Source organism: Baekduia sp., assembly GCF_035685985.1.
In the GTDB taxonomy this organism is placed as follows: Bacteria; Actinomycetota; Thermoleophilia; order Solirubrobacterales; family Solirubrobacteraceae; genus Baekduia.
Genome location: NZ_DASRZV010000024.1, coordinates 223,133 through 279,200, shown reverse-complemented (window position 1 = coordinate 279,200; position 56,068 = coordinate 223,133). Strand labels below are relative to the sequence as shown.

The 56,068-nt window shown below is 73.5% G+C and carries 51 protein-coding genes and 1 tRNA gene (2 of these 52 cut by a window edge); 10 read left to right on the top strand and 42 right to left on the bottom strand.

Features of this window, described 5'->3' with window-relative positions:
- From VFG42_RS13770 to VFG42_RS13700, 15 genes are all read right to left on the bottom strand, one after another.
- Positions 1–414, bottom strand: partial view of a Gfo/Idh/MocA family oxidoreductase gene (locus tag VFG42_RS13770; protein ID WP_324909308.1) — the beginning only. 681 nt of this gene lie to the left of the window's left edge; only the first 414 of its 1,095 coding nucleotides appear in the window; it begins with the start codon at positions 412–414; the stop codon falls past the left edge of the window.
- Positions 411–1,358: a sugar phosphate isomerase/epimerase gene (locus VFG42_RS13765; protein WP_324909307.1), complete on the bottom strand. Its 948-nt coding sequence runs from the start codon at positions 1,356–1,358 to the stop codon at positions 411–413. The genes VFG42_RS13770 and VFG42_RS13765 overlap by 4 nt, the downstream gene beginning before the upstream one ends.
- Positions 1,355–2,539, bottom strand: a complete 1,185-nt coding sequence (locus tag VFG42_RS13760; protein ID WP_324909306.1) for a Gfo/Idh/MocA family oxidoreductase — start codon at positions 2,537–2,539, stop codon at positions 1,355–1,357. Before VFG42_RS13760 ends, VFG42_RS13765 begins: the two co-directional genes overlap by 4 nt.
- Positions 2,536–4,056 carry a CoA-acylating methylmalonate-semialdehyde dehydrogenase gene (locus VFG42_RS13755; RefSeq protein ID WP_324909305.1) on the bottom strand — a complete coding sequence of 507 codons (1,521 nt, stop codon included), beginning with the start codon at positions 4,054–4,056 and terminating at the stop codon, positions 2,536–2,538. The genes VFG42_RS13760 and VFG42_RS13755 overlap by 4 nt, the downstream gene beginning before the upstream one ends.
- A complete protein-coding gene (locus tag VFG42_RS13750; RefSeq protein ID WP_324909304.1) occupies positions 4,053–4,910 on the bottom strand; it encodes a hypothetical protein in 858 nt (285 codons plus the stop codon). The genes VFG42_RS13755 and VFG42_RS13750 overlap by 4 nt, the downstream gene beginning before the upstream one ends.
- Positions 4,907–5,725, bottom strand: a complete 819-nt coding sequence (locus VFG42_RS13745; protein WP_324909303.1) for a 5-deoxy-glucuronate isomerase — start codon at positions 5,723–5,725, stop codon at positions 4,907–4,909. The genes VFG42_RS13750 and VFG42_RS13745 overlap by 4 nt, the downstream gene beginning before the upstream one ends.
- 8 nt (positions 5,726–5,733) lie before the next feature.
- Complete coding sequence (locus VFG42_RS13740) at positions 5,734–6,720, bottom strand: PfkB family carbohydrate kinase (RefSeq protein ID WP_324909302.1); 987 nt, start codon at positions 6,718–6,720, stop codon at positions 5,734–5,736.
- Positions 6,713–8,641 (bottom strand): 3D-(3,5/4)-trihydroxycyclohexane-1,2-dione acylhydrolase (decyclizing), encoded by a 1,929-nt coding sequence (gene iolD, locus VFG42_RS13735; protein WP_324909301.1) that lies wholly within the window; start codon positions 8,639–8,641, stop codon positions 6,713–6,715. Before iolD ends, VFG42_RS13740 begins: the two co-directional genes overlap by 8 nt.
- Before the next feature lie 209 nt (positions 8,642–8,850).
- Complete coding sequence (locus tag VFG42_RS13730) at positions 8,851–10,503, bottom strand: N,N-dimethylformamidase beta subunit family domain-containing protein (protein ID WP_324909300.1); 1,653 nt, start codon at positions 10,501–10,503, stop codon at positions 8,851–8,853.
- Positions 10,503–11,303 (bottom strand): ABC transporter ATP-binding protein, encoded by an 801-nt coding sequence (locus VFG42_RS13725; protein ID WP_324909299.1) that lies wholly within the window; start codon positions 11,301–11,303, stop codon positions 10,503–10,505. The genes VFG42_RS13730 and VFG42_RS13725 overlap by 1 nt, the downstream gene beginning before the upstream one ends.
- Positions 11,290–12,276: an ABC transporter ATP-binding protein gene (locus tag VFG42_RS13720; RefSeq protein ID WP_324909298.1), complete on the bottom strand. Its 987-nt coding sequence runs from the start codon at positions 12,274–12,276 to the stop codon at positions 11,290–11,292. Before VFG42_RS13720 ends, VFG42_RS13725 begins: the two co-directional genes overlap by 14 nt.
- On the bottom strand, positions 12,273–13,148 hold the full coding sequence (locus VFG42_RS13715) for an ABC transporter permease (RefSeq protein ID WP_324909297.1): 876 nt from the start codon (positions 13,146–13,148) through the stop codon (positions 12,273–12,275). The genes VFG42_RS13720 and VFG42_RS13715 overlap by 4 nt, the downstream gene beginning before the upstream one ends.
- A 14-nt stretch (positions 13,149–13,162) precedes the next feature.
- Positions 13,163–14,074: an ABC transporter permease gene (locus VFG42_RS13710; RefSeq protein WP_324909296.1), complete on the bottom strand. Its 912-nt coding sequence runs from the start codon at positions 14,072–14,074 to the stop codon at positions 13,163–13,165.
- A gap of 25 nt (positions 14,075–14,099) precedes the next feature.
- Complete coding sequence (locus VFG42_RS13705; RefSeq protein WP_324909295.1) at positions 14,100–15,740, bottom strand: ABC transporter substrate-binding protein; 1,641 nt, start codon at positions 15,738–15,740, stop codon at positions 14,100–14,102.
- Positions 15,741–15,953: 213 nt separating this feature from the next.
- Positions 15,954–16,997 (bottom strand): LacI family DNA-binding transcriptional regulator, encoded by a 1,044-nt coding sequence (locus VFG42_RS13700; protein ID WP_324909294.1) that lies wholly within the window; start codon positions 16,995–16,997, stop codon positions 15,954–15,956.
- A gap of 136 nt (positions 16,998–17,133) precedes the next feature.
- On the opposite strand from VFG42_RS13700, the gene VFG42_RS13695 reads away from it, so the two are divergent.
- Positions 17,134–18,498 (top strand): DegT/DnrJ/EryC1/StrS family aminotransferase, encoded by a 1,365-nt coding sequence (locus tag VFG42_RS13695; RefSeq protein WP_324909293.1) that lies wholly within the window; start codon positions 17,134–17,136, stop codon positions 18,496–18,498.
- Positions 18,499–18,545: 47 nt separating this feature from the next.
- On the opposite strand, the gene VFG42_RS13690 is transcribed toward VFG42_RS13695, so the two are convergent.
- The 10 genes from VFG42_RS13690 to VFG42_RS13645 all read right to left on the bottom strand — a co-directional run bounded on the left by VFG42_RS13690 (position 18,546) and on the right by VFG42_RS13645 (position 29,126).
- Positions 18,546–19,691 carry a serine hydrolase domain-containing protein gene (locus VFG42_RS13690; RefSeq protein WP_324909292.1) on the bottom strand — a complete coding sequence of 382 codons (1,146 nt, stop codon included), beginning with the start codon at positions 19,689–19,691 and terminating at the stop codon, positions 18,546–18,548.
- Positions 19,688–21,016 carry a DegT/DnrJ/EryC1/StrS family aminotransferase gene (locus VFG42_RS13685; RefSeq protein ID WP_324909291.1) on the bottom strand — a complete coding sequence of 443 codons (1,329 nt, stop codon included), beginning with the start codon at positions 21,014–21,016 and terminating at the stop codon, positions 19,688–19,690. The genes VFG42_RS13690 and VFG42_RS13685 overlap by 4 nt, the downstream gene beginning before the upstream one ends.
- A gap of 43 nt (positions 21,017–21,059) precedes the next feature.
- A complete protein-coding gene (locus VFG42_RS13680) occupies positions 21,060–21,866 on the bottom strand; it encodes an SDR family NAD(P)-dependent oxidoreductase (protein ID WP_324909290.1) in 807 nt (268 codons plus the stop codon).
- On the bottom strand, positions 21,848–22,648 hold the full coding sequence (locus VFG42_RS13675; protein ID WP_324909289.1) for an HpcH/HpaI aldolase family protein: 801 nt from the start codon (positions 22,646–22,648) through the stop codon (positions 21,848–21,850). Before VFG42_RS13675 ends, VFG42_RS13680 begins: the two co-directional genes overlap by 19 nt.
- Positions 22,645–23,496: a class II fructose-bisphosphate aldolase gene (locus VFG42_RS13670; protein ID WP_324909288.1), complete on the bottom strand. Its 852-nt coding sequence runs from the start codon at positions 23,494–23,496 to the stop codon at positions 22,645–22,647. Before VFG42_RS13670 ends, VFG42_RS13675 begins: the two co-directional genes overlap by 4 nt.
- An 11-nt stretch (positions 23,497–23,507) precedes the next feature.
- Positions 23,508–24,893, bottom strand: a complete 1,386-nt coding sequence (locus VFG42_RS13665; protein WP_324909287.1) for a four-carbon acid sugar kinase family protein — start codon at positions 24,891–24,893, stop codon at positions 23,508–23,510.
- Positions 24,890–26,071, bottom strand: coding sequence for a Xaa-Pro peptidase family protein (locus tag VFG42_RS13660; protein WP_324909286.1), 1,182 nt, complete (start codon positions 26,069–26,071; stop codon positions 24,890–24,892). The genes VFG42_RS13665 and VFG42_RS13660 overlap by 4 nt, the downstream gene beginning before the upstream one ends.
- 97 nt (positions 26,072–26,168) lie before the next feature.
- Entirely contained in the window at positions 26,169–27,161 is a 993-nt protein-coding gene (locus tag VFG42_RS13655) for a substrate-binding domain-containing protein (RefSeq protein WP_324909285.1), read from the bottom strand.
- Between the two features lie 79 nt (positions 27,162–27,240).
- Positions 27,241–28,290: an ABC transporter permease gene (locus VFG42_RS13650; protein WP_324909284.1), complete on the bottom strand. Its 1,050-nt coding sequence runs from the start codon at positions 28,288–28,290 to the stop codon at positions 27,241–27,243.
- Positions 28,287–29,126 (bottom strand): ATP-binding cassette domain-containing protein, encoded by an 840-nt coding sequence (locus VFG42_RS13645; protein WP_324909283.1) that lies wholly within the window; start codon positions 29,124–29,126, stop codon positions 28,287–28,289. Before VFG42_RS13645 ends, VFG42_RS13650 begins: the two co-directional genes overlap by 4 nt.
- Positions 29,127–29,326: 200 nt before the next feature.
- On the opposite strand from VFG42_RS13645, the gene VFG42_RS13640 reads away from it, so the two are divergent.
- Entirely contained in the window at positions 29,327–30,097 is a 771-nt protein-coding gene (locus VFG42_RS13640; protein ID WP_324909282.1) for a FadR/GntR family transcriptional regulator, read from the top strand.
- Here VFG42_RS13640 and VFG42_RS13635 read toward each other — a convergent pair.
- From VFG42_RS13635 to VFG42_RS13620, 4 genes are all read right to left on the bottom strand, one after another.
- The gene (locus tag VFG42_RS13635) at positions 30,094–31,746 is read right to left on the bottom strand and encodes an AMP-binding protein (protein WP_324909281.1); all 1,653 of its coding nucleotides are present in this window, start codon (positions 31,744–31,746) and stop codon (positions 30,094–30,096) included. The genes VFG42_RS13640 and VFG42_RS13635 overlap by 4 nt on opposite strands.
- The gene (locus VFG42_RS13630; protein WP_324909280.1) at positions 31,746–33,428 is read right to left on the bottom strand and encodes an acyl-CoA synthetase; all 1,683 of its coding nucleotides are present in this window, start codon (positions 33,426–33,428) and stop codon (positions 31,746–31,748) included. Before VFG42_RS13630 ends, VFG42_RS13635 begins: the two co-directional genes overlap by 1 nt.
- Complete coding sequence (locus VFG42_RS13625) at positions 33,425–34,456, bottom strand: amidohydrolase family protein (protein WP_324909668.1); 1,032 nt, start codon at positions 34,454–34,456, stop codon at positions 33,425–33,427. Before VFG42_RS13625 ends, VFG42_RS13630 begins: the two co-directional genes overlap by 4 nt.
- A 616-nt stretch (positions 34,457–35,072) precedes the next feature.
- Positions 35,073–35,145: transfer RNA gene (locus tag VFG42_RS13620), tRNA-His, on the bottom strand.
- 87 nt (positions 35,146–35,232) lie between these two features.
- Here VFG42_RS13620 and VFG42_RS13615 point away from each other — a divergent pair.
- Positions 35,233–35,964 (top strand): DUF892 family protein, encoded by a 732-nt coding sequence (locus VFG42_RS13615; protein WP_324909279.1) that lies wholly within the window; start codon positions 35,233–35,235, stop codon positions 35,962–35,964.
- 17 nt (positions 35,965–35,981) lie between these two features.
- On the opposite strand, the gene VFG42_RS13610 is transcribed toward VFG42_RS13615, so the two are convergent.
- Both VFG42_RS13610 and VFG42_RS13605 read right to left on the bottom strand, forming a co-directional pair.
- A complete protein-coding gene (locus tag VFG42_RS13610) occupies positions 35,982–36,623 on the bottom strand; it encodes an HAD hydrolase-like protein (RefSeq protein ID WP_324909278.1) in 642 nt (213 codons plus the stop codon).
- Positions 36,624–36,637: 14 nt separating this feature from the next.
- On the bottom strand, positions 36,638–37,588 hold the full coding sequence (locus VFG42_RS13605) for a hypothetical protein (protein WP_324909277.1): 951 nt from the start codon (positions 37,586–37,588) through the stop codon (positions 36,638–36,640).
- 85 nt (positions 37,589–37,673) lie between these two features.
- On the opposite strand from VFG42_RS13605, the gene VFG42_RS13600 reads away from it, so the two are divergent.
- Together VFG42_RS13600 and VFG42_RS13595 are read left to right on the top strand one after the other, a co-directional pair.
- On the top strand, positions 37,674–38,207 hold the full coding sequence (locus VFG42_RS13600; RefSeq protein WP_324909276.1) for an HNH endonuclease signature motif containing protein: 534 nt from the start codon (positions 37,674–37,676) through the stop codon (positions 38,205–38,207).
- A gap of 71 nt (positions 38,208–38,278) precedes the next feature.
- The gene (locus VFG42_RS13595; protein WP_324909275.1) at positions 38,279–39,559 is read left to right on the top strand and encodes a sensor domain-containing phosphodiesterase; all 1,281 of its coding nucleotides are present in this window, start codon (positions 38,279–38,281) and stop codon (positions 39,557–39,559) included.
- Here the strand turns inward: VFG42_RS13595 and VFG42_RS13590 are convergent.
- Entirely contained in the window at positions 39,543–41,063 is a 1,521-nt protein-coding gene (locus tag VFG42_RS13590; RefSeq protein WP_324909274.1) for an NAD(P)/FAD-dependent oxidoreductase, read from the bottom strand. The genes VFG42_RS13595 and VFG42_RS13590 overlap by 17 nt on opposite strands.
- On the bottom strand, positions 41,060–42,211 hold the full coding sequence (locus tag VFG42_RS13585) for a hypothetical protein (protein WP_324909273.1): 1,152 nt from the start codon (positions 42,209–42,211) through the stop codon (positions 41,060–41,062). The genes VFG42_RS13590 and VFG42_RS13585 overlap by 4 nt, the downstream gene beginning before the upstream one ends.
- 133 nt (positions 42,212–42,344) lie before the next feature.
- Here VFG42_RS13585 and VFG42_RS13580 point away from each other — a divergent pair, with 133 nt between their 5' ends.
- On the top strand, positions 42,345–42,680 hold the full coding sequence (locus tag VFG42_RS13580) for a hypothetical protein (RefSeq protein WP_324909272.1): 336 nt from the start codon (positions 42,345–42,347) through the stop codon (positions 42,678–42,680).
- Here VFG42_RS13580 and VFG42_RS13575 read toward each other — a convergent pair.
- A complete protein-coding gene (locus tag VFG42_RS13575; protein WP_324909271.1) occupies positions 42,677–44,182 on the bottom strand; it encodes a DHA2 family efflux MFS transporter permease subunit in 1,506 nt (501 codons plus the stop codon). The genes VFG42_RS13580 and VFG42_RS13575 overlap by 4 nt on opposite strands.
- A 95-nt stretch (positions 44,183–44,277) precedes the next feature.
- The gene (locus tag VFG42_RS13570) at positions 44,278–44,877 is read right to left on the bottom strand and encodes a class I SAM-dependent methyltransferase (protein WP_324909270.1); all 600 of its coding nucleotides are present in this window, start codon (positions 44,875–44,877) and stop codon (positions 44,278–44,280) included.
- 60 nt (positions 44,878–44,937) lie between these two features.
- Here VFG42_RS13570 and VFG42_RS13565 point away from each other — a divergent pair, with 60 nt between their 5' ends.
- Genes VFG42_RS13565 through VFG42_RS13555 form a run of 3 tightly spaced genes read left to right on the top strand, consistent with a single transcriptional unit; the run spans position 44,938 to position 47,744 of the window.
- Entirely contained in the window at positions 44,938–46,686 is a 1,749-nt protein-coding gene (locus tag VFG42_RS13565) for an MFS transporter (protein WP_324909267.1), read from the top strand.
- A complete protein-coding gene (locus VFG42_RS13560) occupies positions 46,643–47,308 on the top strand; it encodes an MBL fold metallo-hydrolase (protein WP_324909265.1) in 666 nt (221 codons plus the stop codon). The genes VFG42_RS13565 and VFG42_RS13560 overlap by 44 nt, the downstream gene beginning before the upstream one ends.
- A gap of 10 nt (positions 47,309–47,318) precedes the next feature.
- On the top strand, positions 47,319–47,744 hold the full coding sequence (locus tag VFG42_RS13555; RefSeq protein ID WP_324909263.1) for a hypothetical protein: 426 nt from the start codon (positions 47,319–47,321) through the stop codon (positions 47,742–47,744).
- 28 nt (positions 47,745–47,772) lie between these two features.
- Here the strand turns inward: VFG42_RS13555 and VFG42_RS13550 are convergent, their stop codons facing one another.
- Genes VFG42_RS13550 through VFG42_RS13535 form a run of 4 tightly spaced genes read right to left on the bottom strand, consistent with a single transcriptional unit; the run spans position 47,773 to position 50,626 of the window.
- Positions 47,773–48,411: a class I SAM-dependent methyltransferase gene (locus VFG42_RS13550; protein ID WP_324909262.1), complete on the bottom strand. Its 639-nt coding sequence runs from the start codon at positions 48,409–48,411 to the stop codon at positions 47,773–47,775.
- Entirely contained in the window at positions 48,408–49,373 is a 966-nt protein-coding gene (locus VFG42_RS13545; RefSeq protein WP_324909261.1) for an NAD(P)-dependent oxidoreductase, read from the bottom strand. Before VFG42_RS13545 ends, VFG42_RS13550 begins: the two co-directional genes overlap by 4 nt.
- Before the next feature lie 11 nt (positions 49,374–49,384).
- Entirely contained in the window at positions 49,385–49,816 is a 432-nt protein-coding gene (locus VFG42_RS13540) for a limonene-1,2-epoxide hydrolase family protein (protein ID WP_324909259.1), read from the bottom strand.
- Between the two features lie 42 nt (positions 49,817–49,858).
- On the bottom strand, positions 49,859–50,626 hold the full coding sequence (locus VFG42_RS13535) for a hypothetical protein (protein ID WP_324909257.1): 768 nt from the start codon (positions 50,624–50,626) through the stop codon (positions 49,859–49,861).
- 98 nt (positions 50,627–50,724) lie between these two features.
- Here VFG42_RS13535 and VFG42_RS13530 point away from each other — a divergent pair, with 98 nt between their 5' ends.
- Positions 50,725–51,867 (top strand): zinc-binding dehydrogenase, encoded by a 1,143-nt coding sequence (locus VFG42_RS13530; protein WP_324909256.1) that lies wholly within the window; start codon positions 50,725–50,727, stop codon positions 51,865–51,867.
- A gap of 76 nt (positions 51,868–51,943) precedes the next feature.
- Here the strand turns inward: VFG42_RS13530 and VFG42_RS13525 are convergent, their stop codons facing one another.
- The 3 genes in view from VFG42_RS13525 to VFG42_RS13515 are tightly spaced (each overlapping or abutting the next) and all read right to left on the bottom strand, a layout consistent with a single transcriptional unit that may run on beyond the window.
- Positions 51,944–54,088 carry an alpha/beta fold hydrolase gene (locus VFG42_RS13525; protein ID WP_324909254.1) on the bottom strand — a complete coding sequence of 715 codons (2,145 nt, stop codon included), beginning with the start codon at positions 54,086–54,088 and terminating at the stop codon, positions 51,944–51,946.
- Positions 54,085–55,170 carry a class I SAM-dependent methyltransferase gene (locus VFG42_RS13520; RefSeq protein ID WP_324909252.1) on the bottom strand — a complete coding sequence of 362 codons (1,086 nt, stop codon included), beginning with the start codon at positions 55,168–55,170 and terminating at the stop codon, positions 54,085–54,087. The genes VFG42_RS13525 and VFG42_RS13520 overlap by 4 nt, the downstream gene beginning before the upstream one ends.
- Positions 55,167–56,068, bottom strand: partial view of a helix-turn-helix transcriptional regulator gene (locus VFG42_RS13515; protein WP_324909250.1) — the end only. It continues 1,870 nt past the right edge of the window; only the last 902 of its 2,772 coding nucleotides appear in the window; its start codon lies off the right edge, out of view; the stop codon is at positions 55,167–55,169. Before VFG42_RS13515 ends, VFG42_RS13520 begins: the two co-directional genes overlap by 4 nt.

The following is a 56,068-nucleotide window of genomic DNA, read 5'->3' as shown; positions in this document are numbered from 1 at the left end:
CACGAAGCGGTAGCTGAACCCGCACGCGGTCCTCAGGCCCGAGCCCGCGGCCGCGCGCTCCATCTGCCGGGCCTCGTCCGTCACCACCGCCAGCGGCTTTTCGCACAGGACGTGCTTGCCCGCGGCGATCGCCGCCAGCGAGACCGGCGCGTGCAGCGGATGGGCGCCCGCGTTGGCGACGACGTCGACCTCGGGGTCTTCCATGATCTGCGCCCAGTCGGTCGTCGGCCGCTCGACCCCGAGCTCGGCGGCCAGGGCCGCCATCCGCTCGGGCCGCCGGCCGTAGATCCACTTCAAGCGCACGCGCGCCGGCAGGCGGCCGAGGTGGTTGAGCGTGTGGAGCGCGTGCACGTGCGCGCGGACGATCCACCCCGACCCGATCACCCCGACCGTGATGTCCCCGCGTGCGCTCATGCGACCGGGCGCCACGCGGGCTCGAGCAGCGGCGTGGCGAAGTCGATCGCGGCCCGGACGCCGGACGCCCCGGGCAGATGCAGGTCCTCGTTCTCCACGCTGAGCACGTCGTCGTAGCCGGCCTCGCGCAACGCGGCGAAGAACGCCCGCCAAAACGAGGCCGGATGGCCCTCGCCGATCGTGCGGAAGATCCAGGCGCGGTGCTCGGGGTCGGTCCACGGCCGGGAGTCGAGGACGCCGTTGAGCGCCAGCTCGTCGGGGTACAGCTCGGTGTCCTTGAGGTGCACGTGGTGCACGGCAGGACCGAGCGCCTGGACGACGCGGACCGGGTCCATCTGCTGCCAGAACATGTGGCTGGGATCGATGTTGGCGCCGATCACCGGGCCGATCTCGTCGCGCAGCCGCAGCAGCGTCGGGACGTTGTAGACGAGCTGCAGCGGCAGCAGCTCGAGCGCGATGCGCCGCACGCCGTTGGCCTCGGCCCGGTCCGCCAGCTCCCGCCAGACCTCGACGGCGACCTCCCACTGCCGCTCCCGGATGGCCATCATGTCGTCCGGCCAGGGGAACCAGATCCAGTTGATGGTCGGCGCGCCGGGCGCGTCGCCGGGGCAGCCGGACATCGTCACGACCTTGTCGACGCCCAGCTCGCCGGCCAGCCGGAGCGAGTCCTCGATCAGCCGCCGGTGCTCCGCGCCGTGGCGCGGATGCAGCGGGTCGGCCGAGCAGTTGATGGCGTTGAGCGTCAGCCCCCGCGAGCGGATCGCCTCCGCGAACCGCGCACGCGCGGCGGGGTCGGCGAGCAGCTCGCCGATCCGCAGGTGCGGCGCGTCGGAGTGACCGCCGGCCGCGATCTCGACGGCGTCGAGGCCCAGCTCGGCGACGACGTCGAGCGCCGCGTCCAGCGGCAGGTCGCCGAAGCAGTCGGTGTTGACGCAGAACGTCATCGGGAGGTCTCCTCCGCGGTGGTCGTGGTCTGCCGGTAGAGGCCGCGCGTGCGGACGGGCGACCAGTCGGGGAGGTCGAGGTCCGCGACGCCGAGCACACCGCGCAGGAACGCCGGGCTGTCGCGGTCGAGCGGGATCTCGACGATCCGGCCCGTCGCCGCCGAGGCGAGCGCGCCGACGGTCGCCTCCAGGATGCGCAGCCCGTCGGCGCCGCTCGCGCGCGGCGCGGTGCCGCCCAGCGCGGCCTGCGTGAAGTCGCGCGTCACGTAGACGAACGTGTCGAGCAGCGCGGCGTAGTCGTCGTCGGCCTGGCCGGTGACGTCCAGCTCGACGCGAGTGCCGGCCGCGGTCGTCACCAGCACGCGATCCAGCGGCGACCACGGCGAGGTGCCGCCGTCGCGGTAGACGGCGACGACCCGGCCCTCGGTGCCGGTGACCTCGAGCCCGCCGGGACCGTGCCCCCACGCGATGTTGACGAGCGCCGCGTTGGAGCCGGTCTCGAAGCGGCAGAGCGCGAGGTCCTCGACGTTGGCGTCCGGGTCGCGGTTGTCCGCGTAGGCGGAGACGCGCCGCAGCGGCTCGCCGAGCAGCGACTCCGCGACGTAGACGCCGTGGAGGATGTCCATCAGCACGCCGCCGCCGGCCAGCGCCGCCTCGTGGCGCCATCGCGGCGCGTACCCGGCGCTGCCGGGGACGTCGACGATGCCCAGGAAGTTGACCGTGACGCTGCGGACCGCGCCGATCTCGCCGGAGTCGATCACGCGCTGGGCGGCCCGGACCTCCGGGAGCCAGAGGTAGTTGTGGACCATCGCGAGCGTGATGTCGCCGGCGGCGACCGCGGCCGCGGCGTCCGACGGGATCGTCCCGAGCGGCTTCTCGCACAGCACGTGCTTGCCGTGCGCGGCGGCCGCGGCGATCAGGTCGCGGCGCAGGTGCTGCGGCGTGCAGATGTCGATGGCGTCGACGTCCGGCCGGGCGATCAGCTCCATCGGGTCGAGATGGGCCTGCGTGCTCGCCAGCCCGGCGAGCGCGCGGGCCCGGTCGAGGGTCTCGGGGCTGGGGTCGGCGAGGCCGACGACGGCGGCGACGTCCCGGTTGGCCTGCCATCCGGGGAGATGGGAGCCGCTGCCGATGTTGCCGCAGCCGACGATGCCGACGCGGAGAGTCTGTTGAGTAGTCATCGTGTCTGAGGGAATCCGAGGTCGACGGTCGACGTGGCCGGATCGGGCCAGCGCGCGGTGACGACCTTGCTGTGGGTGTAGAAGTCGATGCCTTCGGTGCCGTAGAGGTGGCGGTCGCCGAAGAGGCTGCTCTTCCAGCCGCCGAAGCTGTAGAAGGCGACGGGCACCGGGATCGGGACGTTGATCCCGACCATGCCCGCCTGCACCGCGAACGAGAACTGGCGCGCGACGCCGCCGTCGCGGGTGAAGATCGCCGTGCCGTTGCCGAACGGGTTCTCGTTGACCAGCGCGACGGCCTCCTCGTAGGTGCCGACGCGCGTGACGCCGAGCACGGGGCCGAAGATCTCGTCGTCGTAGGCGGCCATCCCGGGCTCGAGGTCGTCGATCAGCGACGGCGCCAGGAAGAAGCCGTTCGCGTCGCCGTCCGCCCCGTCGCGCCCGTCGACGACGACCCGGCCGCCTTCGCCGCCGGCGTTGGCGACGTAGGACGCCACGCGGTCGCGATGGTCGGCGGTGATCAGCGGTCCCATCTCCGAGGCGGGGTCGGCACCGTCGCCGACGGTCACGGCCGGGATGCGCCGCTCGATGGCCGCGACCAGCGGATCGGCGACGTCGCCCACGGCGACGAGCATCGAGATCGCCATGCAGCGCTCGCCGGCCGAGCCGTAGGCGGCGCTGACCGCGGCGTCGGCGGCCATCTCGACGTCGGCGTCGGGCAGGACGACCATGTGGTTCTTGGCCCCGCCGAACGCCTGGCAGCGCTTGCCCGCGGCCGTCGCCCGCTCGTAGACGTACCGCGCGACCGGCGTCGAGCCCACGAAGCTGACCGCCGCGACGTCGTGGTGGGCCAACAGCGCGTCGACGGCGACCTTGTCGCCGTTGACGACGTTGAACACCCCGTCCGGGACGCCGGCGTCGCGCAGCAGCTCCGCGGTGTAGAGCGACACCGACGGGTCCTTCTCCGACGGCTTGAGCACGAACGTGTTGCCGCAGGCCAGCGCGACCGCCCACATCCACATCGGCACCATCGCCGGGAAGTTGAAGGGGGTGATGCCCGCCACGACGCCCAGCGGCTGGCGCAGCGAGTACACGTCGATCCCCGTCGAGGCCTGCTCGCTCATCGCGCCCTTGAGCAGGTGCGGGATGCCGCAGCAGAACTCGATCACCTCCAGCCCGCGGGTCACCTCGCCGCGCGCGTCGGAGAGCACCTTGCCGTGCTGCGCGGTGATCAGCTCGGCGATCTCGTCGCGGCGCTCGCGGACGAGCTGCCGGATCGTGAACATCAGGTCGGCGCGCCGGGTCAGCGAGAGCGCCCGCCAGGCCGGGAACGCCGCTTCGGCCGCCTGCACCGCGCGGTCGACCTCGGCCTCAGTGGCGAGCCCCACCGTGGCGATCTGCTCACCGGTCGCGGGGTTGCGCACCGGCGCGGTCCGGCCGGAGACGGCCGCGAAGGGCGCGCCGCCGATCCAGTGGTCGATCGGCGCCGGGACGGCCGGCGCCTCGGTCGGGTGGGTCATCGAACGCTCCTTGCGTGGTAGGTGTCGGCGATCTCGACGAGCTGGTCGAACAGCGGCCGCGCCACGTCGCGCAGCCAGGCGGGCTGCTCCCCGCCCTCCCGCCCCACCGCGCCGCCCCAGATCGGGCGGCCGGCGATGAAGCCGCAGGCCCCCGCCTCGACCGCGGTGCGCAGGTGCCGCGCGAAGCTCGCGCCGTCGACGCCGGCGCCGCCCAGCAGCGTCCACGGGACCGTGCCCGCGGCGGCGGCGACCGCCGCGCACCCGTCCGCGTCGCCCGGGAACTGCAGCTTGAGCAGGTCGGCCCCGGACCGCGCCAGCGCGGCCGCGGCGGCGGTCACGTGCTCGGCGAAGCGCGCGGCGTACGCGTCCTCGGGCTCGCCGTCGAGGCGGTAGACCTTCGGCTCGATGACCAGCGCGAGCCCGTGGCGGTGACACCGCTCGGCGGTCTCGGCGGCCAGCAGGAGCTGCGCCTCCGCCGTGGCGTCGTGGTCGTCGCGGTAGTAGAGCAACAACTTGCCGCCCTGCGCGCCCAGCGCGGCCGCGTCCGCGGGGCCGAAGTCGTCCAGCAGGCGCGTGCGGCGCCCGCCGGCGATCGCGTCGTGGCCCTGGGCCTCGAGCGGCATGAACACGCCGGCGCCCGCCGGGCGGCAGCGGTCGAGGGCCGCGGGGTCGAGCAGGACCGCGCTCGCCGCGCCGCCGAGCCCCTCGAAGACGCGCTCCTTCAGCGCGAGGACCTCGGCGTCGCCGGGGTCCGGCAGCCCGGCGCGCCGGTAGGCGTTGCGCAGCGCGTCGCGGTGGTCGAGCGCCAGCACGCAGATCGCGCCGCTGGGCCGTGCGAAGGCATGCAGGCTCATCGGGCGCGGACCGGCAGATCGATGGGCGCCTTGGACCAGCCGTCGGCGATCCAGGTCGTCGCCGGGTCGAAGTGCGGCGGCCGTGCGCGCTCGTCGCCCACCGGCGTGCCGGCGAGGAAGTTCAGGATCCACATGTTGTGGCCGGGCGCGGCGGTCGTGACGTGGAACCCGCGCGGGACGGCCACGCACTCCATGTCGCCGACCGCGAACGTCTCGTCGTAGGCGCCGTCGCCGGAGTAGTTGCGGTGGAAGCCGAACCCGCCGGGCCGGTCGAAGCGGAACAGGTAGGTCTCCTCCAGGTAGGGCGACCCCTCCTCGCCGTCGTGGCGGTGCGGCGGCCAGCCGGCCCACGACCCCGCCGGGACGAAGACCTCGAAGACGATCAGGCGCTCGGCCTCCAGCGGCGGGGCGAGGAGGTGGTTGACCTGGCGGCGGGCGGTGCCGCCGCCGCGGATCTCGGCGCGCACCGCGTCCGCGGGGACCATGCGCGTCGGGTAGCGGCCGTCGGCCGGCGCGGTGCCCAGCGCCACCGTCCACGCGCTCTCCGCGCGCAGCCGCGTCGCGGCGCCGGGCGCGACGTAGAGCAGGCCGCCGGCCTCCTCGAAGACGCCGTGCCGTGACAGCGCGTGCTCGGTGCCGTCGACGGTCGCGACGCCCGCGCCCGCCATCCCGACGACGGCGGTCTCGACGCCTGCCGTGTCGACGTCGATCGCCTCGCCGGGCGCCAGCCGCACGACGCGGAAGCCGAGGTGGGCCCAGCCCATCGCCGCGGGGGTCACCGCGATCGCCTCGCGGCCGTCCCGGGGTCGGATCATGTTGGTGCTCATGAGCGCTCCATGGCCGTCAGGGCCGGTCGGGTTCGCAGGAACGTGGAGACCTCGCGCAGGTGCGGGAAGCCGGTGGAGCAGCCGAACCGGCTGACGGTGATGGCGGCGCACGCGCCGGCGAAGCGGCCGGCCTCGGCCCAGTCCGAGCCGTTGAGCCGCGCGGCGATCAGCCCGGCGGCGAACGAGTCGCCGGCGCCGACGGTGCTGGCCTCGGCCACGTCGAACGCCGGGACGTGCCGCGGCTCGCGGCCCGGGCGCAGGACCGCCGCGCCCTCGGCGCCGCGCTTGAGGACGGCGATGGCGCCGGCGCTCTCGGACAGCGCCCGCACCGCCTCGGCGACCACGGCGGCGTCCGCGTCCGCGGCGAGGCCGAGCAGCGTGGCGAACTCCTCCTCCGTGCCCAGGATCACGTCGGCCTCCGTGACCACCGCGCCGACCGCGCGGGCGTAGGCGGCGCCGCCGGGCCAGCTGACCTCGCGCAGGTCGAGGTCGAGGTAGACGGTCGCCGTCCCTCCGCGCGCCCGCGCCAGCACCGACCGCGCCGCCGCGGCCGTCGTCCCGCGCGCGAGCGCGTCGGCGGACACGAGCACCGCCGGCACCCGCTCGACCGGCGCGCCGGCGAGGTCGTCCGCGGTGAGGTGGATGTCGGCGGGATCGTGGCGGTAGAACGCGAGCGGGTGATCGGGCGCGACCTGCGCGCGCAGCGCCAGCGACGTGTGCGCCTCGGCCTTGCGCGCGACGAAGCGCGTGTCGACGCCCTGGCGCGTCAGCGCCCGCAGCACCCAGTCGCCGACGAGGTCCGCGCCGACGGCGGTCAGCACCCCGGCGCGCACGCCGAGGCGCGCGGCGGCCAGCGCGACGTTGACCGGGCTGCCACCGACCATCGCGTCCCAGCCGATGGCGTCGGCGAACGCGACCCCGTGCTGCTGGGCGTAGAGGTCGAGGTTGGCCCGGCCGAGCGTGAGCAGTCGCGGCTCAGGCATGGGACGCCGGCCGAGCGGCCTCGTCCGCGTCCTCGGCGGCCGACCAGTGCGGATGGCCCGGGATCATCAGGTAGCGCTGGCGCGTCTTGTCGCGCTCGTAGGCGGCGCGCGCGTCCTGCACGGCGGGGATCGCCGAGACCTCGGCGGTGGCCATGTCCCACCAGCACGACGCGTAGCCGGGCACGCGCTCGTGCCAGTCGGTCGGGATCACGATGCACGTCGTGGTCGTGGCCGCCCGGGCGTCCGCGAGCGCCGCCTCCAGCTCGTCCCGCGTCTCGGCCCGCACCGCGGTCGCGCCGAGCCCGCGGCAGATCGCCTCGAAGTCGACGCGCAGGACGTCGCCGTCGTACCAGCCCGACGCGCCGCGCGCCCGGAAGTGACAGCCGAAGCCCTCGCTGCCGACCTGCTCCGACACGCGGCCGACGCTCGAGTAGCCGGAGTTGTCGACGACCACGACGATGACCTTCAGGCCCTCCTGGACCGCGGTGGCGATCTCGGTGTTCATCATCAGGAACGAGCCGTCGCCGACCATCACGTACACCTCACGCTCGGGCGCCGCGAGCTTCGCGCCGAGACCGCCGGCGATCTCGTAGCCCATGACCGAGTACCCGTACTCGACCTGGTAGCTGAGGTCGTCGCGCGAGCGCCACAGCTTCAGCAGGTCGCCGGGCAGCCCACCGGCCGAGGTGACGACGACGTCCTCGGGCCGCGCGGAGGCCTCGACCAGGCCGATGACCTCGCCCTGGCTGATCGGGGTCGCGCCGAGGGCGTACAGCCGCCGCACCTCGGCGTCCCAGTCCTCGTTGAGCCGCTGGACGCGCTCGCGGTAGCTCGCCTCGGTGCGGAAGCCGGCGAGCGCGTCGCCGAGCTCCTCGACCGCGACCTTGGCGTCGCCGACGAGCGGGACCGCGGCGTGCTTGTGCGCGTCCTGCTCGAAGACGTTGATGTTGACGAACCGCACGTCCGGGTTCTGGAACGCCGTCTTCGACGCGGTGATGAAGTCGGTGAAGCGCGTGCCGACGCCGATGACGAGATCCGCGTCCTCGGCGATGACGTTGGCCGCGCGCGTGCCGGCCACGCCGGCGCCGCCGAGGCTGAGCGGGTGGTCGTAGGACAGCACGCCCTTGCCGGCCTGGGTCTCGGCGACCGGGATGCCGGTCTGCTCGGCGAACCGGCGGATCGTCTCCGACGCGTCGCTGTAGCGCGCGCCGCCGCCGGCGATCAGCACCGGGCGCGAGCTGCCGCGGATCCACTCGGCCGCGCGGGCGACCTCGTCGCGGTCGGGGCGCAGGCGCGGGATCCGCCACACGCGCGGGGCGAACAGCTCCTCGGGGTAGTCGAAGGCGAACGTCTGGAGGTCCTGCGGCAGCCCGAGGAAGACCGCGCCGGTGTCGGCCGGCGAGGTCAGCGTCCGCATCGCCTCGGGCAGCGTCGCGATCAGCTGCTCGGGCCGCGTCAGGCGGTCCCAGTACCGGACGACCGGCCGGAACGTGTCGCTGACCGTGACGTCCCCGGCGTGCTCGGAGCCGACCTGCTGGAGCACCGGGTCCTGCAACCGCTCGGTGAACGTGTCGCCGGTGACCAGCAGCACCGGCAGCCGGTTGACGGTCGCGGTCGCCGCGCCCGTGACCATGTTGGTCGCGCCGGGCCCGATCGAGGTGAGGCACGCGAACGCCTGGCGGCGGCGCTTGAGCTTCGTGTAGGCCAACGCCGCGTGGACCATCGCCTGCTCGTTGCGACCCAGGTAGTACGGGAACTCGGGACCGGCCTCCTGCAGCGCCTCGGCGACGCCGCCGATGTTGCCGTGGCCGAAGATCCCCCACATCCCGGCGAAGAACGGGTGCTCGACGCCGTCGGTCTCGACGTGCTGGTTCATCAGGTAGCGGACGAGCGCCTGGGAGGTGGTCAGTCGGATGGTCAAGGCGGTGCTCCTGGATCTCGTCGTGGTTGGGACCTGCGGGTGGGCGGCGCACGTCACCGCGCACACCCTTGCCGGATCGGTCCGGCAACCTCGCTCGGCGCACTGTAGATGGAGTTCTTCCACGCGTCAAGCCTCAATGCCGGATCGTTCCGGCAAATGTCGGCGATCCGGCCGGCGCGGGTCATCGCGCCGACCGTCGCCCGCCGTCCTCAGCGTGCGGAGAACCGGTCCAGCACGTTGCGCACGACCCGCTCGGCCGTGGGCTCCGCCTGGGCCAGCGCGTGCGGCCACTCCGTCGAGCCGGCGCACACGACCTCGCCCGCGCCCTTGCTCATCCACGTGATCACGGCACAGCCGTGACGGCTGGCGTCGCGGGTCTCCGGCGTGTCGGCGCCGTGGATGGTCTCGGCCAGGAAGCGCATGTCCCCCTCGCCGATCTCGACGAAGGCACCGGGGTTGCCGTGGTCCTCCTCGGCCATCCCGCCCGGCGTCAGCGCGAGGATCTCGAGGCTCGCCGGCGCGCCGTCCTCACCGGTCGGCACGGGGAGGCCCTTGTCGAAGGTGTAGCCGACGCCGTCGGACTCGTAGCCGACCAGCGGCACGGTCCCGCCGAGCACGTCGGCGTAGTAGAGGTCGGTGCCGGCGAAGACCCAGTGGCCGGGCCGGTAGACGATGAAGCCGCCGACGCCCCGCGGCGACGACCCACCCATGCGCGAGTAGATGCCGCGACCGCCGTTGGCGCCGAAGGTCGTCACCGGCGGGTCCCCGATCGCCCGGCTCTCGAAGGCGCCGGTGGCCCGGTCGCCCGTCCCGGCCGCCGGATCGAGCTCCGGGACGTACTTGAAGCACACCTGGGCGGTGCCCTCGTCCTCGAGCCGGATCCGCCAGAGGATGTTCCCGGCGAAGCGCGCGTAGCGGCCGCCCTGCTCGACGTAGGTGTCGAGCGCGCGGCGCCCGGTGGCGGTCCAGTACTCGTCGTGGCCGACGGTCACCACGCAGTTGTAGGCCTTGATGCAGTCGGGGTCGCGGTCGAGGTCCCACTGGGTCAGGACGTCGATCGCGTAGCCCTGGCGCTCCGCCCACCGCACGAACGGCGCGTCGAAGTCGTCCCAGCCGGCGGCGCCGCTCCAGTACGAGTAGCCGTTGGCGATCGACCACTCGCCCTGCTCGCGCCGCAGCGCCCAGCCCGGAGGCGCGGTCGCCCCCATCGCCACGCGCGGCGCGCCGAGCGGCCGGCGGATCAGACCACGCGCCCACGGCCGGTCGAACGACAGCCGCGGCGAGAAGCCGTCGGCCGAGCGCTGCGACGAGGACTCGGCCGCGTGCCCGGCGGCGCCCGGGTCGTCCGCGGCGGCCGGCGCGCGGTCGCGGCTGTAGGCCGAGCCCCCGCCCCAGTCGTTGTAGGCCTGCCAGGTGTAGGTGGCGAGCACGACGGCGATCGGCGCCGACGGCGCGGCGGGCCGGACCGCGAAGAAGCCGTCCTGTGTGGCCGTGCCCCGCTCGTCGGCCACCGTGAGCTCCACGACGTACCCGCCGGAGCGCCACGTGCCCGGGATCTCGACGCTGACGCTCGCCGGCCAGCGGCACCCGCTCGCGTAGGCGTCCTCGGGCGTCGGGTGGACCGTGCCCGGCAGGCCGGTCGCCCGATGGACGACCTCCCGCTCGGCGCCGTCGCGGTAGACGAGGACGTCGAACGTGCTCGCCGTCGTCGAGACGTGCAGGGTCAGCGTCTCGCCCGGCGCGTAGGACGGCCGGCCCGCGTAGCCCCAGACCTCGAGCCGGCTCGGGTCGTCGCCCGGCCGCTCGCCGCGGATCCACTGGTACCAGTGCGGCCACTGCGGGCCCGTGCTGATGCCGCGCATCACTTCACCCTCTCCGCCGCGCGCAGCGGCGCGTTGAGCGTCTGGGCCGCGGTCGTGCGCAACAGGTCGTGCCCGTACGCGGACCGTGGCTCCTCGAAGAACGCGTCGGCCGGCGTGTGCTCGGCCACCGCGCCGTCGCGCAGCACGAGGACCTCGTCGGCCAGCACCCGCGCGACGGCCAGGTCGTGGGTCACCAGGACGCAGGCGAACCGCTTCGCCTCCTGCAGCTCGAGCAGCAGGTTGACGATCTGCGCCTGGACCGAGACGTCGAGCGCCGAGGTGGGCTCGTCACACACGAGCAGCCGCGGCTCGGCCGCCAGCGCACGCGCCAGCACGATGCGCTGGAGCTGGCCGCCGCTGAACGCGCGCGGCCGGTCGCGGGCACGCGCCGGGTCGATGCCGACCATCCCGAGCAGCTCCTCGACCCGGGCCTGGCGCTCGGGCCGCGAGATCGGTGCCCGCAGCAGCGGCTCGCCGATGCTCGCGCCGACGCTCGCGAACCGGTTGAGCGCCTCCGCCGGGTGCTGGAACACCATCTGGACCGGCGCGACCTTCCCCGGCGCGACCGCGGCCGGCGCGCCGTCGACGAGCACCGCCCCGGTGGACGGGCGCTCGAAGCCCGCGATCAGGCGCGTCAGCGTCGACTTGCCTGCGCCGCTCTCGCCCACGATCGCGATCGTCGCGTTGGCGGCCAGCGTGAACGTCACGCCGCGCAGCGCCTGGCGCACGCCGCCCCTGACGGAGTACCGGCGGGAGACGTCCTGAACGGCGAGGATCGGGGCGTCGTCAGGCTGTGACATGGCGGGCGTCCTCGGCGTCGTGGCGGTAGTGGCAGGCGACCGTCCCGGCCCCCGACGGCTCGAGCGCGGGCCGCGTGCCACGGCAACGGTCGGCCGCTCGGGGACATCGCGGCTCGAAGACGCACCCGCCGGGCCAGGTTCCCGGGACCGGCGGGGCGCCGTGGATCACCGGCAGCGGCCGACGGCGCGGTGCGTCGAGCGACGGCGAGCTCGCGATCAGCGCTCGCGTGTAGGGATGCGCGGGCGCGTGCAGGGCCTCGTCCGCGGGGCGCGCCTCGAGCACCCGCCCGGCGTACATGACCATGAGCGCATCGGCGAAGTGGCTGATGACGCCGAGGTCGTGGCTGACGAGGCACACGCCGATCCGCTCCTCGGCCGCGAGCTGCCGCACGAGCCGCATCACCTCCACGCGCACGCTCGCGTCCAGCGCCGACGTCGGCTCGTCGAGGACGAGCAGGCTCGGGCGGGCCATCATCGCCAGCGCCGTCGCGACGCGCTGGGCCATCCCGCCGCTCAGCTCGTGCGGGAACAGGCGCTGCACCGCCGCCACGTCCACGAAGCCCATGGCCTCCAGCAGGCGCTCGGCGCGCCCACGGGCCTCGCCGGAGGTCATGCGCCCCGCGCGGCAGACCCCCTCGATCAGCTGGTCGCCCACGCGGAACAGCGGGTCGAGCATGCCGAGCGGGTCCTGGAGGACGACCGACAGGCGATCGCCGAGCAGCGCGCGCACGGCCGCGCGGTCGGCCAGGTCGACCACGTCCCCGTCCGGAAGCGTCAGGTGGCCGGTCACCGCCAGCGCCGGCGCGGAGAGGCCGAGCGTCGCGCGCATCGTGAGCGTCTTGCCCGCGCCGGTCTCGCCGACGACGCCGAGGATCCGCCCCGGCGCCACCGCGAAGGACACGTCCTCGACGAGCGGCAGGGTCTCGCCGCCCGGCCGCCTCAGCGCGACGCCCAGGCCGCTGACCGCCGTCACCGGACGTCCTCCAGGTCGAGGCCGAACTTGTCCCGCAGCCCGTCCCCGACGAGGTTGGCGGCGAGCAGCAGCGCCGCGAGCATCGCGCCCGGGAACACCACGACCCACCAGCCGACGGCCAGCGTCAGCCGGCCCTGCGCCATCAGGAAGCCGAGGCTCGTCTGCGGCGGCTGCACGCCGAGGCCGACGAACGACAGGCTCGCCTCCCAGAGGAAGACGTAGCCGGCCTGCAGCGACGCGAGCACGAGCACGAACGTCGCGATCGACGGGACGATGTGCCGGACGACGATGCGACGGCGCGTGAGGCCCGCCAGGCGCGCCGCGGCGATCGACGGCCGCCGGCGCTCGAGCTGGACCTGCGTGCGGACGATCCGCGCGTAGGGCACCCAGCTGACGGCGCTCACGAGCAGGATCAGCTTCAGGGTGCCGGTCCCGACGATCGCGGACGCCGACAGGAAGAGCAGCAGCGGCGGGATCGCGAGCGAGAGCTCGACGAGCCGCATCAGCAGCGCGTCGACGACGCCGCCCATGAAGCCCGCCGCGATCCCGACGACGACGCCGACCACCGAGGACAGGCACACGGTCGCGACCGCGATCGCCAGCGACAGCGGCACGCTCGCGGCGATCCACGCGAAGACGTCCCGTCCGAGCGGGTCCGTCCCGAGCAGGTGGCCGCCGGTGCCCGGCGCGGCGAGGCTCGCGGTCAGATCCTGGTGCAGGGGGTCGGGCAGCGCGAAGTGCCCGACCGCGCTGATCAGCAGCGCGAGCCCGAGGATCGTCAGGCCGGCGGTGAGGTTCCCGTTGCGCCGCGTGCCGGGGGCACGCCGGCGGGCCGTCGCCAGCCGCCGCCACGCCGGGGCCGTCTGGGGCATGGTCACGCCCATCTTCACCTCGCCTCCCTCAGCCGCGGATCGACGGTCATCGCGACCAGGTCCGCCAGCAGGTTCATCAGGATGTAGACCACCGCGATCGCGATCACGATCGCCTGGATCACCGGGATGTCGCGGTTCGTGGTCGCCTGGACCGCGAGGTTGCCGAGCCCCGGCCAGCTGAACACGGTCTCGACGATCACCGTGCCGCCGATCATCCAGCCGAACTGGAGCGCCAGGAACGTCACCGTGACCGGGAACGTGTTGCGCAGCGCGTGCCGGACCACGATGTCGCGGTCGCTCAGGCCCTTGGCCTGGAGCGCCGTGACGAACTCCATGCCCATGATGTCGAGGAGGTGCCCGCGCAGCAGGCGGACCAGCGTGGACATCAGCGGGATCGCGATCGCCAGGACCGGCAGCACGTAGTTCGCCGGCCCTCCCGCGCCGATGACGGGGAACCAGCCGAGCCAGACGGAGAAGACCAGGACGAAGACGATCGCCAGCCAGAACTCGGGCAGCCCCTGCATCACGGTCAGCGCCGTGCGCAGCGACCGGTCGGTCCGCGTGTTGCGCCGCAGGATGCTGTGCACGGCGATCGGCACGCTCACCGCCACGGCGACGAGCATCGCCAGGACGACCAGCGCGAGCGTGTACGGCAGGGCGTGGAACATGAGCGAGAACGCCGACACCGGCTGCCGCACGGAGTCGCCGAAGTCGCCCTGCACCGCGTGCACGACGTACTCGACGAACCGCGCGGGGATCGGCTTGTCGTACCCGTACTCGTGCTTCAGCGCCGCCCGCTGCTCCGGTGTGCTGTTCAGTCCGGCCAGCAGATCGATCGGGTTGCCCGAGAGGTTGGCGAGCACGAAGCTGAGCGTGATCGCCCCGAGCAGGACGACCACGCCCTGCCCCAGGCGCGTGGCGATCATCCGCGGCACGACGATCGGCCCCGCCTCACCGTGACGCCGGCCGGTACGCCGGCCCCAACTGCGGCTGGTAGCCGTCCAGAGGCGGCTTGAAGCCCGCGATCGACGCGTCGTAGGCGTCGATGAACGTGTGCGCCCACATCGGCAGGCACGGCAGCTCGCGCGCCCACGTCTCCTGGACGCCGGCCACCATGCGCAGCCGCTCGGGGCCGTCCGCGACCGCGTTCATCTTCGCGATCTGGTCCAGCAGGTCCTTGCCCTGGTACTGGGAGTAGAACTCCACGTTGTTGACGTGCAGGGCGCTGCCGGCGACGAAGCCGTTCTCCAGGATGACCACGTCGTACTTGCGCTTGCCGCCCTTGACGAGGTCCTTGTCGCCGACGCCCTGGTCGACGACGTCGCACTTGGTGGAGAAGCCGGCGTCGTTGGCCATCGCGGCGATCGCCTGGCCGAGCGAGCTGGCCAGCAGCAGCGAGTCGAACGTGCACATCGTGATCTCGACCGGGCCCGTGTGGCCGGCCGCCTTCAGCAGGCTCTTGGCCTTCTCCGGGTCGTGCTCGTACTGGGTCGCCGGCTTCGCGAAGCCGTAGGCCTCGGGCGGCAGCGGGGAGCCGGTCACCACGCCGTAGCCGCGGAACACCGAGTCGAGGATCGCCTGCCGGTCGATGGCGTACATCAACGCCTGCCGCACGCGGACGTCGTCGAACGGCGGCCGGGCCGCGGTCAGCGACAGCTGCACGACCGTGAGCGTCGGGACCGACGCGGTCGTCAGGCCCGACCGGCCCTTCAGCCCGGCGGCGGTCGGCGGCGGGACCTTCGTGACGATGTTCAGGTCGCCGGCCTGCAGCGCCGACACGCGCGTGCTCTCGTCCGGGACGACCTTGAAGACCGCGTTCTTGAAGTACGGCCCGGCGCCCCAGTAGCCGTCGAACGCCGCGGCGACGACGTCGTTGCCCTGGCGCCGGACGAAGCGATACGGGCCGGTGCCGACGGGCGTCGCGTTGACGCGGCGGCCGACCACGGCGCTCGGCCCGTCGAGCAGCTTGGGCGAGATCATCTTCACGACGCTCATGTAGCGCCCGAACTCGGGAAACGGCTCCTTGAAGCGGACGACGAGCCGGGCCGGGCTCGAGGCGTCCACCTTGGCCGGGTTCCCCACGAGGAACGACACGGCGCTGCCACTGCGCGCGTGGTAGTCGATGCTCGACTTCACCGCGCCGGCGTCGAACGCCGTGCCGTCGTGGAAGGTCACGCCCTCGCGGAGGTCGAAGGTCCACTCGGTGGCGTCCGCGTTGACCGTGTGGCCCGTGGCCAGCCACGGCCGCAGCTCGCCGTCGTAGCGGAGCAGCGACTCGTACAGGTTGCCCGACACCGGCAGGTCGTTGGCGCTGAACGTGGTCGTCGGGTCCAGCGACGGCGGCGCGCCCGCAAGCGCGAGGGAGACCGAGCCGGTCGGCGCCCCCGGGGGCTTCCCGGTCGCCGCCGCCGTCGGCCGGCCACCGCCCGTGGCACCGCCGCAGGCGGCGATGAACGCGCTCAGCCCGGTCAGGCCGGCGACGCTCCCGGCCGACCGCTTGAGGAAGCGCTGCCGGGTGATCCCCGGCCGGTCCTCGTCCCCGGCGCTCCGGCCGAACACCACGTCGTCGTCTCCATCGCCTGTCTCGCTCACCTCTGCTCCTCTCCTTCCCTGTTCGCCGGGAACGACGCCACGAGGCGCCGGGAGGCCGCTTTCAGCCACCACTGAGCCGGAACGATCCGGCCGACACCTGGGCGCTCCCCCTCTCGACGCCGGAACGGTCCGGCATGGCCGTACGTTATTGCGACGCTTGCGCGGCTGTCAAGGGCTCGCCCGCACCGCGATGCGGAACGCCCGCCGTGGCGGCTACGCCTGCGCCACCGGCGAGGGCGCGCCCGTCGAGCCGCGCACGACCAGCCGCGGCTCGATCACCGCGGACTTCGGGGTCTCGCCCGGCGTGAGGTGGTCCACGACCGCCTGAACGCCGAGACGAGCGAGCTCGGCGACGGGCTGCGCGATCGTGGTCAGCGCGATCATCGGCACCCCCGCGAGGAGCATGTCGTCGAAGCCGACGACGGAGAGGTCGTCCGGCACACGCAGACCGAGCTCCATGGCGCAGGACATCAGCTCGATGGCGGTGATGTCGGAGGCGGCGAACGCGGCCGTGGGCCGGTCGGGCGCCGCCAGGAGCTCTCGGACCGCGTCCATGCGCCGCGGATCGGAGCGCGGCCCGATCTTCCGGATGAGGTCGTCCGGCGCCTCGAGCCCGGCGCGACGCAGCGCGGCGCGGTAGCCGGCGACGCGCGCGGCGTCCGTGCCGGCCGTGAGCATCGTGCCGCTGACGTAGGCGATCCGCGTGTGGCCGGCGTCGAGGAGATGCTCGACCGCGAGGCGCGCGCCGCTGACGTCGTCGATGGCGATCGACGTCCCCGCCGTCCCGCGGTAGCCGATCGAGACGACGTGGGTGTGGGCGCCGATCGACTGCAGGCCCTGGTCGTCGCCGGTGTAGGCGACGAGGATCAGCGCGGCGACGCGGTGCTCCAGGAGGTTGGAGATCGCGGCGCCCTCACCGCCCAGGTCGGGGCCGGCGGTCGCGAGCAGGACGCGGAACCCGTTGGCCGCGGCCTGCTGCTCCAGCTGGGCGGTCAGCTCGGCGTTGAAGGGGTCCGAGAAGTCGCCGACCAGGAGCCCGACGACCTCGCTGCGCCGGCGCGTCAGGTCCCGCGCGCCGGCGTGCGGGCGGTAGCCGAGCCGCGTCGCGGCGTCCTCGACGCGCGCACGGGTCTTCTCCGATACGCGCCCCTTCCCGGTCAGCGCGTCCGCGGCCGTCGTCTTGGCCACGCCGGCCAGCCGGGCCACGTCGCGGATCGTCGGCAGCGGCGGCAGGGGGGAATCGGAGTCGCGACCCATCGGCGCCGATCATATCCGGGCGCCGAACCGGTCCGCCCAGCGCGCAGGCCCCCTTGACAGCTCACCGGTGCTCCACTACTTTGCCCAACCCCATGCCGGATCGGTCCGGCAACCTTTCCTCACCCAAGGGGTTCAGATGCCCGACATCGTCGGTACCCGCAGTGACGCCACGCGCCTTGCGCTGCTCGGAGGCGCGCCCGTCGGGGCGCCCGAGCGTCCCGCGTTCCCACGCATCACCGACCGGGCCCGTCGGCGCGTCGACGCGGCGCTCGCCGACGGTGCGATGCCGGAGGTGGCCAACCGGCTCGTGGGCCTGAGCAACGCGCATCCCGCGATCGGCGAGGCCGAGGCGGCGATCGCCGCGTGGCACGGCGTCGACCGGTGCCTGACCACGTCGACGGGCGAGGCCTCGCTGCACGCGTGCCTGATCGGGCTGGAGATCACCGGCGGCGCCGAGGTCATCACGACGCCCTACACCTACGGCTGCTCGACCTCCCCCATCCTGCACAACGACGCGGTCCCGGTCTTCGTCGACGTCGATCCGGTGACCGGCCTCCTCGACCCTGCCGCCGTCGAGGCCGCGATCGGCCCCCGGACCGAGGCGATCCTCGTCACGCACATCTACGGGCAGCCCGCCGACATGACCGCGCTGCGCGCGATCGCCGACCGCCACGGCCTCGCGCTCGTCGAGGACGGCAGCCAGGCCCACGGCGCCCGCCACCGCGGCACGCGCGTCGGCGCGTTCGGCGACGCCGCGGGGTTCTCGTGCATGGGCGGCAAGCTGCTGGCCACGACCGAGGCGGGGTACATGGTCACGCGCCGCGACGACGTGTACTGGAAGACCGTGATCAGCTGCCAGCACGCGGGCAACGCCGAGGTCCCGGGCCGCGCCGCCGAGGCGGGCTTCCCCTCCGACCTCAACCCGTTCGTCGACTCCCTCATCTACTCGTACCGCATCAACGTGCTGAGCGCGATCCTGCTCACCGAGCAGCTCGCCAAGCTCGACGAGGAGAACGCCAACCGCACCCGCAACCGCGACGCGCTCGTCGGCATGCTCGCCGACGTGCCCAGCATCAGCGCGCCGGTCTACCCGGACGACGACGAGCCCGTCTACCACATCGTGTCGCTCAACTTCGAGCCCGAGCACGCGGGCATCTCCAAGGCGACCTACCTGAAAGCGCTCGCCGCCGAGGGCGCGCCGGTCTTCAGCTACGTCGAGACGCCGCTGCACCGCCTCGAGCGCCTCCGGCCCCAGACGCGCGCGCCGCGCGTCATGTGGACCGACCGGATCACGCGCGCCGGGATCGACTACTCCGCGCTCGAGCTGCCGGGCTGCGACCACAAGGTCGAGCGCTCGATCGAGATGTCGTGGAACTGGATCGACGACGACCCCGCCGCCATGCGCCGCCTGGCCGACTGCTTCGAGAAGGTCGACGCGCAGCTGCCTGCCCTGCGCGAGCACGAGCAGCGCCACGGCCACGGCGCGCTGAGCGCCGGCTAGCCAGTTGATTCGAACGGCGAAGCGGGGCCGCTGACCCCAAGGTCCCGCTACCGCGCGCCCGACGCCGTGGGCAGGCAGGCGAACAGCGCTTCGAGCAGCCTTCGCGCCCGTCGGTCCTGCGTCTCCTCGCGCAGCTCGTTCATCACGAACGAGTACGCCACGTCGTGTGAGGGCCACCAGCCGTGGCTGGATCCGCCCGCGCCCCCGTGGCCGAACGCGTCGGCGGGAGGCCCGAAGTAGCTGCGCGTGGGGACCTGCAGCTGGAACCCGGCGCCGTAGCGGATCGGCTCGTCGGAGAGCGGGTCGATCCCCGCCGCCCGCTCTTCGGTGACGAGCGTGCGCGTCGGCGCGGACACCAGCGGTGGCCGCCGGTCGAGCTGCCCGGCGAACCGGGCGTAGCACCTCGCCATCCCGGCGGCCGTGCCGATCGCCCCGGCTCCCGGGATCTCGGCCGCGCGGAGCGCGGACGAGTTCCAACCGATGCGCTCACCGCTCCAGAGCCCTGCGGGCCCGAACATCCGTGCGGCGCCCTCGGCGCGCAGGCGCGTGGCGTTGCGCTCCCACGTCGCACCGGCGAACAGCTCCGCGACCCGTCCCTGCTGCTGAGCAGGCATGCCGAAGCGGACATCGGCGCCCGCCGGGCCGGCGATCTCGGCGGCGAAGAGCTCCGCGAGCGGCAGGCCGGAGACGCGCCGCACGACCTCTCCGCAGAGCCAGCCGAAGGTCAGAGGGTGATAGCAGGGCCGGCCCTGCAGGGCGGCGTCGGGCGCCTGCGCCGCCAGGAGCCGGCCGAGCTTCGCCGGGTCGCGGAGATCGTCCGCCGACGGCGGGCTCGCGAGCGCCACGAGGCCCGCGCTGTGCGATGCCAGCCGGCCGACGGTGATGTCGCCCTTGCCCGCCGCCGCGAACTCGGGCCAGTAGCGGCTCACGGGCGCCTCGAGGTCGAGCGCCCCGCGATCGACCAGGAGCGCCAGGCACATCGCCACCAGGCCCTTGGAGCCCGAGAACACCGTCACCGCCGTGTGCGGCCCCCACGGTCTCCCGGTCGCGGGCTCGGCGCATCCGCCGGTCAGGTCGAGCACCAGCCGGCCGCCCACGACGGCCGCGAAGCCGGCGCCGCCGCGCCCCTCGGCGAGGAGCGACGCGAAGACCTCGCGAACCGGGTCGTAGCGCGCGCCGGCGGCGACGTTCACGCCGACGCCGTCTCGCTCCGCGCCGCGACACCGCTGCGCTCATGCCGCCGCAGGTGGTCGAGGCCCTCCTCGAGCTTCGCGAACGCGCGCGCCAGGCTCGCCATCGACTCGGGGTCGTCCTCGAAGTGGTTCCACGGGATCTCGATCGAGCGCGCCACCTTCTCGTCGCACCCGGGAAGCTCGGCGGCGTTCGGGTCGACGCCCGCGCGGCGGAGGGTCTCGGTCCACATGACGCGCGGCCCGTCGTAGCTCGGGCTCAGCCGGGGTGAGCGGTGCAGGCCGTTCGCGACGTAGGCGACGGCCGGCACGCCCTCGGCGTTCAGCGCGGCGAGGTACGTGTCGCGCGACACGCCGGCGTGCTCGGCGTCGAAGTTGAGCGTGACCATGTGGTACACGCACTCGTCCTGGGCGTCATGGGACGGCCAGCTCACGCTCCCGACCCCGTCGAGCGCGGCGAAGAGCGCCGACGCGTTGCGACGGCGCGCCGCGTTCTCGGCATCGACGTACGGGAGCCGGTCGAGCGTCAGCAGCGCGGTGACGATGTTCGGCCGGTAGGTGTAGACCATCGAGTCGATGTGCTGACGCAGCTCGTCCGGGAACCCCGGCTCGCTCGCACGCCCGATCAGCTCTCCGCGGCCGGCGTGCTGCCCGCTGATCGTCGCCTTCCAGTACACGTCGGCCACACGCGTGACGAGGTAGCCGCCCTCCGTGGTCGCGAGCGGCTTGACGCCGTTGGTCGAGAACGCGCCGGCCTCGCCGAACCCGCCGACCCGCCGGCCGCGGTGCCGGGCGCCGTGAGCCTGGCTGCCGTCCTCGACGACGACGAGGCCGTGCGCCTCCGCGAACGACATGATCGCCGTCATGTCGGCCGGCTGGCCGTAGAGGTGCGGCACGAGGATCGCGCGCGTGCGCGACGTCAGCCCGGCGGCGAGCGCGGACGGGTCGATCAGCCCGGTCTCGGGCGACACGTCGACGAACACCGGGACGGCGCCGTTGTGCAGGATGCACGACACGGACGCGCCCCAGGAGTAGGGCGACGTCAGCACCTCGTCGCCGCCCGTGATCTCGAGGCCGATCAGCGCGGACTGCAGCGCGCCGTGCCCGGAGCTGGTCGCCAGCGCGAGCTCGACGTCGTGGTATGCCGCGAGGCGCTCCTCGAGCTCGGCGATGATCGGGTGGCCCTTGCTGAGCCCCTGCATCGGACCGCGATCGAGCGCCTCCCGAACCCTGTCGTAGGCGGCGGCCGTGAACCGCGGGTACTTCGGGGCTGTGCGGCGATGTTCCACGGGGCCGCCGAGGAGCGCGAGCGCGCTGGCGTGGGTCATGGGACGCAGGCTATCGGCCATCGGTCGACCGGTCAACCAATTGCTACCAGAGCGTCTGCCCGCCCTCGACGACGAGGTTGTGGCCGGTCACGTAGTCCGACCCCTCGCAGGCCAGGAAGACGACCGCGGCCTGGAGGTCGCGCACCTCGCCGAGCCGACCGGCCGGGATCTGCGTGAGCCACTCGGACACGAGCGGTCGCAGCGCTTCGGACTCCTCGATCAGCGCGGTGCGGATGATCCCGGGCGAGATGCAGTTGACCGAGACGCCGCGGTCCGCCCACTCGGCGGCCAGCGTGCGCGTGAGCTGGACCACGCTCGCCTTCGCGGCGTTGTAGGCCGCCTGCTTCTGAGGGTGGGGCACGAGGATGGAGGCCATCGACGCCGTGTTGACGATCTTCCCGTAGCCCGCCTCGAGCATGATCCGCCCGGCGGCCTGGCAGCCCAGGAAGACCGCGCGCGCGTTGATCGCGAAGACCTCGTCCCACTCCGCGATCGGCGTGCTCTCGGCCGCCGAGTTGCGGTTGACGCCCGCGTTGTTCACCGCGATCTCGAGACCACCCCAGCGGTCGACGACGTGGCCCACATAGCGCTCGGCGGCGTCCTCACGGCTGACGTCCGCCTCGATCGCGAGCGCATCGATGCCCTTGGCCGACAGCTCGGCGGCGACGGCCTCGGCGCGACGGCGGTCGAGGTCGATGACCGCGACCCTCGCGCCGGCCTCGCCGAGCGCATGGGCGAACGCCCGCCCGATGCCCTGGCCGGCCCCGGTGACGAGCGCCCGGCGCCCGTCGAGCCGGAAGCGCTCGAGCACCGGCTTGGCGTCGTCGGTCGTCAAGTGGTCGTGGGCCATCGTCGAGCTCCTTGTTCGTGGTCGAGTGCCAGCGCCGTGACGACCGCGCTGAGGCGGCCGGCCAGCAGGGACGGGGCGTTCAAGAACACCAAGTTGGCGCCGCTGTCGACGAGCCGCTGCGCTTCGCGCTCGTCGGCGGCCAGCATGCACAGCGAGAGCCCCGTGCCGATCACCGCCTGGCGGATGCGATCGAGCGCATCGACGACCGCCGGATGGGTGGTCTCACCGGGTCGGCCGAGCGACGCCGACAGGTCCGACGGGCCGATGAAGACGCCGTCGAGCCCGTCGGTGCCCAGGATCTCCGGCATGCGCTCGAGCGCCTCGGCGTCCTCGAGCTGCCCGATCAGCACGACGTCGCGGCGGGCAGCGTCGAGGTGGTCGGCCAGCGGCCGCAGCCCGTGCCGCCCGGCGCGCGTCGAGAGCGCGAGGCTGCGGCGGCCCGCGGGCGGGTAGCGGACGAGCGCGGCGGCCGCGGCGACGTCGTCCGCCGACCGGATGTGCGGCACGACGATGCCGTGCGCGCCGGTGTCCAGGGCGCGGAGGATGTCCGGGCTCCGGGCGTCGCTGACGCGGACGAGCGAGCGGATGCCGGCGCTGTCCGCCGCGCGGATGTGATGCTCGAGCTCCGTCATCCCGCTCGGGCCGTGCTCGGTGTCGATCAACACGTAGTCGAAGCCCGCGTGGCCGGCCAGCTCGACCGTCGCGGCCGCGGGCATCTTCACGATCAGGCCGAGCAGCGGGCGGTCGCGGTGCAGGCCACCGCCGTTGGTGGAACTGGTCACGATGAGCTCCCTGTGGTCGATGCGGACGGGCTTGAGAACGCGCGGATCTTGGCCTCGGCCGCCGACCGCGTCGCGCCGATGACGGGATCGAGGAGGGCGGCGACGCCGTCTCCCGCAGGGGGATCGGCAGCGCGCGCGAGGACCGCTTCGCGCAGCGCATGTCGCAACTCGGTGTTCACGTTGAGCTTGGCGACCCCGAGGGCGATCGCCGCCGACACCTCCGCCGGGGGCAGTCCCGACGCCCCGTGCAGGACCAGCGGGATCTCGACGGCGCGGCCGATGCGCGCGAGCAGGTCGAGGTCGAGACGGACCGGCTCGTCGCCGATGCCGTGAACGTTGCCGATGGCGACGGCCAGCGCATCCACGCCCGTCTCGGCGACGAACCGGGCCGCCGCGCCCGGGTCGGTCGTCGCGGTCGCCTGGCGCCCCGACGACTCGTCCTCGTCGCCGGCGATGCCCGCCAACTCGGCCTCCACCCAGGCGCCGGCGGCGTGGGCGCGCCGGACGACCTCGCGCGTCGCCTCGATGTTCCGCTCCAGCGACCGGGCCGAGCCGTCGAACATCACGGAGGTATAGCCCAGGCGCAGGCAGGCCTCGATCTCGCCGAGGTCCGTCGCGTGATCGAGATGCACGCCCGCCGGCACGGCGGCGGTGGCGGCCAGCCCGAGAGCGAGGCCCGCGAGCGGCTCGCGGCCGGCGTAGCGGAACGCGCTCGACCCCGCCTGCAGGAGGACCGGGGCCCCGACGGCCTCGGCGGCGCGGATCACGCCCAGCCCCTGCTCGAGGTTGTAGATCGAGAAGCCGACCAGCGCCCGGCGCTCCCGACGTGCCTGCCTCAGCGCTTCCACACCCACACCGTTCATGCGACGCCCTTGAGTCGATCGAGCGCGAGCGCGAACGCGTCCTCGTCGCCCACGTTGCCGGGGAACACGACGTAGGTCAGGCCCGGTCGCAGGCTGCCCGTCCCGAGCTCCCACACCGAGACCTGGCCCGGGAAGAGCTGGCCGCGCACCGTCGCGCGCTGCGCGCCCAACGCGCGCACCGCGACGTCGTGCGACGTGATGCCGCCCTTGGCGAGCACCCAGCCGAGGTCGGCGTCCGCCGCCACGTCGCCCACGACGGCCACGATCGCGTCAGCGATCGCGGCCGCCCGGCCCAGCGCGTCACCGGAGCGCTCGTGCGCCGACGCGCGCGACGTGACGAGGGCCGCGTCGCCGTCGCGCAGAGCGGCGCGCAGCGCAGCGACCGCGCGGGCGCACGCGTCGTCGCGCGCGCCCCCGAGCACGTCGTCGACGTCCAACAGGACGACGCCGAGCGCGTGCCGAGCGCGCGCCGTGCGCAGCTGCCGCGTCGTCAACTCGGTGTGCGACCCGACGACGACCAGCCCGTGCGTGTCGGCCGTCCCCAGCTCGGCAGGCTCGAGCGGCGCGGGCGCCGGCCACCCCGCGCTCGCGGACAGGAACGAGGGCCCGGTCCGGCACACGAGGCGCAGGCCGCGCCGCTCGGCCAGCGCGACGCCGCCGGCGATGACCGCCAGGTCACGCTCCTCCACGGCGTTGGCGACCACATACCGCGCCCGGCCGCGCGCGCCGAGCAGGACCTCGGCGACTCGGGACGGCCCCTGCGCGCGCAGCTCGTCGAGCCCGATCGTCGCCACGCCCGCGTCCCGGCCGGCGCGCTCGCGGATCCACGCCACGAGGTCCGACGCGTGGTAGCCGAAGACGGGATCCCGCGCGAACTCGGTCTCGCCCACCGGCACGAGCGCCTCGCCCGTGCGCAGGAAGTGGACGTCGTCGATCGTGACCCTGCCGGCCTCGGGGTACGCCGGGCAGAGCAGGACGACGTCGACCGCCCGGCCGCCGGTCGCCAGGCCGGCGGCCAGCGCCTCGGGCTCGGCGGGGAAGTGCCCGCGCAGCGTCGAGTCGCCACGGCTGATCGCGCGCACGTCGACTCCGAGGCGATCCGCGACCGCCGTCAGCCGCTCGCCGATCTCGCGGTTGATCTCGATCGCACGGGACTCGGGCAGCGCGCGTGAGTTGGTCAGGATCGCGAACAGGGGTCGCGCCGTGGCCATGGCCCACTCGAGGTCGGGCGGGTCCCACGACATGACCAGCGGCACGTCCCGCACCGTCTGCGTGCCCGTCGGATCGTCGTCGATGACGGCGATCCGCACGCGGTCGGGGTCGGGGACCGCGAGCGACTCGCCCGGCCCGTCGATGGTCGGTGCGATCCGCGCCGCGCTCATCGCCCCAGCGGGTTCCAGCCGCGCCCGGCGTCGCCGACCGGCTCGCCGCCGTCCTCGGTGACGATCAGCGTGTCCTCGAGCTTGACGAACCCGAGCGCCGGGTCGGCGACGTGGGTCTCGATCGACAGGACCATGCCGGCCACCAGGTCGCGGTCGCGATGCGTCGCCGGGTACGGCGGCGAGCCGGTGTCCGTGAGCCGGGGCGCCTCGTGCGTCAGCAGCCCGGTCCCATGGGCCAGGAAGCTCATCCGAGGACCGTCGGGCAGCTCGCCGATGACCTCGCCGACGGCGTCGAAGAGGTCGCCGCCGCGCCGCCCGGCGATGACGGCGGCCCGCGCGGCCTGCTGGACCGCGTCGACCTCGGCGAGCAGCTCGCGATGGCGCGCGCTCGGCTCCCCGGCGATGCCCATCCGCGTCAGGTCGGCGGTGTAGCCGAGCCGGTCCGCGCCCGAGTCCAGCGACAGGACGCCGCCGGGCTCGATGCGTCGATCGCTCGGCGCGCGCGCGTGGCTGCGGCCGGTGGCCACCAGGCAGTAGGCGAACGTGAGCCCACGCAGGGTCTCCTCCTGCCGCAGGCGCTCGGCCACCTCACGCGTGGACATCCCGACGTCGACGGCGGCGAACGTGGCGAGCATCGCCTCGACCACGGCGCGCGACGCGCCACGAAGGATCTCGAGCTCCGCGGCGCTCTTGACGGCACGCAGCTCGTCCAGGTCCGGGCCGACGTCGACGAAGCTCGCACTCGGAAGCTCGCGGGTCAGCACCGCCATGGCGTCGGCAGGCACGTACGCGGGCTCGACGCCGATCGTCGCGCGCTCCAGGCCGCGGGCCCGCAGCGCTTCGGCCGCCGCCAGCGCGGCGTCGGTCGTGCCCCACGAGCGGTGCTCCACGCTCGGCACCCACAGCGGTTGGGCGTCGGTCCCCCACGCCTCGTTGCCGGCGCCGACGTAGAACGCGTCGCCCAGCCGCTCCGGGACGTAGCCGACGACCGGGAGGTACCGCGACGGCCCGATCGGGTCGAGCCGGTCATAGAGGAAGAAGCGGTAGCCGCCGAGCAGGTAGCGGACGTTGTGCGGCGAGGTGGCCAGCAGGGCGGCGACATCGCGCGCTCGCAGCAGCGCGTCGAGCCTGCCCGCGTCGAAGGGAGCGCGCTGCTTGGTTGATCGTTCGAGGTTCACGAGAGGTAAGGAGTGGGTCCTGGGGCGGAACGGGAGGGGGCGCCGGCCGGACCGGGCGGCGACCGCGACCGGTCACCGCCCGGGTCGCGTGGCGGACCTAGCAGGGGTTGCTGTAGTACAGGGCCTTGATCGCGGGGTCGTTGATCTGGTCGTTGGTGGCCGTCGACAGCGGCGCCGTGACGCTCTTGGTCACCGGCTTGCCCGACAGCTTGTTGGCCAGCTGCTGGACGGCGATCCGCCCTTCTTCACGGGGACGCTGGACGACCGTCCCGGTCACCGAGCCCTCTTGCAGGAGCTTGATCCCGGCGGGCTGGAGGTCCCAGGTGATCACCTTGACCTTGCCCACCTTCTGCGACTGGCGCAGCGCCGTCGCGACGCTGGAGGCGATCGTGTCGTTGGTGGTGTAGATGCCCTTCAGGTTCGGATAGCGGTTGAGCAGCGCCGACGCCTCCGCGGCGATCTTGTTGATGTCCAGGTCGGGGTACTTGATCGCCACGACGTCGATGTCGGGGAACTCGGCCATTGCCTCCTTGAACCCCTTGATCCGGCCCTGGGTGATCGGATTGCTCGGGATCACGCCGATGGCCAGGACCTGGCCACGCTCACCGATCTGCTTGGCCAACAACTCGCCGCCGAGCTTGCCGCCCTGCTCGTGGCTGGAGCTCACGAACGAGATGGCCAGCGACGGATCGGCCAGCGCGACGTCGACGGCCACGACCGGCAGCCCCTTGCTCACCGCCGGCTTGATGGCGACGCCACCGGCCTGCGGATCGGCGGCGCTGAAGATCAAGCCGGCCGGGTTGCGCGCCAGCACCGACTGCAGCACCTGGGCCTGCTCGGCCGCGTCCTGGGACTTCGACGGCGCCTGCGGCCGACCGACGTCGAACCCCAGCTGCTTGCCCTCCTCATACGCGCCGCAGCCGATCTGCTTCGCGTACCCCGGCACCGACTCCGGCATCACGATCGACAGCTTCTTGCCGGCAAACGACGAGCCGCCACCGGCAGCCTTCGCGCCGGAGCCGCCCGAATCGCTCGAGCCACAGGCGGCGACCGCGCAGGCCACCGCGAAGGCCGGCACTGACCAGCCCATCTTTCGCATCGTCACTCCTCTTCGTTGAACGTGTCCGACCCGCGGCACCGCGCGGACGCCAGGCGTCCGCGCCTCTCTCTCACTCGTTGCGCTTGCGGCGCTCGCTGTCCAGGTAGACCGCCAGGACCAGGACGACGCCGGTGACGACCTGCTGCCAGTAGGACTGGACGCCGCCGATCACGAGGCCGTTGGCCAGCACGACGGGGATGAACGCTCCCAGCACCGTTCCGACGATCGTGCCGACGCCGCCATAGAGGCTCGCGCCACCCAGGAGCGCAGCGGTCGCGGCGTTCAGAGCATCGAGCGAGTGACCTGAGATGCTCGTCGTCGAGAACCGGGCCAGCGCGAGCCACCCGGCCAGGCCGGCGCACGCGCCCGAGAACAGGTAGATCCTGACGAGATGGCGCTCGACCGCGATCCCGGCGCGCTCCGCCGCCTCCTTGCTGGAGCCGATCGCGTAGGTGTGGCGCCCGAACACCGTCTTGGCCAGCACCACGCCCGCCACCGCGGCGAACACCAGCGCGATCAGCGCGACCGGCGGGACGCCGAGCACGCGCTCGTTGCCCAGGTCGATCATCGACGCGGGAACGTCGACGAGATCGGCGCCCCCGGCGACCACCAACGACAGCCCCAGCGCGGCGCCGAGCGACCCGAGCGTCACGATGATCGGGTTCAGCCGCGCGTAGGCGACCAGCCACCCGTTCAACGCGCCCCAGGCGCCGCCGGCGGCCAGCGCCCCCAGCAGCCCGAGCAGCGCGGTCGGCCACGAGCTTCCGCCGACCCACCCCATCACCTTCATCGCGAAGACGCCGGAGAACACCAGCACCGAGCCGACCGACAGGTCGAACCCGGCCGTGACGATCACGTACGTGATCCCCACGGCGAGCACCAGCGTGATCGCCGCGTCGAGCGTGATGTTGCGCACGTTGTCGACGCTGGCGAACGCCGACCCGTTGACGATCGAGAACGCGATGACCAGCGCGATCAGCCCGGTGACGACGGCGAACAGCGGGTTGGCGACGACCCGCGCGAGCGCGGGCCGGCCGCGGCCGTCGCGGGCGATGTCGTCCGGTGGCGGCGTCGCCGCGCCGGCCGTGGCGGCGCGACCCTCGGTGGCGTTGGGGCTCATGCGGGGTGACCTCCGTTGATGTCGGCGAGGCCCGCCGCCGGCGCGGCCGCCTCGGCTCCGCCGGTCATCGCCGCCACGAGGCGGTCGACCGACGCCTCGGCGCGCGTGAACCGGGCCACCCTGCGCCCGAGGCGCAGCACCTCGATGCGGTCGGCCACGGCCAGCACGTCCGGCATGCTGTGAGAGATCAGGACGACGGCGATCCCCGAGTCGGCGACGGTCCGGACCAGGCGCAGGACGTTCTGGGTCTGCACGACGCCGAGGGCGGCGGTCGGCTCGTCCAGGAGCACGATGCTCCGGCCCCAGGCCACGGCGCGAGCGACGGCGACGCCCTGACGCTGGCCGCCGGACAGCGCGCGAACGGAGGCCCGGCTGGTGTCGGCCGTGACGCCGAGCTCCGCGAAGGTGCGCGTCGCGTCGTCCCGCATCGCCCTGTCGTCCATGAAGCCGAGACGACCGAGCAGGCCGGCCCGCCGCCGCTCCCGGCCCAGGAAGAGGTTCGCGGCCGGTCCGAGGTCCGGCGCGAGCGCGAGGTCCTGGTACACGGTCTCGATCCCGGCGGTGTGCGAGGCGGCCGGCGAGTCGGGTCGGTACTCCGCGCCGTTGACCGTGATCGTGCCCGCGTCGGGCAGCGCGGTTCCCGAGAGGATCTTGACGAGCGTGGACTTCCCGGCGCCGTTGTCGCCGATCAGCGCGGTGACCTCCCCCGCGCGACATTCGAAGTCCGCGCCCTTGAGCGCCTCGACGTGCCCGTAGCGCTTGACGATGCCGCGAGCGACGAGCGCCGGCGGTCGCTGCCCGGCGTCGGTCGCTGTCGGTGGTGGCGTGTCGGTCATGCGCCCACCGGCCCGTCGTGCGCGCCGCTCGCGCACCTGGTTGCTGCTCTCCGTCCCATACGAGACCACCGTACCAGCCATAGGTCAACCGGTCAACCAATTTGTCTGAGGCGCAAGCTTGGCGTGCTCGTCGTGCGGTACCGTAAGGGTCGACCGGTCCACCAGGACGCCACCGTTCGCCTCGCGCCTCAAGGGAGCCCATGAGCACCAATCCTTCATCGCCGACGCTCCCGAGCAGCCTGCGCGTCACCCCCCGCGAGCCGCCGCTGGCCGAGATCACGCGCAAGCTGCTCGACTACCTGCTGTCGGGCGAGGTGGAGCCCGGCACCCGCATACCGGGAGAGCGCAACCTCGCCGAGGCGCTCGGCGTCGGGCGTTCGGCGGTGCGCGAGGCCATCAAGTCCCTCAGCCTGCTCGGCCTGCTGGAGGTGCGCCAGGGCGACGGCACGTACCTCAGCCGCTCCGGCTCCGACCTGCTGCCGCGGGTCATCGAGTGGGGCCTCCTGCTGAAGGTGCCCAGCATCATGGACCTCCTCGAGGCCCGGACGGAGATCGAGATCGTCGCGGCGGGGCTGGCCGCGACACGGGCCGGCGAAGCGGAGATCGCCGTCCTGCGGGAGCGTCTGGATGCGATGCGCCGAGCAGTCAAGGATGTCGATGCATACGTCGAAGCCGACATCGCCTTCCACCTGGACGTCGCCCGCGCCGGCGGCAACGAGGTCTTGGCGAACCTCGTGACGAGCCTCCGCGCCCTCCTGCGCGTATGGGTCGACCGCGTCCTGCGTCACGCCGGCGAGAACGACACGTCGCTGGCGATGCACGAGCCGATCGTCGAAGCGATCGCCGCGGGCGACGCGGCGGCGGCACGCGAGGCGATGCGGGCCCACATGGAGCGCGCGAACCGGCGCCTGCGCGAGGCGCTGGAGGCGGACGCGGCGCAGCCCGCCGAGACGGGCGCCACGTCGCCCTAAGCCGTCCGGGTCGCCGCGAGCGCCTCGAGGCCCAGCTCGGCGATGGCCGCCTCCCGGAGCCTGAACTTCTGGACCTTGCCGGTCACGGTCATCGGGAACGCGTCGACGACGAGGACGTGGCGCGGGATCTTGTAGTGGGCCAGCCGGCCGTCGCAGAAGGCCCGCACGGCCGCGCCGTCGAGGTCCGCGCCCGGTCGCAGGCGAACCCACGCGCACAGCTCCTCACCGTAGCGGCGGTCCGGAACGCCGACCACCTGGACGTCGACGATGTCGGGGTGGCCGTGGAGGTACTCCTCGACCTCGCGCGGATACACGTTCTCACCGCCGCGGATGATCATGTCCTTGATCCGGCCGACGATGTTGCAGTAGTCGTCGTCGTCCATCGTCGCCAGGTCGCCGGTGTGCATCCAGCGGCCCGCGTCGATCGCCTCGTCGGTCCGCTCGGGGTCGTCCCAGTAGCCCAGCATCACGCCGTAGCCACGCGTGCAGAGCTCGCCGGGCTCGCCGCGCGGAACGACGACGCCCGTCTCCGGGTCGACGATCTTGACCTCCACGTGAGGCCCGGGCCGCCCGACGGTTCCGACGCGCCGCTCGAGCGGGTCGTCCCGGCGCGTCTGGGTCGACACCGGCGACGTCTCGGTCATCCCGTAGCAGATCGCCACCTCGTCCATGTGCATGTCCCGCACGACACGCGTCATCACGTCCACCGGACACGGCGAGCCCGCCATGATGCCGGTGCGCAGCGAGGCCAACGAGAAGCCGCCGAAGTCCTCGTCCTCGAGCATGGCGATGAACATGGTCGGAACGCCGTAGAGCGACGTGCACGCCTCGTCGTCGACGGCCCGCAAGGTCGCCCGAGGATCGAACGCGGCGGCGGGGATGACGATGCACGCGCCGTGCGTCACGCAGCCGAGGTTGCCCATCACCATCCCGAAGCAGTGGTAGAACGGCACGGGCACGCAGACGCGGTCAGCCGCGCCGTAACCGAGGAGCTCGCCGACGCAGAACCCGTTGTTGAGGATGTTGTGGTGCGAGAGCGTCGCGCCCTTGGGGGACCCGGTCGTGCCGCTCGTGTACTGGATGTTGATGGGGTCGTCGAAGCTCAGCGCGTCCATCCGCGCGCGTAGCGCACCGCCGTCCACGTCGGCTTCGGCAAGCTCGGCCCAATCGTCCGATCCCAGGAAGATCGTGCGTCGCAGCTGCGGCAGCTCTCCCCCGACGGCGTCGACCATCGCCGTGTAGTCGCTGCCCCTGAACGCCGGTGCGCTCACGAGCATCCTCACGCCGGACTGGCTCAACGCATACGCCAGCTCATGCGTGCGATAGGCCGGGTTGACGTTCACGAGGACGGCCCCGACCTTGGCCGTGGCGAACTGCAGGAGCACCCAGTCCGCGCAGTTCGGCGCCCAGATGCCGACGCGATCGCCCACGCCGATCCCGGCGCCGAGCAGGCCGCACGCCAGCCGATCGACGGCACCGTCCAGCTGAGCGTAGGTGTATCGACGCCGCTCGTGCACGCTGACGAGCGCCTCGGCGTCCTGGCGCTCGGCGACCGTGGCCTCGAGCTGCTCGCCGATCGTCCGGCCCAGCAGCGGCGTCGAGCCGACCCCGTACGCGTAGGACGCTCGACCACGCGTCGCCGCGGCCATCAGCGACCCTCGCGAGCCGAGAGCCGGCCGGCGTGCAGCCACGCTCGGAGCTCGGACCGCCGGATCTTGCCGCTGACGGTCTTGGGAAGCTCGTCGACGAAGTGGATCTCGCGCGGGTACTTGTACGGAGCGGTGGTCTGCTTGACGTGATCTTGGAGCTCACGCGCGAGCGCGTCCGACGGGCCGTAGCCGTTCGCCAAGACGCAGACGCCCACCACGACCTGCGTGCGGTCGGGATCGTCGCGGCCGACGACCGCGGTCTCCGTCACCGCCGGGTGCTCGATGAGCGCGCTCTCCACCTCGAACGGCCCGATCCGGTACGCGCTGGACGTGATGACGTCGTCGTCGCGGCCCTCGAACCACAGGTACCCGTCGGGGTCGACCGCGGCCTTGTCACCGGTGAAGTACAGCCCCGCACGGAACACACGGGCGGTCGCCTCGGCGTCGCCCTCGTAGCCGCGGAACAGCCCGATGGGGTGGTTGGGTTCGCAGCGGACGGCCACGTTGCCCACGACGCCGGCGCCCACGGGCGATCCACCGTCGTCGACGACGACCACGTCCCACCCGGGCATCGGGCGTCCCATGGAGCCCTGGCGTACGGGGACCGACCGGTAGTTGGCCACCAGGCACGTCGTCTCCGTCTGGCCATAGCCGTCGTGGATCGTCAGGCCCGTGCCGTCCTCCCAGGCCCGGATCACCTCCGGGTTCAGTGGCTCGCCGGCGCTCGTGCAATGCCGGAGCGACGACAGGTCGTGCCTGGAGAAGTCACCTTGGACCAGCATCCGGTAGAGCGTCGGCGGCGCGCAGAAGGAGGTCACGCCGTGGCGGGCGACGATGCCGAGCACCGTGTCGGCGTCGGGCCGTCCCAGCGCGACCTGGACCACGCAGGCACGCTCGTGGAACTGACCGAAGAGACCGCCCCATGCGGCCTTCGCCCAGCCCGTGTCGGCGACCGTCCAGTGACGATCGCCGGGGCGCAGGTCGTGCCAGAACCGGGCGGTGCCCACGTGCCCGAGCGCATAGGACTGCACGTGCTCGACCATCTTGGGCTCGGACACGGTTCCGCTGGTGAAGTACAGGAGCAGCGGGTCGTCGCGGTGGGTCGGGTCGGCCGGCAGCGGATCGCCACCCGCTCGGGCACAACGCTCGCCGAAGTCCAGCCAGCCCGCCCGCGCGCCGCCGCCGCCGCCGCAGAGCTTCACGTCGAGGACCGCGCCGCTCGCGTCGACCTTCGCCGCGCCGTTGGCGTCGGTGATCGCGACGCGGGCACCGCCCCGGCCGACGCGGTAGGCGATGTCCTTCGGCGTCAGGAGGTTGGGACCGGGCATCGGGACCGCGCCGATCCGCATGCAGCCGAGCAACGCCGCGTACCAGGTGGGGCCGTGCGGCAGCATCACGAACACGCGATCGCCCTGCGCCACGCCCAGCTCCAGCAGCGCCCGCGCTGCCTCGCCCGCTGCGCGCGCGAGGTCGGCCGCCGTCTGCAGCGCGACCGGCTCCCCATCGCCGGCCACCGACAGCACGGCGGGAGCGTCGGGCTCGTCGACGGCCCACGCATCGACGATCCCGATGACCGCGTTGAAGCGCTCCGGCGGATGGAGACCGAACGTCCGTCGCTCGCTCGCGTACTCGGTCATCCGCGGCGCGCTCGTCCTGGTCGGCCTGGTGCGTGCGGGGGTCACGACCGGACCTCCAGTCCTGCTGTTCGCGGCAGCTTGAACACGCGGTGCGCGTTGTCCCAGTAGAGCCCGCGCAGCACCTCGTCGGGAAGGTCGAGCCCCGTCACGGTCCAAGGTCCCTGGATCGGCAACGGATGCTGGAGGCCGGTCTCCGAGGTCTCGAAGAAGCGCCAGTGACGCGAGAAGAACTCCGCGAGGTCCCAACGGGCCGGCGACTCCCGGGCGCTGTCGTCGCCGACCGCCCATCCCCCGTCGGCCGACGGCAGGTCGAAGGGCTTCGTACGGATCAGGTCGGTCCCGAAGATCACGCGATCCGGGTGACCGAGGATGACCGCTCGCACGGTCTCCCACGCATCGTCGGCACCCATGTCCGCGATCGTCGTCGCGGTGTCGACGTGGTAGTTCGGATACGAGCCGAGCATCCGGTCGACGTCGGCCCACCGCATGAAGCAGCCGAAGTGCAACCCGACGAACATGGTGTTGGGGTGGGATGCGACGACCGCTTCGAACTCCTCGTGGATCTGCCGCAGAGACGGGAACTCCTCGCTCCCGTACCACCACTCGGGATGGGCGCGCAATTCCTCCAGGCGTGGGTTGCGCTGATCGAGGGGCGCGAAGAACGCCGGCGCGTCGCCGACGTGGATCGCGATCGGCAAGCCCGTGTCCGCCGCCGCCTCCCAGATCGCGTCGAGCCGCGGATCGTCCACGCTGACGCGCTCACCGGCCGCATCGTCGAGCCACAGCCCCAAGTTCTTCCACAACTTGACGCCGACCGCGCCCGCGGCGGCGGCGGCGCGGAGCTCGCGGTCAAGGGCCGCTTCGCTTCCCTGCTCGCCGAGGCGGGAGAGGTCCGGAACGTGACAGCGGTGAAGCCGCGGCAGCGCCTCCGCCCACGCCTTCCCTTCGGCCTCGAAGCCCGGCGGCGGCCATTCGACGTCCCACAGATGGACGGCGCCCTCGAGACCCGCAAGATCCAGGATCTCCTCGACGCGCCCCGCGGTCGTCGCGTCGTAGTGGCAATGCGCGTCCATCACCGGACCGCGATATCTCGGATGCATGTCACTCCCCATCATCGATCGTGTGCCGAAGCACGAGTGAGAGGCCACGCCGTGCGGACTCTGCAGCGTTCGGGGACGCCCCGCAATGAACACGAGGCGTCCCCGGAGAGAGTCCTGCGGGTCACTCGCCGCCCAGTCTGCCATGGATCGGTCAACCGGTCAACCAATATCGGTGATCGCGACCGTCACGCGCCACACGTCAGCCATCGACGCCGGTCCACGGGCACTCCCGCCAGGTAGCGCCCGCCCGGCTCATCGCGAGAACGTGCATGGCCGGTCGGTGGGCGGCCCAATGCGTTCTCGGCCGGCTCGGCGACCTGAAGGGCACTCGGCGTCCCAAGCAGAAGATGCCTACGGTGCGCGCGGCGCAGAGAGCATCGAGAAGGGTGAAGCGACCGGCTTGCCGGAACGGACCCAACGCCCGTGGCCCGCAAGCCACGGCACCCGGCGGATCGGCGCCAAACGCCACGCATCGGCGGCAATATCGCCGAATAAAGGCACTAGTGCCTGAACCGAGGCCCGCTCCACGGCGATCCCGCCCGCCCCCAAGAACGACGAAACCCCGCGATATGCGGGGCTTCTTGATGAGGGTGAGCGAGGGGACTCGAACCCCCGACCGCCTGGACCACAACCAGGAGCTCTACCAACTGAGCTACGCCCACCAGGTCAGAGAAGCAGTGTAGACCACCCGGCCGGCGGGAATGGCCTCGGAGGACCGAGATCGTCGTCGACGAGGAGCCCGTAGCGTCATGGCCGCCGAGCCGAGCACCAGAGAAGCGAAGCTGATCCAGTACCTCAACGAGGCGTATGGCAAGGAGAAGGAGCTCGAGACCGCGCTGAAGGCGCACATCTCGATGACCACGCGCGACGCCTACAAGAAGCGTCTGCGCGAGCACCTCAAGGAGACGCAGGCGCAGGCCAAGGGGCTGGAGCGCCGAATCAAGGCGCTGGGCGGCAAGGCGGAGGCGGTCTCGCTCCCGGGTCCGGACGTCGCGTCGCAGGCGGCCGCGAAGGCGACCTCGGCGGCGAAGAAGGGCGTCGCGCTGGCGAAGGGCCCGCTGCACGCGATCCGCGGCACCGGCGAGGCCGAGAAGCTCCTGAAGAACGCCAAGACCGAGCTGTTCAACGAGTTCGAGGAGATCGCCAACTACCTGGCGATCGAGGAGCTCGCCAACGCGCTGTACGACCAGGACACCGCGAAGCTCGCGCGCGAGTTCCGCCGCCAGGAGGAGCGGATGGCCGCCTTCCTCCAGAAGCTGATCCCGCAGCTGGCCAAGGCCGTCGTGCGCGAGGACGTCCCGGCCAAGGAGCGCAAGCCGGCCGCGGCCGCGGCGGCGTCGTCGAGCAACGGCGGCCGGGCGCGGCGCGCCACGTCCTCGTCGAGCCGCTCGACCGCCTCCCGCTCCACGGGCTCGCGCTCCACGCGCTCGACCGCCACGCGCTCCACCACCTCCCGCTCCTCGCGCGCCAAGAAGTCCTAGGCCCTCCCCGACCCCGCTCAGCCGCTGAGCAGCCCGACCAGCTCGCCGGGCTCGGTCGCCAGCGCCGCCGCGCCCGCCTCGCGCAGCTCGCGCTCGGTGCCGATGCCCCACAGCACGCCGACGCAGGGCATGTCGTGCGCGCGGGCGCCCAGGACGTCGAACTTGCGATCGCCGACCATCACCGGCGACCGCGCGTGCGGCAGCCCCTCCAGCGCCCGCGCGATCGTCATCGACTTCGTCTCGTCGCGCGCCTGCAGCTGCGGGCCGTGGATCGCGCCGAACCGCCCGCGCAGCCCCAACTGCTCCAACAACGGCTCGGCCATCGCCTGCGGCTTGGACGTCGCCACCACCAGCGGCATCGTCGCGGCGAGCTCGTCCAGCGCCTCCGGGATGCCGTCGAACACCGCGCTCTCGGCCGCCATCGTGCTCCGGTACCGCGCGCGGTAGCTGACGACCAGCGCGTCGGCCTGCGCCTCGTCGGAGGCGAACAGCGCCATCGTCCGGTGCAGCGGCGGGCCCAGGTGCGGCAGCAGCTCCTCGGCGGGACGCTCCGGCAGCCCGTGCTCGGCGAGCGCGGCGTTGACGCTGCGCACGAACGCGGTCCGCGAGTCCACGAGCACGCCGTCGAGGTCGAACAGCACGGCGTCGGCGGCGCTCAAGTCCATCAACTCGTTCACTTCCTGGTGGTGGTGTACCGGCGCAGCACGGCGTTCGCGCCCTCCGGGACCGTATAGAACGAGCGGCCGTCGCCGCTCAAGGCCAAGGACTCGCCCTGGCCCTCGGCCAGCAGCGGGGCCGAGCCGACGCACGGCTTGCGCTTCAACGCCGACGCGATCGACGCGCCCGGCCGCTTCGACCACACGTACAACGCGGTGTAGGTGCGGATCGCGACGACGCGCCCGTCGGCGCTGACGTCGCCCGCCGTGGCCAGCCCGCCCAGGCCGAGCCGCAGCGTCGTGACCTTGCGCAGCGTCTCCGGCGCCGTCACCGACGCCGCGTACACGCCCGACCGCCCGTCGACGCGCTTGGTGACGACCACGACCTCCCCCGTCCGGCGGTCGGCGATCAGCGTCTCGGCGTCGTGGGCGCCGTCGGGGTACTTCAGCGACAACCTGGTCGCCGGCGCGGTCGTCGCCGGCCGGTCGCCCAACCGCGGCTCCTTCACCCGCCAGACGTCGATCGACGCCCGCGACGCCCGGTTGTCGCCGATGTCGCCGACCAGCAGCGTGTCGTCGGGCCCGACCGCGATGTCCTCCCAGTCGACGGCCCGCGCGCCCGGGACGTCCAGCGACGCGATCAGCGACCCGTCGGTCCGCAGCGCGAACAGCCGCGCCCGGTCGCCCGAGTCGTTGTGCGACCACAACACGCCCCTCCGCGTCGGGCTCAGCACCAACCCGGACAACTCGGTCGCCTCCGGCGCGTGCACGTGCCCGGCGACGCGCACGTCCAACCGCCCGCACAACGCGGGCGCCGCGGCGGCCCGCGCCGCCCCGGACCCCGTCGCCGCCGTCGACGACGTCCTCACCGCCGGCGCCTCGCCGCCGCCACCGCACGCGCCCAGCGCCCCCACCGCGCCAACAGCGAGCACGGCGACCAGCGGCAGGCGAGCACGGACGGACGGCACGGCGCCGCCACCCTAGCGCGCGCCCGGAGGCGCACGCCCGCGTGCACGCCGTCCGCCGCGCCCCATATACCGTCGCCGCGCCACGATGCTGCGCGAAGCCTCCAACGCCCGCTTCACCCTCCAGGGCCCCTGGCTGCGCCGCCGCATGGTCTTCTCCGCCGGCCGCCACGTCGCCGACCGCGGCCTGGGCCGCGCCGAGTACGACGGGCTCCGCGACGACCAGCGCACCGGCGCCGTCCCGGTCCTCCACACGTCCTCCGGCCGCACCTACTGGTGGTGCCTGGACCGCTTCTACTGGGAGGACGACGGCCTCGACGCCGACGACGTCTTCGCGCTCGTCCACGAGCGCCGCGCCCGCTCCCAGCGCCGCCTCCAGCGCGCCCACCAGGCGCTCCAGGCCGAGGCCGACGAGGACCGCCGCCCCACCCGCGAGCCCATCCCCCGCGAGCTGCGCCGCGCCGTCTGGGAGCGCGACGGCGGCGCCTGCGTCGAGTGCGGCGAGCGCTTCGAGCTGCAGTTCGACCACATCATCCCGGTCGCGCTCGGCGGCGGCACCACCGCCGACAACCTCCAGGTCCTCTGCGCCCCGTGCAACCAGCGCAAGGGCGCGACCATCTAGAGAACCGTCACACCCCTGACGGGCCGCTCAAGGACGCCGAAGTTCGAGGCGACTTCACGGGGTACGTGCCCATGCGCCTTCTGCACCGTGTGATCCGCGACGCCACCGACCCTTCGGTGGTCCTGCGCCGCGTGACCGAGCAGGCGCTGCACGTCGTCGCCGCCGCCGACGGCGCCGCCGTCGAGCTGCTGGAGCACGACACGTTGACCTACGTCTGCACGGCCGGCGCGCTCGGCCACGCGCTCGGCCTCAAGCTCCGGACCGAGGGCACCATGTCGGGCCTGGCGATCGACCTCGCGGCCACGCTGTGCTGCGACGACGCCGAGACCGACGACCGCGTCGACCGCGAGGCCTGCCGCTCGGTCGGCGCCCGCTCGCTGGTCTGCGTCCCGCTGCGCCACCCGCACGACGCCCAGGCCCTCGGCGTCCTGAAGGTCACCTCCGCGCAGCCCGCGGCCTTCACCGCGGACGACGTCACCACGCTCGCGCGCCTGGCCGGCTTCGTCGCGGTGGCGATCAGCGCCGCCGCCGACACGGCCCGCGTCGCCGCCGAGGTCGAGACCTTCAACTCGCTGCCGTCGAGCACGTTCGTGGCCAACGTCCTGGACCCGGCGATCGTCGCCTCCGCCGACGCCCGCCGCCGCGTCGAGCGCGTGCTCGACGAGGGCACGCTCGACGTGGTCTGCCAGCCGCTGGTCAACCTGGAGGACGGCACGCTCGTCGGCGCCGAGGCGCTGGCGCGCTTCCCCCAGGTCGACGAGACCGGCCCGCTCCCGCCGGACCGCTGGTTCGCCGACGCGCACGCCGCCGGGCTGGGCGTCCGCCTCGAGCTGGTCGCGGTCCGCAAGGCCGTCCACCTCCTCGACCACCTGCCGCCCGACGCCTACCTGACGATCAACGTCGGCCCCGACGTCATCGCCGCGCCCGAGCTCGCGCAGATCCTCGCCGGCGCGGACCCGACGCGCGTCGTGCTGGAGCTGACCGAGCACTTCCCGGTCGAGGACTACGAGCGCCTGCGCGGCGCGCTGTGCGAGATCCGCCGGCGCGGCACGCGCCTGGCGATCGACGACACCGGCGCCGGCTTCGCCAGCCTCGCCCACATCCTCAAGCTGTCGCCCGACATCATCAAGTTGGATCGCGACCTCGCGCGCGGGATCGACGACGACCCGATCCGCCGCTCGCTGGCCGCCGCGCTGGTCGCCTTCGCGCACCGCATCGGCGCGCAGGTCGTCGCCGAGGGCCTGGAGACCGAGGCCGAGCTGTCCACGGTCCGCGAGCTGGGCATCGCGCTGGGCCAGGGCTACCTGCTCGGCCGCCCCGGCCCGCCCGCGGCCCTCATGGCCAGCGTCTGAGCGACGCGCGCGCCGCCGAATCCCCCGGCACGCCGTGCACCGCGCCGCCCGGGAACGCCGCCGCGCTGCCCAGGAACAGGCCCTTGAGCGGCGTGCGGTACGGCGAGACCGACGGGATCGGCCGGAAGATCACCTGACGCAGGATGTAGGACCCGCCGCCGACGTCGCCGGCGACGAGGTTCGCGTTGCGCGCCTGGAGGTCGGAGGGCGAGAGCACGTGCCGCGCCAGCACGCGGTCCCGGAAGCCGGGCGCGTAGCGCTCGACCTGCGCCTCGACGCGCTCGACGTGGCGCGCGGTCGCCGCCTCGTCCCACAGCACGCCGTCCTGCGGCCCGTGCGTGTAGGCCCACGCCGTGTGCTTGCCCTCCGGCGCGCGCGTCGGGTCGGCGACCGACTGCTGGCCCATCAGCAGGAACGGCCGCTCGGGCAGCCCGCGCTCGGACGTCGCGATCGTGTCCAGCAGCTCGCCCTCGGGCCCGCCGACGTGCACGGTCCCGGCGCCGCGGACCGCCTCGTTCTCCCACGGGATCGGGCCGTCCAGCGCCCAGTCGAGCTTCAGCGTCGACGGGCCGTAGACGTAGCGCTTGAGCAGCGAGCGGTACCACCCCGACAGCGCGTCGCCGGCCAGCGCGGCCAGCGCGTGCGGCATGACGTCGGCGATGACGGTCGCGGCCTCGACCCGCTCGCCGCCCTCGATCACGACGCCGGTCGCCCGGCCGGCCGCGGACGTCACGCCGGTCACCCGCGCGCCGCAGCGCACGCTGCCGCCCAGCGACTCGAAGTACGACACCAACGCGTCCGACAGCCGCCCCGCGCCCCCGCGCGGCGACGGCCAGCCGACCGTGTGGCCCATCCAGTTCAGGTACGCGGCCGCGATCGCGCCGCCCGGCTTGTGCGGCGGCGTGTCGCCGTGCAGCGCCGCGCCGTAGAGCCACGCGCGCGCGGCGCCGCCGTCGAACAGCCGCTGGGCCAGCCCGACCGAGGACTCGCCGAGCAGCCGCGCGAACCCGAGCGCGCCCAGCGGGCCGCGCGACGCCACGAGCTTCAGCGCGCCGCCGACCGGCGGGAAGCCGCCGAGCATCGTCGCGCGCAGCGCGTCCCAGGACTCCACGAACGGCGTCGCGAACGCGGCCCACGCCTGGCCGTCGCCCGCGTGCAGCGCGTCCAGCGACGCGGCCGTCCGCTCGATCGACCGGTACAGCAACCCGGCCTCGCCGTTGGGCAGCGGCGCCGCGTAGCAGGCCTCCGGGTGGACCCACTCCAGCCCGTGCTCGGCCAGCGGCATGCGCGCGAAGACCGGCGACGCCACGCCCGCCGGGTAGACCGACGAGAACGTGTCGTGGTGGAAGCCGGGCAGCGTCAGCTCCTCGGTGCGGACCGCGCCGCCGGGGGCGTCGGCGGCCTCCAGCACCACGACCTGGCGGCCGGCCTCGGCCAGGCGGATGGCGGCGGCGAGCCCGTTGGGCCCGCTGCCGATCACGACGGCGTCGGCGCGCTCGCTCACGAGGCGATCTGCTTGGCCAGCTGGTGCAGCATGCTCAGGCGCTCGACCTCGCCCTGGCCCCAGAACGCGTGCTGGGCCTCGCGCCCGGCGATCCTGTAGGCCTTGTCGATGTGCCACGGCATCGGGTCCCACGTGCCCGCGGCCTTCACCCACGCCGACCCGTCGGGCATCGTGTACAACAACAGCCGGTTGTGGCCGTTGCCCATGAAGTGGCCCTGGTGCGTGGTCAGGTCGAAGCCGACCAGCGGCGTGCCGCCCTCGGGCACCGCGCGCGGCTCGTTCTCCCCGTACTTGGCCAGCCCGTCCTCCAGCGCCGCGAACCAGGCGGCCAGCGCCTCGGGGTCGTCGGGCGTGACGAGCTGGGTGATCGTCACGTACCCGCGCGTGAAGATCGGACGGCCGGAGTCGGTCCCGGCCGCGACCTCGATCTCGAAGACCTGGTCGGCCAGCCCGCCCGCCTTCAGCGGCGTGAAGCGGCCGATCTCCGACGCGTAGTCGGGCCACGTCTCGGGCCGGGTCAGCGCGCCGATGACCGCCTCGGCCGACGGCATCGCCACCGGCGGGTAGGTGTGCCAGACCTGCTCCTCGACCGGAGCGGACTCCGGCGTCAGCTCGCCGAGCCGGGCCAGCACGTGGCGGCGCTCCGGGTTGTAGGCCTCGCGGTCGGCGACGGTCTCGAAGGCGATGCCCCAGCCGCGGCGGGCGTCGTCGCGGTAGGCCTCGGGGAACCAGTCGCCGATGAGCCGCGCGGCGCCCTCCTCCAGCTGCGCGCGCGAGAGCGTCCCGCGGGCGGAGCGGCCGGTGACGAGGCGCTCGCCGCCGTAGGCCTTGTGGAACGCGGCGAGGTCGTTGAGGTGCAGCCGCCGGTGCGTGTCCTTGTTGTACCAGTAGGTCGTCAGGACGCTGAAGGCGAAGCGCAGGTCGTCGACCTCGCGGCTCTCGACCGCGCGCCGGTAGTACGCGGCGTTGAGGAAGTCGGTGACCCACGGCGCGGCGTCGCGCCCGGCGATCGAGGACCCGGTCATCCGCGCGAAGCGAAGCGGGCCGGAGCGCGGGACCTCGCGCTGCTGGGCCTCGACCTCCTCGGCGTCGTCGTCGAGGTGCTCGGGGAGCTCCTCGTGCAGGCTGGTGTCCGTCTCGGGGTTCATGAGGGGAGGGGGTTCCTTGGTCTCGGACTGTGGGTGTCCCCCAGTCTCCCTACCCACTCGTGGGTTGTCGACAGCATCGCCCCGCTCATGCCGTGCGGGTTTCTACGGAGACGATCTGTGGCCCGCTCCCGTCGTGGCGCGGACGTCGTCCGACGACGATCTGGACATGAGCTTCTTCGACAAGTCCCCGGGCGGTGGCATCGCCGTCGCCAACGCGATCCTCTACTCCGTCGTGCTGATCGAGACGTGGATGCTGACGACAGGCAGCCTCTTCGTCATGGGCTTGGTCATGGCCCTGATCATCGTCCTGGCCGGCCTGTTGTGCCGGTACGTGATGAACCTGATGGGGTCCGAGGAGTACGCCGTGGGAGAAGAGGCGGTCGCCGTGGCGCCCGCGCCGGTGGCCAAGACGACGGCGAGCGCGGCCGCACCCGCTCCCGCCGCCGTCAAGATCGCACCGGCGCTCTAGGCCATCTGGGCCAGCGCCCGATCGGCGTCGCGCTCGGCCTGGGGAGGCTCGGGCGCGGCGCCGCCGGCCGCCGCCGTCGGATCGACGGGGCGGATCACCAGCACGGCGACCAGCAGCGCCGCCAGCGCCAGGCCGAGGGCGACCACGAAGGCCAGCTGGTAGCCGCCGGTCAACGCCTCCCCCAGCGCCTTGCCCTCGCCGGTCAGCGTCTCGGCGCGCGTCGCGCTCAGCGTCGCCAGCACCGCCAGGCCGATCGCGCCGCCGACCTGCGCGGTCGTGTTGATCAGCCCCGACGCCAGCCCGGCGTCCTGGGGCTCGACGCCCGCCATCGCCAGCGTCATCAGCGCCGGGAACGCGGTGCCGCCGCCGACCCCGAACAGGACCATCGCCGGGAGCACGTCCACCACGTAGGTCCCGTCCGGCGAGATCTGCGTGAACCACGCCAGCGCCCCGCAGACCAGCACCAGGCCCGGGACCATCACGTTGCGCGCGCCGAAGCGCATGATCAACTTGTCCGTGTAGCCCAGCGAGAGGCCGCCCATGAGCAGCGTGCCGGGCAGGAACGACAGGCCGATCTCCATCGCGTCGTAGCGCAGGACGCGCTCGAGGTAGAGCGTCCCCATGAAGAACATGCCGAACATGCCGGCGACCGACAGCACCTGGATCAGGTTGGCGCCGACGACGTTGCGGGACCGGAAGATCCGCAGCGGGACCAGCGGCGTGGCGGCGGTCGCCTCGCGGGCGACGAACGCGGCGCCGAGCGCCAGCGCGAGCGCGCCGAGGCCCAGCGTCTCGGGCGCGCCCCAGCCGTGGTCGGCGGCGGGCTTGACCAAGGTGTAGACCAACAGCATCAACGCGGTGGTGATGAGCAGCGCGCCGAGGACGTCGGCGCCCGCGGCCAGGCCGGCGCCGCGGTCGCGCGGCAGCAGGCGGGTCGCCAGGACGGCGGTGACGATCCCGATCGGCACGTTGATGAAGAAGATCCAATGCCAGTTGATGGCGTCGGTCAGCACGCCGCCGGCCAGCAGGCCGATCGAGCTGCCGGCCGACGCGACGAACGCGAAGACGCCGATCGCCTTGGCCTGCTCGGCGCCGGGCGGGAACATCGTGACGATCATCCCGAGGATGACCGCCGAGGTCAGCGCGCCGCCGACGCCCTGGACGAAGCGCGCGGCGACGAGCACCTCCTGCGACGGCGCCAGGCCGCAGGCGATCGAGGACAGCGTGAAGACCGCCAGGCCGGCGAGGAAGACGCCGCGGCGGGAGATCAGGTCGCCGAGGCGCCCGGCGAGCAGCAGCAGGCCGCCGAAGGCGATCAGGTAGGCGTTGACGACCCAGGCCAGGCCGCCGGCCGAGAACCCGAGGTCCTCCTGGATCGACGGCAGCGCGACGTTCACGACCGTCGTGTCGAGCACGATCATCAACATGCCGACGCACAGCACCACGAGGGCGATCCAGCGGCGGCGGTCGTCGAGGGTCTGGGCGGCGTGCGTGGCGGTCATCGGGGCGGTCAGCTCCTTGCTGGCGGATCGGAGGGGTTCCGGAGAGAGGTCGAAGCCGAAGACCGGACTTCGACACGGAACTCATCGATCGCGCGTCAGCGCAGGAACTCGCCGCGCCAGCAGGGGTCGACCAACGCGACCTCCACCGGACGCAGCGGCGGCGCGCCGAAGGCGTCGAACTCCGCGCGGGTCAGCGGCCACGGCGGGTCGTCGGGCGGCGGGAGCGGCGCGTCGTCGGCGCGCGCCCAGGCCATCGCGAAGAGCCGGCCGCCGGGCGCGACGAGCGACGCGATCGCGGCGGTCGCCTCGGCGCGCACATCGACCGGCAGCGCCTGGACGGTCCAGATCTCCACGACGAGGTCGAACGCGCCCAGCCAGTCGGACGGCAGCGCGAAGAGGTCGCCGACCTCGTAGCGGGCGTTGGGGTGCGTCGAGCGCTCGCCGGCCAGCCGCACGGCGGTCGGGGAGACGTCGAAGCCCAGCGTGTCGAAGCCCAGCGACGCGACGTACTCCGCGTCGGTGCCCAACCCCGCGCCCACGACCGCGGCCCGCCGGCCCTCGCCGCGCAGTCCCTGCGCGGTCGCCCACTCGACGAGCAGCGGCCGCGCCTGGTCGCTGTGCCACGGCGGCGCGTCGCCCGCGGCCGCGCGCGCGGCGTACAGCGGCTCGAACCAGCCGGTGGGCTCGCCGGTCATGCGTGCCACCGTATCGTCCAGCCGACACTGAACAGTCTTGCTGTAGAGTTTGAGGACGTCGTGTCGCTTCGCTCCGCCGCCACCGCCAACCCCGACCGCTACAAGTGGGTGGCGCTCTCCAACGCCACGCTCGCGGTGCTGCTGGCGACGCTGGACGGCTCGATCACGATCATCGCGATGCCCGACATCTTCCGGGGCATCCACCTCGACCCGCTCGTCCCGTCCAACTCGTTCTACCTGCTGTGGATGATCCTCGGGTACCTGGTCGTCACCAGCGTGCTGATCGTGTCGCTCGGCCGGCTGGGCGACATGGTCGGCCGGGTCAGGATCTACAACCTGGGCTTCGTCATCTACACGGCCGCGTCGCTGCTGCTGGCGATCGACTGGATGACCGGGCGCGACGGCGCCATGTACCTGATCGTCATGCGGTTGGTCCAGGGCGTCGGCGGCGCCTGCCTGCTGGCCAACTCGGCGGCGATCATCACCGACGCGTTCCCCTCCCACCAGCGCGGGATGGCGTTGGGCATCAACAACATCGTCGGCGTGTCGGGCACGTTCATCGGGTTGGTCCTCGGCGGGGTCCTGGCCCCGATCAGCTGGCGGCTGGTGTTCCTGATCTCGGTCCCGGTCGGCCTGGCCGGGACGGTCTGGGCCTACGTCGCGCTGCGCGAGCTGAGCAAGCCGCGGCGCGCCCGCGTCGACTGGGCGGGCAACGTCACGTTCGCGGTCGGCCTCGTGCTGCTGATGACCGCGGTGACCTACGGGATCCGCCCCGCCGGCGGCCACGCGATCGGCTGGGGCTCGCCGCGCGTGCTGGCGCTGCTGGGCGGCTCGCTGGCCTGCATGGTCGCGTTCGTGACGATCGAGCGCCGCGTCGCCGACCCGATGTTCCGCCTGCCGCTGTTCCGCATCCGCGCGTTCACCTTCGGGACGCTCTCGACGTTCCTGTCGTCGGTCTCGCGCGGCGGCCTGATGTTCATGTTGATCATCTGGCTGCAGGGCATCTGGCTGCCCCAGCACGGCTACGACTTCACCGACACGCCGCTGTGGGCGGGCATCTACATGCTGCCGCTGACCGTCGGGATGCTGCTGGCCGGCCCGGCGTCGGGCTACCTCAGCGATCGCTTCGGCGCGCGGCCCTTCGCGACGTCGGGCATGGTCCTGACCGCGTGCGGCTTCGCGCTGCTGACGCTGTTGCCCACCGACTTCTCCTATCCCGTCTTCGGCGCGATCCTGCTGCTGATCGGCGCCTCGATGGGGCTGTTCGCGTCGCCCAACCGCGCGGCGGTGATGAACAGCCTGCCGCGCTCGGACCGCGGCGCCGGCGGCGCGATGAACCAGACCTTCCAGAACTCCGCGCAGGTGCTGTCGATCGGCGTGTTCTTCACGTTGATGATCGTCGGCCTCGCCTCGACGCTGCCCGCGGCGATGAGCGCGGGCCTGCAGGCGCACGGCGTCGACGCCGCGACCGCGCACGCCGCGGCCGACCTGCCGCCGGTGTCGATCCTGTTCGCGGCGTTCCTGGGGTACAACCCGGTCGAGCACCTGCTGGGCCCGCACGCGCTGCACGCGCTGTCGGCCCACGACCAGGCGGTCGTCACCGGCAGCTCGTTCTTCCCCAACCTGATCTCGGACCCGTTCCGTCACGGCCTCCACACCGCCTTCGCCTTCGCGATCGTCGCCTGCCTGGTGGCGGCGGCGGCCTCGCTGCTGCGCGGCGGGCGCACGGTGGCCGACGACGAGCCCACGACCGACGAGGAGACCCATGAACGTCCAGTGGTTCGGCCAGTCCACGTTCCGGCTGACTGACGACGACGGCCACAGCGTCGTCATCGACCCGTTCGACGCGTCCGTGTTCGAGGCGCGCGGGATGCCGTGGTACCCGGCGCTGGAGGACGTGACCGCCGACCTCCTGCTCGTCACCCACGAGCACGGCGACCACAACGCGGTGGACGCGGTCGGCGGCGACCCGGCGATCGTCCGCTCGCTGGCGGGCACGCACGAGACGCCGCTGGGGCCGGTCGTCGGCGTGGCCTCCGAGCACGACGAGGTCGCCGGCACCCAGCGCGGCCACAACGTCATGTACGTCTTCGACTTCGGCGGCCGGCGCGTCGCGCACCTCGGCGACCTCGGCCAGCGCGAGCTGCGCGGCGAGCAGGCCGCGGCGCTCGGGACCGTCGACGTGCTGATCGTCCCGGTCGGCGGCGGCCCGACGATCGGCGCCGAGCAGGCGACCGACGTCGCGGCGACGCTGAGCGCGCGCGTGATCGTCCCCATGCACTACCGGACCGAGCGCATCGCGTTCCTGGAGCCGGTCGACGCGTTCGCCGCGGCGGCGCGGCGCGTGGCGCGGCTCGACACGCCGTCGTTCGCGGTCGACGAGGTCGCCGGCGAGGACGGCCCGGTCGTGGTGATCCCGGCGGCGCCGTAGCCTCTGGGGCGTGGAGCGCCTCATCCGCGCCAGCGACCTCAAGCGCCAGCGGGCGTGGACCGACACGCTCATCGCCGCGCTGCTCGGCGCGCCCGACGCGCTGTCGCCCAACCCGCACGGCTGGCGCGCGCCGATGCGCTGGTACCGCGAGGATCGCGTGCGGGACGCCGAGGCCACGGCGGCGTTCGCGGAGCGCGCGGAGCGGATCGGCGCCGACGCCGCGTGGCGGCGCGACCTGCCGACGCGGACGTTCGCGGCGGGCGAGGTCGAGCAGCTCGAATGGCTCGACGACCCGGCGCGGATCGCGCTCTTCCACGCCCCGCGCCGCCCGCGGATGCGCCGCGCGCGCCGGCCGCCGCCGGTCGTGGTGCCCGCGCCGCCCGGGCAGCGCTTCGAGGTCCTCCGGCTGTTCGACCCCGCGTCGCTCGACTCTTAGGGACGTAGGACCTGCGCCCGTCGTAGGCCTACACCTTGCGCGCGCGGCCCGCGACGTGCGGCAGCAGCCCGACGCTGAAGTGGCGCACCTGGTCGATCGCCAGCCCGGCGTCGCGGATCGCCCGCTCGGTGTCGCGCGTCAGGTGACAGCCCGCCGCCACGCGCGGCCACAGCCCCGAGCGGTCCAGGCCCCGCTGCACCGCGCGGCCCGCGCCGCCGCGGGCGGCCACGTGCTCGTAGAAGCGCAGCTCGCCGCCGGGCTTCAGCACGCGGCGGATCTCGGCCAGCGCGGTCGCCTGCGAGCGGACCGAGCACAGCACGAGGCAGACGACGACCGCGTCGAACGACGCGTCGGCGAACGCCAGCTCCTCGGCGATCCCGTCGACGACGGCCACGCGCGCGATCCCGCGCTCGGCCGCCTTCGCGCGCAGGTGCGGCTCGGGCTCCAGGGCCACCACCTCGGTCACCGCGTCGGCGTAGTGCTCGAAGTTGAGGCCGTCGCCCGCGCCGACCTCCAGCACGCGGCCGCTCAGGCCCGCGACCAGCTCGTCGCGCTCGCGCCAGCCCATCGCGTTGCGGCCCAGCACCGACGACCACGCGCGCGCGAAGAGCGGATGGTCGTGGTCCTGGGCGGCGGGCCCGGCTCCGGGTCCGGCGGTGGCGCTCATCGCGTCGTGTACACCCCGGTCGTCGCGGCGTGGTAGCCCTTGGCGCCGACCGCGCGGTGCAGGTCGCTGCGCGGCTCCTCCCCCGCCGCGACGCGCTCGACCGCGTGGGCGAAGTCCCAGACCGGCGCCCAGCCGAGGCGCTCGCGCGCGCGGGCGTTGTCGTAGACGCGCTCGATGCGCGGGAACATGCGCCAGCCGCGCTGCGCGTAGACCTCCTCGTAGCGCGGCACGTGGCGCGCGACCACGGCGGGCGCGTCCTCGTGCAGCGCGGGCGCGTCCTCGCGCGCGAACGGCGTGGTCGCCGAGATGATGAAGCGGTCGAAGCCCAGCTCCGGCGCGCGGTCCAGCGCGAGCCGGTGCGCGTCCACCGCGTCCTGGAGGTCGACGCGCCGGTAGAGCAGCTCGTTGACCTTCAGGTTGGTGTCGTCATAGGCCTGGCGAACCTCGTCGCGGTCGTCGGCCTCCGGGAAGAAGCGCGACGTGCGCAGGATCAGCACCGGCAGGCCGTGGTCGCGGTGGACCAGCTCGCACAGGCCCTCGGCCGAGGTCTTGGTGACGCCGTAGACGTTGCGCGGGATCGGGACGACGTCCTCGGTGATCCACGCGGCGGGCCGGCGGTCGTCCGGCGTCAGCGCGCGGCCGAACGCGCTCGTGGTCGAGGTGAAGACGAACCGCGACACGCCCGCGGCCACCGCCTCCTCCAGCAGGTTGAGCGTCCCGGTGACGTTGGTGTCGACGAAGTCCTGGCGCGTGTGCGAGCCGACGTGCGGCTTGTGCAGCGTCGCGGCGTGGATCACCGCGTCGACGCCCTCCAAGGCCGCGCGCACGACGTCGCGGTCGGCGACGTCGCCGACGATCGACGTGTGCTCGCCCTCCAGGAGGTCCAGGCCGACCGCGTCCGGCAGCGTGCGCACCAGCCCTTCGCCGAGGTGACCCGAGCTGCCGGTGACGAGGACGCGCATGGGACGACAGCCTACGTGGAGCGCGGCAGCGGCCACGGGCGGTTGAGGTCCGGCCGGGCGATCCCGGCCAGCCCCCGCGCCAAGGACACGTTGAGGTCGCCCCAGTCGAACGCGTCGCGCCAGACCGCGATCCGCCCGTCGCGCACCTCGAAGCGGCCGTAGACCCAGAACCGCTGCTCGAAGCGCCCGAGCGAGAGCGCGTCGCAGCGGTCGGTCAGCACGACGCCGTCGCCGTCGGCGGCGATCCCGTAGAAGTGCACGCGGAAGCCGCCGCCCCCGCGCATCGCCAGCCGGCAGAGGCGGTCGATCCGCTTCCGCCCGCGGACGGTCGGCAGCGACACGTTGATCCAGACCGCGTCCTCGTGCAGCAGCGCCATCGCCGCATCGAGGTCGCGGTCCTGCAGGGCGAGGAGGAACGTCCGGACGACGTCGGCGTCGGTCATGGCGCATAGCATCCCTCATCGATGCCCGCGACACCGCGGGAGCTACTTCACCGTCTTGATCTTCGGGTTGCCCGAGACGCCCTGGGTGGCGGTGTGGACGACCTTCTTGGTGTCCATCATCGCCAGCGTCGCGGTCGTCTTGGTGGTCTGGTCGGCGACGACGTAGACCGTGCCGGTCTCGGTCACGTCCGACAGCGACGCGGCCTTCTTGGTGTAGATGCCCTGGGCGGTGACGGCGCTGACGAGGTCGTCGGCCGAGGCGAACGCCTTCTGGGAGACCGTCGAGACCGCCGCCCGCGCGCCGGCCTGCAGCGCGGCGGTGGCCTGCGCGGCCTGCTGCCGGCGCGAGCTGTCGGTCTGGAGCTCGGTGACCGCCGCCTTGACCTTGGGCGAGAAGTAGACGACCGCCGAGGCGCTGGAGTCCGCGGTCTGCGCGATGCAGAGCTGCGGGGCGCCGCTGAGCTTGTGCGAGAGGTGCGCGGTCGTCTCCTTGTTGGCCGCAGGCCAGTCGATCAGCGTCGTGGCGTACCACGTGGTGCTCGGCGCCGGGACCGCGTTGGCCTTGGCGAGCTTGCCGTAGTCGTCGGTGCACGACACCGTGCCCGACGTGCCGGCGGTGCCCGACGTGCTCTTGGCCGAGCGCTTGAGCTTGACCTCGTCGTTGGAGACCGTGACCGTGAGGCCCGTCGCCGCGTCGGACGCGGACGCGCCGCCGCCGCTGTCACCACCACCGCAGGCGGCCAGGCCGAGAGCGAGCGTGGGCAGGGAGACGGCGCAGATCAGCGCGCCGGAGAGACGACGAAGTTGCATGCGCCCACTGTGGGACAGCGACCTTAAGCTGTGCTGAGGACCGCCGCGGGCTTAACGGATTCTCACATCGGCGTGCCCGGCGCCGGTAGCGTCGCGGCATGCGCGCGGTCGTCTGCCGTCACGCCGAGCTGGGCGTCGAGGAGCGCCCCGAGGTCGCGCTGGGTCGCGGCCAGGTCCGCCTGGAGGTGCTGCGCTGCGGCATCTGCGGCTCCGACCTGCACGCGCGGACCGGCATGGACTCGTGGGCCGACATGGCCGCGCGGATCGGCTACGCGCGCATGGCGCGCCAGGGCGAGGGCGTCGTCTTCGGCCACGAGCTGGCGGGCGTGATCGCCGAGCACGGCCCGGGCTGCAAGGGCGCGCTGCCCGCCGGGACGCCGGTCGTCGCGGTGCCGCTGGTGCGCAACGGCGGAGACGTCGACGCGATCGGCCTGTCGGCGCACGCGCCCGGCGCCTACGCCGAGCAGGTCGTCGTCCAGGAGCCGCTGATGATGCCGGTGCCCAACGGGCTCGGCGCCGAGGTCGCCGCGCTGACCGAGCCGCTGGCCGTCGCCTGGCACGCGGTGCGCCGCGGCGAGGTCCGCAAGAAGGACGTGGCGATCGTGATCGGCTGCGGGCCGGTCGGGCTCGGCGTGATCCTGTGCCTGAAGGCCCGCGGCGTCGCGACCGTCGTCGGCAGCGACCCCTCCCCCGGGCGCCGCGCGCTGGCGTCCCGCTGCGGCGCGGACGTCGTCGTCGACCCCACCGTCGACTCGCCGTTCGCGGACGGCGACCGCCACGGACACCTCACGCGCGCGCGGGACGCGTTCGAGCTGGTGGTCGGCACGCGCGAGAAGCTCGAGCGGCTGCCGGTCGGCTGGTGGCACCTGTGGCGCCTGGGCGAGCGCCTCGGCCAGATGCCCAAGCGCCCGGTGATCTTCGAGTGCGTCGGCGTGCCGGGCATGATCGAGTCGATCGTCGACGAGGCGCCGATCATGTCGCGGATCGTCGTCGTGGGCGTGTGCGTCGGCGAGGACCGCATCACGCCGTTCATGGCCATCAACAAGGAGATCGACCTGCGCTTCGTGTTGGCCTACACCCCGTTGGAGTTCCGCGACACCTTGCACCTGCTGGCCGAGGGCGAGATCGACCCGCGGCCGATGATCACCTCGACCGTCGGCCTGGACGGCGTCGCGGACGCGTTCGCCGCGCTCGGCGACCCGGAGGCCGAGGCCAAGGTGCTGATCGACCCGCGGGCATGAGAACTTCATGAGAGCGCGGGCGCGGGCCCGTCGCTCCGGAAACCGTGAGAGCCATGCGCACTGCGGGTAGGCGCGCCTACAGCAGCTCGGCGATCGCCGCGGCCGCGCGCGCCGCGCCGTCGGTCTCGACGTCGGCGCAGTCCACCGCGCCGCGCGCGATCTCGCGCTCGATCGCCGCGGCGATCGCGGCCGGGCCGTCGGTCTCGTAGTCCATGTAGGTGCCGCCGCCGTAGCGCTCCAGCCGGTGGCGGACGTGGAAGCTCTGCTCGAAGTGGTGTTTGAGCGGGAAGCAGAGGAACGGCCGCTTGTGGGCGGTCAGCTCCATCGCGGTGGTCAGCCCGCCCTGGACGACCGCGAGGTCGCAGGCGGCCAGGTGGCGGTAGAGGTCGTGGACGTAGGCGCGGACGTCCAGGCCGTCGGCGTCGGGCAGCGACGCCGGGTCGATCCGCGGGCCGGCGACGACGACCATCCGCAGCTCGGGCACGCGCCGCTTGGCCTCCGGGAACGCCGCGATCGCGCGCGCCAGCAGCGCGCCGCCGACGCCCGAGCCGCCGACGGTGACGACGCAGACCTTCTCGTGGGTCTTGTACCCCAGCTCGGTGCGCAGCCGCTCGCGGTCGCCCGGCGCCACCGGGTCGAAGCCGCTGACGTAGCCCGGGAAGTCGTAGTGCTTCTCGGTCCACGCCCGGATCTCCGGGAGGCCGGCGCCGAAGCGGTCGGGCACGACGTCCTCGGGGTTGCCGACGAACAGCGCGCGGTCGCGCACGCGCGGCGCGCGCTCGACCTGCTCGATCATCTCCAGGTTGTAGTCGCCGGTCAGCGCGCCCTCGTCGGCGACGGGCAGCCAGCCGACGAAGTCGGTCAGCCACACGTAGGCGGCGCGCTTGCGCTCGGGGTTGTCGTGCAGGAAGTGGTCGACCTCCCACGCCTCGTCGCCGATCCACAGGTCGTAGGCGCCCTCGCGCGCGACCTCGTCGAAGAGCATGAAGTTGGCGACCAGGATCTCGTCCATGCGCCGGAAGGCCTGGAAGCAGTGCAGGTCGTGCTCGCCCGACTCGCTCTCGATGTGCGAGGACTCGCTCGCCAGATGCGCGCTCGCCGGGTGGACGCGCTCGCCCTCGGCGGCGAGCACGCGCGTCACGGGGTCCTGCGCGAGCCAGTCGATCTCGAGGTCCGGGTGCAGCGCGCGCAGCTCGCGCGCGATCGCGACGTCGCGCCGCGCGTGGCCGAGGCCGATCGGCGAGGACACGAACAGCGCGCGGCGGCGCCGGGACGGCACGCGCGTCCACGTCCCCGCGGGGGAAGGCGGCGCGAGCCCCGCGGCGCGCGCGCAGAACTCGCGCAGCAGCAGGTTCACGCGCACGGGGTCGCGCACGTGCGGCCCGTGGCCCGAGCCCTCCAGCGTCACGAGCGTGCCGCCGGTGGCGCGCGCCAGCTCGGCGCCCTGGGCGTGCGGGCGGATCTCGTCGCGGTCGCCGTGCAGCACGAGCACCGGGCAGCGCACGCGCGCCGCCGCGTCGCGCATCCGCGCCTCCGACGGCGTCCGCAGCCCGAGCGCGGTGTCGACGAGCGTCGCCGGGTCGGTCCGCAGCGCCCAGGAGATCCCGTCCTCGATCTGCTTGGTCGAGTGCGGCTCGGCGAACATCCGCCCGAAGAACTGCTCCAAGAACGACAGGTACTCCTCGGGCGTGGAGTCGGGTCGCAGCTCGCGCCACTCCTGCCCGGCGTGGTCGGGCGCCAGCGGGACCGCGGGAGCGATCGCCGCGAGGCCCAGGACCCGGTCGGGGTGCTCGGCGGCCAGCAGCGTCCCCCAGCGCGCGCCGGCCGACAGGCCGACGACGACGGCGGTCTCGGTGGCGGTCGCGTCCAGCACCGCGATCGCGTCGGCGACGTACTCCCGCGCGGCGTAGGCGTCCGCCCCGCGCGGCCGGTCCGACCGCCCGTTGCCGCGGCCGTCGAACGTCACCACGCGGAAGTGCCGCGCCAGGTACGGGATCTGCGCCTTCCAGTGGCGGGAGTGGACGATCGACCACGCCGGCATCAGCAGGATGGTGGCCTCGCACGTCGCGTGCTCGTACACCTCGTAGGACGAGCGCACGCCGTCGCGCTCGGCGAAGCCGACGCGGTCGGGATGGCGCGCGCGGGACTGCTCTCGCGCGCGCTGCCCCGAGGCCGGGGCCGCAGGCGGCACCACCGGCGAGGGCGAGGGCGCCACCGTCACGGGCGCGCCTCCAACACCAGGTTGAACGGCGTCTCGGCCGCCCGGCGGAAGCGCGTGAAGCCGCCCGCCGTCACGACGTCGCGCAGCCGCGCCTCGCCCGCCTGCGCGCCGAGCGCGAGCCCGACGTCCTGGGACTGCGAGGCCGGCGTGCACAGCAGCGTCGAGGCGCCGTAGTAGATGCGCCCGACCGGGTTGAGGTTCTCCTGCACGGAGTCGCCGGCGAACGGCTCGACGATCAGCCACGTGCCGTCGTCGGCCAGCGTGCGGCGGATCTCGCGCGCGGCGCCGACCGGGTCGCCCATGTCGTGCAGGCAGTCGAACGTGCAGACGAGGTCGTACGGGCCGCCCGGGATGCCCTGGGCGGGCGCGACCTCGAAGCGGACGCGATCGCTCAGGCCCGCCTCGCGCGCCCGCGCGGTCGCCTGCTCGATCGACTGCGCGTGGTAGTCGAAGCCGACGAACGTCGACCGCGGGAAGGCCTGGGCCATGATGATCGCCGAGGCGCCGTGGCCGCAGCCGACGTCGGCGACCCGCGCGCCCGCGCGCAGCTTGTCGGCCACGCCGTCCAGCGCCGGGATCCAGGACTGCACGAGGTTGTGCTGGTAGCCGGGCCGGAAGAAGCGCTCGCAGCCGTGGAAGACGTCGGGGTCGTGCTCGTGCCAGCCCATGCCGGCGCCGCTGCGGAACGCCTCGGCGATGCGCGCCTCGTCGCGGATCGCGCCCGCGCTCAGCTCGAAGGCGCCCGGCATGAAGACCGGGCTGTCCTCCTCGGCGAGCACGAACGCGTGCTCGGGCGGCAACGTGTAGGTCTCGGTCGCCGGGTCGTAGGTCACGAAGCCGCCGGCGGCCTGGGCGTTGAGCCACTCGCGGACCGAGCGCTCGTCGGTGGACGTGCGCTCCGCCAGCCGCGCCGACGTCACCGGGCGGCCGTCGGCCATCGCCTTGTAGAGCCCGAGGCGGTCGCCGATGACGACGAGCGCGGCGTTGAGCGTCGCGCCCAGCTCGCCGAGCATCTGGCCGACGAAGGCCTGCACCTTGGCCTCGTCGATGGTCTGGGTGGGATGGGTGGGGGTGGTGGTCATGGCGCCACGGTCCCAGCGGGCTCGTCGGCTCGCATCAGGACCCCCTCCTGGGATTGGCCCGGTGCCGCCGCGGGCGCGGGCGCGGGCGCCAGCGCGGCCGCCAGCGCCGCGCGGTCGGAGATCCCGAGCTTGCGGTAGACGTGGCGCAGGTGGTAGTCCACCGTCTTGGGGCTCAGGAAGAGCCTGGCCGCGGCCTCGCGCGTCGTCGCGCCGTCGGCGAGCACGAGCGCGACCTGCAGCTCGCGCGGCGTCAGCTGGTCGATCGTGCTCGGGTCGCGGCGGCGCGCGGTCTCGCCGGTGGCCTCCAGCTCGCCGCGGGCGCGCTCCGCCCACGGCGCGGCGCCGAGGTCGTCGAACAGCTCCAGCGCGCGGCGCAGGTGGACGCGCGCGTCGGCGCGGCGGCGGGCACGGCGCAGCATCTCGCCGTGGCAGAGGCTCGTGCGCGCGTCCTCGAAGCGGTCGGGCGTGCGGGCGTGCAGGTCGAGCGCGCGCGCGAACGCGGCCTCGTCGCCGTCGAGGATCCCGCGGGCGCGGGCGGCGCGCGCCAGCGCCCACGGCTGGCCCTTGTCGTCGGCGTGGCGCTCGAACGGGCCCAGGAGCCGCTCGGCCTCGGTCGCGCGGTCGGCGTGGACCAAGGCCTCCACCAACTCGGGCGCGGGCGAGACGTCGGGGTCGGCGATCCCGCGCGCGACCAGCAGCCGCTCCTTCTCGCGCAGCCGCGCGAGCGCGGCGTCGGAGTGGCCCAGGCCCAGCTCCAGCTCGGCGAGCGCGTCCAGCGCCCACAGCCGGAAGAAGTCCAGCCCGAGCCGGGACGTCAGCGCCAGCGCCTCCCCCGCGTGCTCGCGCGCGCCGTGCTCGTCGCCCTGGCGCGCCTGCACGCACGCCAGCCCCGCCAGCC

Excerpts from the sequence above, each read along its gene's own strand:
- VFG42_RS13765 (WP_324909307.1), bottom strand. The coding sequence starts at position 1,358 with ATGACGTTCTGCGTCAACACCGACTGCTTCGGCGACCTGCCGCTGGAC.
- VFG42_RS13760 (WP_324909306.1), bottom strand. The coding sequence starts at position 2,539 with ATGACTACTCAACAGACTCTCCGCGTCGGCATCGTCGGCTGCGGCAAC.
- VFG42_RS13755 (WP_324909305.1), bottom strand. The coding sequence starts at position 4,056 with ATGACCCACCCGACCGAGGCGCCGGCCGTCCCGGCGCCGATCGACCAC.
- VFG42_RS13750 (WP_324909304.1), bottom strand. The coding sequence starts at position 4,910 with ATGAGCCTGCATGCCTTCGCACGGCCCAGCGGCGCGATCTGCGTGCTG.
- VFG42_RS13745 (WP_324909303.1), bottom strand. The coding sequence starts at position 5,725 with ATGATCCGACCCCGGGACGGCCGCGAGGCGATCGCGGTGACCCCCGCG.
- VFG42_RS13740 (WP_324909302.1), bottom strand. The coding sequence starts at position 6,720 with ATGCCTGAGCCGCGACTGCTCACGCTCGGCCGGGCCAACCTCGACCTC.
- VFG42_RS13730 (WP_324909300.1), bottom strand. The coding sequence starts at position 10,503 with ATGCGCGGCATCAGCACGGGCCCGCAGTGGCCGCACTGGTACCAGTGG.
- VFG42_RS13725 (WP_324909299.1), bottom strand. The coding sequence starts at position 11,303 with ATGTCACAGCCTGACGACGCCCCGATCCTCGCCGTTCAGGACGTCTCC.
- VFG42_RS13715 (WP_324909297.1), bottom strand. The coding sequence starts at position 13,148 with ATGCCCCAGACGGCCCCGGCGTGGCGGCGGCTGGCGACGGCCCGCCGG.
- VFG42_RS13710 (WP_324909296.1), bottom strand. The coding sequence starts at position 14,074 with ATGATCGCCACGCGCCTGGGGCAGGGCGTGGTCGTCCTGCTCGGGGCG.
- VFG42_RS13700 (WP_324909294.1), bottom strand. The coding sequence starts at position 16,997 with ATGGGTCGCGACTCCGATTCCCCCCTGCCGCCGCTGCCGACGATCCGC.
- VFG42_RS13695 (WP_324909293.1), top strand. The coding sequence starts at position 17,134 with ATGCCCGACATCGTCGGTACCCGCAGTGACGCCACGCGCCTTGCGCTG.
- VFG42_RS13685 (WP_324909291.1), bottom strand. The coding sequence starts at position 21,016 with ATGACCCACGCCAGCGCGCTCGCGCTCCTCGGCGGCCCCGTGGAACAT.
- VFG42_RS13680 (WP_324909290.1), bottom strand. The coding sequence starts at position 21,866 with ATGGCCCACGACCACTTGACGACCGACGACGCCAAGCCGGTGCTCGAG.
- VFG42_RS13665 (WP_324909287.1), bottom strand. The coding sequence starts at position 24,893 with ATGAGCGCGGCGCGGATCGCACCGACCATCGACGGGCCGGGCGAGTCG.
- VFG42_RS13655 (WP_324909285.1), bottom strand. The coding sequence starts at position 27,161 with ATGGGCTGGTCAGTGCCGGCCTTCGCGGTGGCCTGCGCGGTCGCCGCC.
- VFG42_RS13650 (WP_324909284.1), bottom strand. The coding sequence starts at position 28,290 with ATGAGCCCCAACGCCACCGAGGGTCGCGCCGCCACGGCCGGCGCGGCG.
- VFG42_RS13645 (WP_324909283.1), bottom strand. The coding sequence starts at position 29,126 with ATGACCGACACGCCACCACCGACAGCGACCGACGCCGGGCAGCGACCG.
- VFG42_RS13640 (WP_324909282.1), top strand. The coding sequence starts at position 29,327 with ATGAGCACCAATCCTTCATCGCCGACGCTCCCGAGCAGCCTGCGCGTC.
- VFG42_RS13635 (WP_324909281.1), bottom strand. The coding sequence starts at position 31,746 with ATGGCCGCGGCGACGCGTGGTCGAGCGTCCTACGCGTACGGGGTCGGC.
- VFG42_RS13625 (WP_324909668.1), bottom strand. The coding sequence starts at position 34,456 with ATGGACGCGCATTGCCACTACGACGCGACGACCGCGGGGCGCGTCGAG.
- VFG42_RS13615 (WP_324909279.1), top strand. The coding sequence starts at position 35,233 with ATGGCCGCCGAGCCGAGCACCAGAGAAGCGAAGCTGATCCAGTACCTC.
- VFG42_RS13600 (WP_324909276.1), top strand. The coding sequence starts at position 37,674 with ATGCTGCGCGAAGCCTCCAACGCCCGCTTCACCCTCCAGGGCCCCTGG.
- VFG42_RS13595 (WP_324909275.1), top strand. The coding sequence starts at position 38,279 with ATGCGCCTTCTGCACCGTGTGATCCGCGACGCCACCGACCCTTCGGTG.
- VFG42_RS13585 (WP_324909273.1), bottom strand. The coding sequence starts at position 42,211 with ATGAACCCCGAGACGGACACCAGCCTGCACGAGGAGCTCCCCGAGCAC.
- VFG42_RS13575 (WP_324909271.1), bottom strand. The coding sequence starts at position 44,182 with ATGACCGCCACGCACGCCGCCCAGACCCTCGACGACCGCCGCCGCTGG.
- VFG42_RS13570 (WP_324909270.1), bottom strand. The coding sequence starts at position 44,877 with ATGACCGGCGAGCCCACCGGCTGGTTCGAGCCGCTGTACGCCGCGCGC.
- VFG42_RS13560 (WP_324909265.1), top strand. The coding sequence starts at position 46,643 with ATGAACGTCCAGTGGTTCGGCCAGTCCACGTTCCGGCTGACTGACGAC.
- VFG42_RS13550 (WP_324909262.1), bottom strand. The coding sequence starts at position 48,411 with ATGAGCGCCACCGCCGGACCCGGAGCCGGGCCCGCCGCCCAGGACCAC.
- VFG42_RS13545 (WP_324909261.1), bottom strand. The coding sequence starts at position 49,373 with ATGCGCGTCCTCGTCACCGGCAGCTCGGGTCACCTCGGCGAAGGGCTG.
- VFG42_RS13540 (WP_324909259.1), bottom strand. The coding sequence starts at position 49,816 with ATGACCGACGCCGACGTCGTCCGGACGTTCCTCCTCGCCCTGCAGGAC.
- VFG42_RS13535 (WP_324909257.1), bottom strand. The coding sequence starts at position 50,626 with ATGCAACTTCGTCGTCTCTCCGGCGCGCTGATCTGCGCCGTCTCCCTG.
- VFG42_RS13530 (WP_324909256.1), top strand. The coding sequence starts at position 50,725 with ATGCGCGCGGTCGTCTGCCGTCACGCCGAGCTGGGCGTCGAGGAGCGC.
- VFG42_RS13520 (WP_324909252.1), bottom strand. The coding sequence starts at position 55,170 with ATGACCACCACCCCCACCCATCCCACCCAGACCATCGACGAGGCCAAG.